42 protein-coding genes, 7 tRNA genes and 2 pseudogenes are annotated in these 47,098 nt (G+C 72.1%); 37 read left to right on the forward strand and 14 right to left on the reverse strand.

Translation table 11 applies throughout. From position 1 onward, the window contains the following. The coding region (locus tag AB0D93_RS38615) for a hypothetical protein (protein ID WP_362130453.1) at positions 1–755 on the reverse strand (755 nt) is incomplete at its 3' end. Between the two features lie 169 nt (positions 756–924). On the opposite strand from AB0D93_RS38615, the gene AB0D93_RS38620 reads away from it, so the two are divergent. From AB0D93_RS38620 to AB0D93_RS38640, 5 genes are all read left to right on the forward strand, one after another. Then, positions 925–2,118 carry an argininosuccinate synthase gene (locus AB0D93_RS38620; RefSeq protein ID WP_362130456.1) on the forward strand — a complete coding sequence of 398 codons (1,194 nt, stop codon included), beginning with the start codon at positions 925–927 and terminating at the stop codon, positions 2,116–2,118. Positions 2,119–2,159: 41 nt separating this feature from the next. Beyond that, positions 2,160–3,593, forward strand: a complete 1,434-nt coding sequence (argH, locus tag AB0D93_RS38625) for an argininosuccinate lyase (RefSeq protein ID WP_362130459.1) — start codon at positions 2,160–2,162, stop codon at positions 3,591–3,593. Between the two features lie 198 nt (positions 3,594–3,791). Next, entirely contained in the window at positions 3,792–4,763 is a 972-nt protein-coding gene (locus AB0D93_RS38630; RefSeq protein ID WP_362130462.1) for an aldo/keto reductase, read from the forward strand. An 84-nt stretch (positions 4,764–4,847) separates the two neighbouring features. Further along, entirely contained in the window at positions 4,848–5,399 is a 552-nt protein-coding gene (locus tag AB0D93_RS38635) for a helix-turn-helix domain-containing protein (protein WP_362130465.1), read from the forward strand. Further along, on the forward strand, positions 5,396–6,919 hold the full coding sequence (locus tag AB0D93_RS38640; protein ID WP_362130467.1) for an MFS transporter: 1,524 nt from the start codon (positions 5,396–5,398) through the stop codon (positions 6,917–6,919). The genes AB0D93_RS38635 and AB0D93_RS38640 overlap by 4 nt, the downstream gene beginning before the upstream one ends. 110 nt (positions 6,920–7,029) lie before the next feature. Here AB0D93_RS38640 and AB0D93_RS38645 read toward each other — a convergent pair whose 3' ends face one another. Then, positions 7,030–7,701 carry a lysophospholipid acyltransferase family protein gene (locus AB0D93_RS38645; RefSeq protein ID WP_362130470.1) on the reverse strand — a complete coding sequence of 224 codons (672 nt, stop codon included), beginning with the start codon at positions 7,699–7,701 and terminating at the stop codon, positions 7,030–7,032. 367 nt (positions 7,702–8,068) lie between these two features. Here AB0D93_RS38645 and AB0D93_RS38650 point away from each other — a divergent pair, with 367 nt between their 5' ends. From AB0D93_RS38650 to AB0D93_RS38660, 3 genes are all read left to right on the forward strand, one after another. Next, positions 8,069–9,244 (forward strand): glycerophosphodiester phosphodiesterase, encoded by a 1,176-nt coding sequence (locus AB0D93_RS38650; RefSeq protein WP_362130472.1) that lies wholly within the window; start codon positions 8,069–8,071, stop codon positions 9,242–9,244. A gap of 93 nt (positions 9,245–9,337) precedes the next feature. Then, entirely contained in the window at positions 9,338–9,844 is a 507-nt protein-coding gene (locus AB0D93_RS38655) for a sigma-70 family RNA polymerase sigma factor (RefSeq protein ID WP_362130475.1), read from the forward strand. 45 nt (positions 9,845–9,889) lie between these two features. Then, complete coding sequence (locus AB0D93_RS38660) at positions 9,890–10,387, forward strand: GNAT family N-acetyltransferase (RefSeq protein ID WP_362130565.1); 498 nt, start codon at positions 9,890–9,892, stop codon at positions 10,385–10,387. On the opposite strand, the gene AB0D93_RS38665 is transcribed toward AB0D93_RS38660, so the two are convergent. After that, on the reverse strand, positions 10,377–10,817 hold the full coding sequence (locus AB0D93_RS38665) for a hypothetical protein (RefSeq protein WP_362130478.1): 441 nt from the start codon (positions 10,815–10,817) through the stop codon (positions 10,377–10,379). The genes AB0D93_RS38660 and AB0D93_RS38665 overlap by 11 nt on opposite strands. Beyond that, on the reverse strand, positions 10,798–11,157 hold the full coding sequence (locus AB0D93_RS38670; protein WP_362130481.1) for a hypothetical protein: 360 nt from the start codon (positions 11,155–11,157) through the stop codon (positions 10,798–10,800). Before AB0D93_RS38670 ends, AB0D93_RS38665 begins: the two co-directional genes overlap by 20 nt. 87 nt (positions 11,158–11,244) lie before the next feature. On the opposite strand from AB0D93_RS38670, the gene AB0D93_RS38675 reads away from it, so the two are divergent. The 9 genes from AB0D93_RS38675 to AB0D93_RS38715 all read left to right on the forward strand — a co-directional run bounded on the left by AB0D93_RS38675 (position 11,245) and on the right by AB0D93_RS38715 (position 23,721). Continuing rightward, positions 11,245–11,895 (forward strand): HAD-IA family hydrolase, encoded by a 651-nt coding sequence (locus tag AB0D93_RS38675; protein WP_362130485.1) that lies wholly within the window; start codon positions 11,245–11,247, stop codon positions 11,893–11,895. Positions 11,896–12,239: 344 nt separating this feature from the next. Further along, positions 12,240–13,274 (forward strand): ATP-binding cassette domain-containing protein, encoded by a 1,035-nt coding sequence (locus AB0D93_RS38680; RefSeq protein WP_362130568.1) that lies wholly within the window; start codon positions 12,240–12,242, stop codon positions 13,272–13,274. After that, positions 13,271–14,008, forward strand: coding sequence for a methionine ABC transporter permease (locus AB0D93_RS38685; protein ID WP_362130488.1), 738 nt, complete (start codon positions 13,271–13,273; stop codon positions 14,006–14,008). Before AB0D93_RS38680 ends, AB0D93_RS38685 begins: the two co-directional genes overlap by 4 nt. Positions 14,009–14,087: 79 nt before the next feature. Beyond that, entirely contained in the window at positions 14,088–14,921 is an 834-nt protein-coding gene (locus AB0D93_RS38690) for a MetQ/NlpA family ABC transporter substrate-binding protein (RefSeq protein WP_362130491.1), read from the forward strand. Positions 14,922–15,052: 131 nt separating this feature from the next. Further along, positions 15,053–15,691, forward strand: a complete 639-nt coding sequence (locus AB0D93_RS38695) for a GNAT family N-acetyltransferase (RefSeq protein WP_362130494.1) — start codon at positions 15,053–15,055, stop codon at positions 15,689–15,691. Positions 15,692–15,777: 86 nt separating this feature from the next. Beyond that, positions 15,778–16,998, forward strand: coding sequence for a precorrin-6y C5,15-methyltransferase (decarboxylating) subunit CbiE (gene cbiE, locus AB0D93_RS38700; RefSeq protein WP_362130497.1), 1,221 nt, complete (start codon positions 15,778–15,780; stop codon positions 16,996–16,998). A gap of 345 nt (positions 16,999–17,343) precedes the next feature. Beyond that, entirely contained in the window at positions 17,344–21,438 is a 4,095-nt protein-coding gene (gene cobT / locus AB0D93_RS38705; protein ID WP_362130500.1) for a nicotinate-nucleotide--dimethylbenzimidazole phosphoribosyltransferase, read from the forward strand. A 142-nt stretch (positions 21,439–21,580) separates the two neighbouring features. Then, complete coding sequence (cobA, locus tag AB0D93_RS38710) at positions 21,581–22,813, forward strand: uroporphyrinogen-III C-methyltransferase (RefSeq protein ID WP_362130503.1); 1,233 nt, start codon at positions 21,581–21,583, stop codon at positions 22,811–22,813. Between the two features lie 89 nt (positions 22,814–22,902). Next, on the forward strand, positions 22,903–23,721 hold the full coding sequence (locus tag AB0D93_RS38715; protein WP_362130506.1) for an RNA methyltransferase: 819 nt from the start codon (positions 22,903–22,905) through the stop codon (positions 23,719–23,721). Between the two features lie 25 nt (positions 23,722–23,746). Here AB0D93_RS38715 and AB0D93_RS38720 read toward each other — a convergent pair whose 3' ends face one another. Next, a complete protein-coding gene (locus AB0D93_RS38720; RefSeq protein WP_362130509.1) occupies positions 23,747–25,147 on the reverse strand; it encodes a protein kinase in 1,401 nt (466 codons plus the stop codon). Positions 25,148–25,749: 602 nt separating this feature from the next. On the opposite strand from AB0D93_RS38720, the gene AB0D93_RS38725 reads away from it, so the two are divergent. The 3 genes from AB0D93_RS38725 to AB0D93_RS38735 all read left to right on the forward strand — a co-directional run bounded on the left by AB0D93_RS38725 (position 25,750) and on the right by AB0D93_RS38735 (position 27,486). Further along, complete coding sequence (locus AB0D93_RS38725; protein ID WP_362130512.1) at positions 25,750–25,926, forward strand: hypothetical protein; 177 nt, start codon at positions 25,750–25,752, stop codon at positions 25,924–25,926. Between the two features lie 232 nt (positions 25,927–26,158). Further along, on the forward strand, positions 26,159–27,118 hold the full coding sequence (locus AB0D93_RS38730; RefSeq protein WP_362130515.1) for an aminoglycoside phosphotransferase family protein: 960 nt from the start codon (positions 26,159–26,161) through the stop codon (positions 27,116–27,118). An 80-nt stretch (positions 27,119–27,198) separates the two neighbouring features. Next, the gene (locus tag AB0D93_RS38735) at positions 27,199–27,486 is read left to right on the forward strand and encodes a zf-TFIIB domain-containing protein (RefSeq protein ID WP_362130518.1); all 288 of its coding nucleotides are present in this window, start codon (positions 27,199–27,201) and stop codon (positions 27,484–27,486) included. A 47-nt stretch (positions 27,487–27,533) separates the two neighbouring features. Here AB0D93_RS38735 and AB0D93_RS38740 read toward each other — a convergent pair. The 5 genes from AB0D93_RS38740 to AB0D93_RS38760 form a co-directional block, all read right to left on the reverse strand. Further along, positions 27,534–27,605: transfer RNA gene (locus AB0D93_RS38740), tRNA-Val, on the reverse strand. A gap of 29 nt (positions 27,606–27,634) precedes the next feature. Continuing rightward, positions 27,635–27,706: transfer RNA gene (locus AB0D93_RS38745), tRNA-Val, on the reverse strand. Between the two features lie 47 nt (positions 27,707–27,753). Then, positions 27,754–27,825, reverse strand: a tRNA-Val gene (locus AB0D93_RS38750). A 1-nt stretch (position 27,826) separates the two neighbouring features. Beyond that, positions 27,827–27,900: transfer RNA gene (locus AB0D93_RS38755), tRNA-Cys, on the reverse strand. A gap of 38 nt (positions 27,901–27,938) precedes the next feature. Further along, positions 27,939–28,011: transfer RNA gene (locus AB0D93_RS38760), tRNA-Gly, on the reverse strand. Between the two features lie 178 nt (positions 28,012–28,189). Here AB0D93_RS38760 and AB0D93_RS38765 point away from each other — a divergent pair. Genes AB0D93_RS38765 through AB0D93_RS38775 form a run of 3 tightly spaced genes read left to right on the forward strand, consistent with a single transcriptional unit; the run spans position 28,190 to position 30,940 of the window. Then, positions 28,190–29,245 carry a chorismate-binding protein gene (locus AB0D93_RS38765; protein WP_362130522.1) on the forward strand — a complete coding sequence of 352 codons (1,056 nt, stop codon included), beginning with the start codon at positions 28,190–28,192 and terminating at the stop codon, positions 29,243–29,245. After that, positions 29,242–30,063, forward strand: coding sequence for an aminodeoxychorismate lyase (locus AB0D93_RS38770; RefSeq protein WP_362130524.1), 822 nt, complete (start codon positions 29,242–29,244; stop codon positions 30,061–30,063). The genes AB0D93_RS38765 and AB0D93_RS38770 overlap by 4 nt, the downstream gene beginning before the upstream one ends. A 52-nt stretch (positions 30,064–30,115) precedes the next feature. Continuing rightward, entirely contained in the window at positions 30,116–30,940 is an 825-nt protein-coding gene (locus AB0D93_RS38775) for a GNAT family N-acetyltransferase (RefSeq protein ID WP_362130527.1), read from the forward strand. An 11-nt stretch (positions 30,941–30,951) separates the two neighbouring features. Here the strand turns inward: AB0D93_RS38775 and AB0D93_RS38780 are convergent, their stop codons facing one another. Beyond that, positions 30,952–31,476 (reverse strand): DsbA family protein, encoded by a 525-nt coding sequence (locus AB0D93_RS38780; RefSeq protein WP_362130530.1) that lies wholly within the window; start codon positions 31,474–31,476, stop codon positions 30,952–30,954. Between the two features lie 265 nt (positions 31,477–31,741). Here AB0D93_RS38780 and AB0D93_RS38785 point away from each other — a divergent pair, with 265 nt between their 5' ends. After that, on the forward strand, positions 31,742–32,185 hold the full coding sequence (locus AB0D93_RS38785) for a hypothetical protein (RefSeq protein ID WP_362130533.1): 444 nt from the start codon (positions 31,742–31,744) through the stop codon (positions 32,183–32,185). Between the two features lie 198 nt (positions 32,186–32,383). Continuing rightward, entirely contained in the window at positions 32,384–32,536 is a 153-nt protein-coding gene (locus AB0D93_RS38790; RefSeq protein WP_165289388.1) for a hypothetical protein, read from the forward strand. A 326-nt stretch (positions 32,537–32,862) separates the two neighbouring features. Here the strand turns inward: AB0D93_RS38790 and AB0D93_RS38795 are convergent, their stop codons facing one another. Then, a complete protein-coding gene (locus tag AB0D93_RS38795) occupies positions 32,863–33,423 on the reverse strand; it encodes a CGNR zinc finger domain-containing protein (protein ID WP_362130535.1) in 561 nt (186 codons plus the stop codon). 308 nt (positions 33,424–33,731) lie between these two features. Next, positions 33,732–34,145: an SsgA family sporulation/cell division regulator gene (locus AB0D93_RS38800; RefSeq protein ID WP_004002642.1), complete on the reverse strand. Its 414-nt coding sequence runs from the start codon at positions 34,143–34,145 to the stop codon at positions 33,732–33,734. Between the two features lie 190 nt (positions 34,146–34,335). On the opposite strand from AB0D93_RS38800, the gene AB0D93_RS38805 reads away from it, so the two are divergent. From AB0D93_RS38805 to AB0D93_RS38840, 8 genes and pseudogenes are all read left to right on the forward strand, one after another. After that, positions 34,336–34,812, forward strand: coding sequence for a TIGR02611 family protein (locus AB0D93_RS38805; protein WP_362130538.1), 477 nt, complete (start codon positions 34,336–34,338; stop codon positions 34,810–34,812). A gap of 84 nt (positions 34,813–34,896) precedes the next feature. Next, a tRNA-Val gene (locus AB0D93_RS38810) sits at positions 34,897–34,968 on the forward strand. A gap of 524 nt (positions 34,969–35,492) precedes the next feature. Then, a complete protein-coding gene (locus AB0D93_RS38815; protein ID WP_362130541.1) occupies positions 35,493–36,512 on the forward strand; it encodes an alpha/beta hydrolase in 1,020 nt (339 codons plus the stop codon). A gap of 84 nt (positions 36,513–36,596) precedes the next feature. Beyond that, positions 36,597–37,475: pseudogene (locus tag AB0D93_RS38820) on the forward strand (extracellular solute-binding protein); the annotation flags it as partial. Positions 37,476–37,489: 14 nt separating this feature from the next. After that, positions 37,490–38,712: pseudogene (locus AB0D93_RS38825) on the forward strand (Tat pathway signal sequence domain protein); the annotation flags it as partial. Positions 38,713–38,838: 126 nt separating this feature from the next. Continuing rightward, positions 38,839–39,285, forward strand: a complete 447-nt coding sequence (locus AB0D93_RS38830) for an SRPBCC family protein (RefSeq protein ID WP_362130544.1) — start codon at positions 38,839–38,841, stop codon at positions 39,283–39,285. A 39-nt stretch (positions 39,286–39,324) separates the two neighbouring features. Next, positions 39,325–39,396 (forward strand) — tRNA-Val (locus AB0D93_RS38835). A gap of 57 nt (positions 39,397–39,453) precedes the next feature. Next, positions 39,454–41,259: a DUF2207 domain-containing protein gene (locus AB0D93_RS38840; RefSeq protein WP_362130547.1), complete on the forward strand. Its 1,806-nt coding sequence runs from the start codon at positions 39,454–39,456 to the stop codon at positions 41,257–41,259. A 30-nt stretch (positions 41,260–41,289) separates the two neighbouring features. Here AB0D93_RS38840 and AB0D93_RS38845 read toward each other — a convergent pair whose 3' ends face one another. Next, entirely contained in the window at positions 41,290–42,015 is a 726-nt protein-coding gene (locus tag AB0D93_RS38845; protein ID WP_362130550.1) for a 3'-5' exonuclease, read from the reverse strand. A 168-nt stretch (positions 42,016–42,183) separates the two neighbouring features. On the opposite strand from AB0D93_RS38845, the gene AB0D93_RS38850 reads away from it, so the two are divergent. From AB0D93_RS38850 to AB0D93_RS38865, 4 genes are all read left to right on the forward strand, one after another. Further along, on the forward strand, positions 42,184–42,750 hold the full coding sequence (locus AB0D93_RS38850) for a DUF4365 domain-containing protein (RefSeq protein WP_362130553.1): 567 nt from the start codon (positions 42,184–42,186) through the stop codon (positions 42,748–42,750). Continuing rightward, positions 42,747–43,997: a hypothetical protein gene (locus AB0D93_RS38855; RefSeq protein ID WP_362130556.1), complete on the forward strand. Its 1,251-nt coding sequence runs from the start codon at positions 42,747–42,749 to the stop codon at positions 43,995–43,997. Before AB0D93_RS38850 ends, AB0D93_RS38855 begins: the two co-directional genes overlap by 4 nt. 92 nt (positions 43,998–44,089) lie before the next feature. Continuing rightward, positions 44,090–46,066 (forward strand): threonine--tRNA ligase, encoded by a 1,977-nt coding sequence (thrS, locus tag AB0D93_RS38860; RefSeq protein ID WP_362130559.1) that lies wholly within the window; start codon positions 44,090–44,092, stop codon positions 46,064–46,066. A 73-nt stretch (positions 46,067–46,139) separates the two neighbouring features. Beyond that, positions 46,140–46,700, forward strand: a complete 561-nt coding sequence (locus tag AB0D93_RS38865) for an HIT domain-containing protein (RefSeq protein WP_362130562.1) — start codon at positions 46,140–46,142, stop codon at positions 46,698–46,700. Positions 46,701–47,098: the final 398 nt, after the last annotated feature.

A 47,098-nucleotide genomic window follows, 5' to 3' on the forward strand; every position in this document is an offset into this window, starting at 1 on the left:
GTGGAGGTCCGTTTGTCCTTGAGGGGTCCGAGGATGGCGTTGTCGACGAAGTGGGGTCCGCCTTGTCCGACGGTGTTCTGCAGGCGTGTGTTGGCTTCCTGGATCTGGGTCTGCAGGAGGGTGAGGTTGCGGTCGACCTCGGCCTTGGCGGCGGCGGGGACGGCCGGGAGCTTGCCGGCGACGTCGGGACAGGTGATCGTGCCGGGGCCGGTGGCGCCGGAGGCCGTCGTGCCCGCACCGGTGCCCGCCTGCCGGGTGGCGTCCGTGCTCGGTGTGCCGGCGCCGCCGCCCGAAGTGCCGGTGCCGTTCGCGTTCAGCGTGCAGGCGGCCAGGGTGTCCAGCCCGGTGGGCTTGGTGGTGGTGCGGCCGATGGCGGTGGCGATGCGGTCGATGGTGGAGGTCCGTTTGTCCTTGAGGGGTCCGAGGATGGCGTTGTCGACGAAGTGGGGTCCGCCTTGTCCGACGGTGTTCTGCAGGCGTGTGTTGGCCTCTTGGATCTGGGTCTGCAGGAGGGTGAGGTTGCGGTCGACCTCGGTCTTGGCGGCGGCGGGGACGGCCGGGAGCTTGCCGGCGACGTCGGGGCAGGTGATCGTGCCGGGGCTCGCCAGAGTGCGGGCCCGCGCGGTGCTGTCGCTCTTCGCGGGTGTCCCGGCCAGCGCCGATCCGGCGATCACCGCACCGGAGAGCATCACCGCGGTCGCATCGCCGATGAGCGCCACGCGTCGTTTGTCGTACTTCGGAAGAGCCCTGGACATACGGATGCCTCACTCGGTCGGGAAGTGTCGTCGTCACCCACGCGGCGCCTGCGTGCACCGAGAAGTACGAGAAAGCGGTTTCCCCCGTTCAAGAACCCCCGCGATTGACGAATCATGCAGAACTCTGCATACTCATGCATGACAGCAGGTGCAGTGTGAGGAGAAACCCGTGACCGAGCGCGTCGTACTCGCCTATTCGGGCGGTCTGGACACCTCCGTCGCCATCGGCTGGATCGCCGAGGAGACGGGCGCCGAGGTCATCGCCGTCGCGGTGGACGTCGGCCAGGGCGGCGAGGACCTGGACGTCATCCGCAAGCGCGCCCTCGCCTGCGGTGCCGTCGAGGCCGAAGTGGCCGACGCCAAGGACGAGTTCGCCGACGAGTACTGCCTCCCGGCGATCAAGGCCAACGCCCTCTACATGGACCGCTACCCGCTGGTCTCCGCCCTGTCCCGGCCGGTGATCGTCAGGCACCTGGTCGCCGCGGCGAAGAAGCACGGCGCCACGACCGTCGCCCACGGCTGCACCGGCAAGGGCAACGACCAGGTCCGCTTCGAGGCCGGCATCGTCGCCCTCGCCCCCGATCTGAAGTGCATCGCCCCGGTCCGCGACTACGCCATGACCCGGGACAAGGCGATCGCCTTCTGCGAGGCCAAGCAGCTCCCCATCGCCACCACCAAGAAGTCCCCGTACTCCATCGACCAGAACGTCTTCGGGCGCGCCGTCGAGACGGGCTTCCTGGAGGACATCTGGAACGCCCCGATCGAGGACATCTACGAGTACACGGCCGACCCGGCGCAGCCCCGGGAGGCCGACGAGGTGATCATCACCTTCGAGGAGGGCGTCCCGGTCGCGATCGACGGCAGGCCCGTCACCGTGCTGCAGGCGATCCAGCAGCTCAACGAGCGGGCCGGCGCCCAGGGCATCGGCCGGATCGACATGGTCGAGGACCGCCTCGTCGGCATCAAGTCCCGCGAGGTGTATGAGGCTCCCGGCGCGATCGCCCTGATCACCGCCCACCAGGAGCTGGAGAACGTCACCGTCGAGCGCGAACTCGCCCGCTACAAGCGGCAGGTCGAGCAGCGCTGGGGCGAACTCGTCTACGACGGCCAGTGGTTCTCCCCGCTCAAGCGCGCCCTGGACGGCTTCGTCGACGAGGCCGGCCGGCACGTGACCGGCGACATCCGGATGACCCTGCACGGCGGCCGGGCGGTCGTCACCGGCCGTCGCTCCGAGTCGTCGCTCTACGACTTCAACCTCGCCACCTACGACACCGGCGACACCTTCGACCAGGCCGCGGCCAAGGGCTTCATCGACATCCACAGCCTGTCGTCCAAGATCGCCGCCCGGCGGGACCTCGCCTGAGTACGGTTCCTCCATCCACCCTCTCTCTAGGAGCAGCGCAAGTGAGCAGCAACAGCGGTGACGTACGGCTCTGGGGCGGCCGTTTCGCCGACGGCCCCGCCGAGGCCCTGGCGAAGCTGTCCGCGTCCGTCCACTTCGACTGGCGGCTCGCGCCGTACGACATCGCCGGTTCGCGTGCCCACGCGCGCGTCCTGCACACGGCGGGCCTGCTCACCGAGGACGAGCTGACCCGCATGATCACCGGGCTGGACCAGCTCGAGGCGGACGTGGCCGACGGCTCCTTCGTGGGCACGATCGCCGACGAGGACGTCCACACGGCCCTGGAGCGGGGCCTGCTGGAGCGCCTCGGCCCGGACCTGGGCGGCAAGCTGCGCGCGGGCCGTTCCCGGAACGACCAGGTGGCGACGCTCTTCCGGATGTACCTCCGGGACCACGCCCGCGTCATCGGCGGGCTGATCGCCGACCTCCAGGACGCCCTCGTCGGCCTCGCGGAGGCCCACCCGGACGTCGCCATGCCCGGCCGCACCCACCTCCAGCACGCCCAGCCGGTCCTCTTCGCCCACCACGTCCTGGCCCACGTCCAGTCCCTGTCCCGGGACGCCGAGCGCCTGCGCCAGTGGGACGAGCGCACGGCCGTCTCACCGTACGGCTCCGGCGCCCTCGCGGGCAGCAGCCTCGGTCTCGACCCGGAGGCGGTGGCGAGGGACCTCGGCTTCGAGCACGGCAGTGCCGGCAACTCCATCGACGGCACCGCGTCCCGCGACTTCGTCGCGGAGTTCGCCTTCATCACCGCGATGATCGGAGTCAACCTCTCCCGGATCGCCGAGGAGATCATCATCTGGAACACGAAGGAGTTCTCCTTCGTGACCCTGCACGACGCGTTCTCCACGGGCTCGTCGATCATGCCGCAGAAGAAGAACCCGGACATCGCCGAGCTGGCGCGCGGCAAGTCCGGCCGCCTGATCGGCAACCTCACCGGTCTCCTGGCCACCCTCAAGGCCCTGCCCCTCGCCTACAACCGCGACCTCCAGGAGGACAAGGAGCCGGTCTTCGACTCCTGCGACCAGCTGGAGGTGCTGCTCCCCGCCTTCACCGGCATGATCGCCACCCTCACGGTCAACCGCGAGCGCATGGAGGAACTGGCCCCGGCCGGCTTCTCGCTCGCCACCGACATCGCCGAGTGGCTGGTCAAGCAGGGCGTGCCGTTCCGCGTCGCGCACGAGGTCGCCGGCGAGTGCGTCAAGGTGGCCGAGGCCGAGGGCAAGGAACTGGACGACCTGACGGACGAGCAGTTCGCGAAGATCTCCGCGCATCTCACCCCGGAGGTGCGTACGGTCCTCAACGTCCCCGGCGCCCTCGCCTCCCGCAACGGCCGTGGCGGTACGGCGCCGAGCGCGGTCGCCGTCCAGCTGGCCGAGCTGAAGACGGACGTGGCGGCGCAGCACGAGTGGGCGGCCGCGAAGAAGAAGAGCTGAGGGGCGGCGTCCCGAAAGGGGCGCGGGGCTGCATCGATGTGCGGCTCCGCCGCGTGGGCGCGACGGGCCGAGGACGACCGGTCCTCGCCGAACCAGGGCAAGTCCCGAGCTCTCAGGCGCCCCGGCTCGCCGAACGGAGTGCCATCGCGGGTTACGTTGGTCGGTAGCCGTACCGGAGCCGACCGAACGGAACCCGCGATGCCCTTCGCCCGCCTCGCCACAGCAACGACCCCGACGTGCCACATCGGCCTCGGTCTGGCCGCAGTGGGCCGTCCCGGCTACATCAACCTCGGCCGCGAAGAGGACCTCGGCGAGAACCGCAGCGCGGACGCGCTCCGCACCCGTACCCACGAACTCCTCGACGCCGCCCACGCCCAGGGCGTGCGGTACTTCGACGTGGCCCGCTCCTACGGCCGTTCGGAGGAGTTCCTCGCCGACTGGCTGAACGCCCGCCCCGACATCGACGACGTGGTCGTCGGCAGCAAGTGGGGCTACACCTACACCGCCGGCTGGTCCGCCGAGGCCGAACAGCACGAGGTCAAGGACCACAGCCTCGCCGCGTACGAGCGTCAGCGCGCCGAGACCGACGGGCTGCTCGGCGACCGCCTCGACCTCTACCAGATCCACTCGGTGACGCCGGACAGCCCCGCCCTGACCGACAAGGACCTGCACGCGCGGCTCGCCGAGGCCGCCGCTGAGGGACTGACCATCGGTTTCTCCACCAGCGGCCCCGCCCAGGCCGACGCCGTCCGCGCCGCCCTCGCGATCACGGTCGACGGCGAACCCCTCTTCCGTACCGTCCAGTCGACGTACAACATGCTCGAGAAGTCGGCGGGACCCGCGCTCGCCGAGGCGCACGACGCCGGGCTCACCGTGATCGTCAAGGAGGGCATGGCCAACGGGCGGCTGGCCGAGCCGCACGCGGCGGAGGCGTTGAAGGCCGTCGCCGAGGAGACCGGGCTCGGCTGCGACGCCGTGGCCCTCGCCTGGATCCTGCGCCAGCCCTGGGTCGGTGTCGTCCTCTCCGGCGCCGCCACCGTTCCCCAGCTCGTCTCCAACCTCCACGCGCCCGCCGTGGACCTCGACGTGGACCAGCTGACCCGCCTCGCCACGCTCGCCGAGGAGCCGCGCGCCTACTGGGACCGGCGCGGACAGCTGCCCTGGCACTGATCCCTTGACCTGCTGCCACCAGCGGCGTGAGCCACGGATGCCTATTGTGAGACATTCATGTCTCACATGCGCTATCTTTGTCTCATGGCTCTCGACCGTGACCAGGTGCTGCGCAGCGCGGCCGCCCTGCTGACCCGCAAATCCACCGCGACCATGGACGAGGTCGCCAAGGCCGCCGGGATCAGCAGGGCCACGCTGCACCGACACTTCGCCGGGCGGGACGCCCTCGTGCGGGCGCTGGAGGCGCTCGGCATCGAGGAGTGCGAGGCGGCGCTGGACCGCGCCCGGCTGGACGAAGGGACCGCGAGCGAGGCCGTACGCAGGCTGGTGCGCGAGATCCAGCCCGCCGCCGGGCTGCTGGCCTTCCTGTACGGCGAGAGCCAGCTGTGGGAGGGCGAACGGCAGAACGGCGGCTGGCTCCACCTGGACACCCGCATCGGAGCGGTGTTCCAGCGCGGACAGCGGACGGGCGAGTTCCGTATCGACCTGACACCTGTCTGGCTCACCGAGGCGCTCTACGGACTGATCGCGTCCTGCGCCTGGGCCACCCTGGACGGCCGCGTGGCCGCCCGGGACTTTCCGACGATGGTCGCCGAGCTGCTGCTCGGCGGCGCTGTGCGAAGAGAGGAATCATGACCAGCACCCTGCAGCCGGCCGCGACGACGGAGGCGGTGAAGCGCCCGGGCCGCTGGCTCGCGCTCTCCGTCCTCGTCCTGGCCGTGCTGCTGGTGGCCGTCGACGCCACCGTCCTCGGCCTGGCGACCCCCTACATCAGCGAAGACCTGAACCCCTCCGGCACCCAGCTCCTGTGGATCGGTGACGTGTACTCCTTCGTCATCGCCGGTCTGCTGGTCTCCATGGGCAGTCTCGGCGACCGCATCGGCCGCAAGCGCATCCTGCTCGGAGGGGCCACGGCGTTCGGCGCGATATCCGTCCTGAACGCCTACGCCACGACCCCCGGACTGATGATCCTGGCGCGGGCGCTCCTCGGTGTCGCGGGCGCGACCCTGATGCCCGCCACCCTGGCCCTGATCCGCAACATCTTCCACGACCCGCGCGAGCGCAGCCTCGCGGTCGGCATCTGGGGCGCCACGGCTTCCGCCGGCACGGCGGTCGGCCCCATCACCGGCGGCTTCCTCCTCGAACACTTCTGGTGGGGCTCGGTCTTCCTCATCAACCTGCCGGTGATGGCGGTGCTGGTCCTGGTCGGCATCCGCACCCTGCCCGAGTCCCGCGACCCCGCCCCCGGCCCCTGGGACCTGATCAGCGTGGTCCTGTCGCTCGTCGGCATGATCGGCGTCGTCTACGCGGTCAAGGAGGCGGCCACCCACGGCGTCACCGCTCCCACGCTCGCCGCGGGCCTGCTGGGCGCGGCCGCGCTCTACGGCTTCGTGCACCGGCAGCTCACGATGCCGACGCCGCTGCTGGACATGCGGCTGTTCAGGCGCCGCGGTTTCGGCGGGGCGGTCCTCGCCGACCTGCTGACCGTGCTCGGCATGTCGGGCCTGGTGTTCTTCCTCTCCCAGTACCTGCAACTCGTCCAGGGCAGGCGCCCGTTCGAGGCGGGTCTCGCCGAACTGCCCGCCGCGGTCGGCGCGGTGGCGTCCGGCCTGGTCGCGGGCCGTGCGGCCCGGCGCTTCTCGGTGCGCGCGGTGGTCTCGGGCGGGCTGGCGGCGGTCGGCCTGGCCCTGGCCGCGCTGACCACCCTCGGCCGGTCCACCGGCTACCCGATCCTCGGCGCCGCGCTCCTGGTCGTGGGGATCGGGGCCGGCTTCTCCTTCACGGTCACGGCCGACGTGATCCTCTCCAGCGTGCCCAGGGAACAGGCGGGCGCCGCCTCGGCGGTCTCCGAGACGGCGTACGAGCTGGGCGCGGCCCTCGGCATCGCGCTGCTGGGCTCGATCGTGACGGGCGCCTACCGTGCCTTCACCGGCCCGGCCGGCACCCCGGCCCAGGCACACGAATCACTGGGCGCGGCCGTGGAGGCGGCGGCGAAAATGCCCCCGCACACGGCCGAGGCACTCCTCGACGCGTCCCGCGACTCCTTCGTCCACGGCCTGCACCTGGCCTCGGGCGCGGGAGCGGCGGTCCTGCTGGGAACGGCGGTGGTGGCGTGGTTCCTGCTGAAGAACCAGAAACTGGAGAGCGCCGGGTGAGCGAAGCGCCCCGGAAGGGGCGCGGGGCCGCTCACTGTGCGGCTCCGCCGCGTGGCGCGAGCGACCATGAGGCACCCGCGCCCGGACAACCGGCCGAACCGCCGGCGGCGCTAGGCGGCCTTGGCCTTCGTGGCGTACATGTCCACGTACTCCTGCCCGGACAGCCGCATGACCTCGGCCATCACGGAGTCCGTGACCGCCCGCAGCACGTACCGGTCCCGGTCCATCCCGTCGTACCGCGAGAACTCCATGGCCTCGCCGAAGCGGACGGTGACCTTGCCGGGCCGCGGGACACCACGGCCGCCCGGCTGCAGCTTGTCCGTGCCGATCATGGCGAACGGTACGACGGGCGCACCGGTCATCAGCGTCAGCCGCGCGATACCGGTGCGCCCCCGGTACAGCCGCCCGTCGGGCGAGCGCGTGCCCTCGGGGTAGATCCCGAAGATCTTCCCCTCCTCCAGCACCCGGCGCCCGGTCATCAGCGCGGCGACACCGCCCCGGCCGCCGTCGCGGTCCACCGGGATCATGCCGACGCCGGTGAAGAACCAGGCCATGAGCCGGCCCTTGACGCTCTTGCCGGTGACGTACTCGTCCTTGCCGATGAAGAAGACCTGACGGTCGCAGACCAGCGGCAGGATCATCGAGTCGATGAAGGTCAGATGGTTGCCGGCCAGGATGACCGGGCCGTCCCCCGGGATGTGCTCCACGCCTTCCACCTGTGGGCGGAACATCAGGCGCATGATCGGTCCGAGCACTGCCTTGATGAGCGCGAAGCGGGACAACGGGTCCTCCGATGTCGAGGGGTCGATATGAGTCTGTGCAGGTGAGGACATTACTCGCGGCTCCGGTGCGGGCGCACATCGGGGATGCCCGGTTCACCGAGGTCTTACGAAGTGTTGACGCGGGTTTACCTGCGGTGGCGTACCGGAGACGGGCTGTAACGTCCCCGCGACGATGTGACGGAGATCGCGTACGGCCGTCACTCACACGGATGCCCGGATCCCGCCCGGCCAAGCCGACGGACCGTCACCACACGCCTCCCGCACGACACACGGCGGCACCCCCGTGTTACGGCCCAGGTCTCCCTGCGGTCATGTCCGCACCCCTACGATCGGCCCGCACTCAAGAGCGGACGGCAGGAGGGCGCTGATGGGCAGCGACCAGGCGAACGAGAAGACTCAGGGCACCGGACGGCGGGCGGTCCTCGGCGCCGCGGTGTTCGGCGCGAGCGGAGCGGTCCTCGGGCTGCCGGGCGCGGCCGAGGCCGCCGGGGCCCGGACGGCCGGGCAGGGCGGCCGGGGACTGAAGAGCCTGCCGGTGCCGACGATCATCGGCCACCGCGGCGCCAGCGGCTACCGCCCCGAGCACACCTTCGGCTCGTACGACCTGGCGCTCGACCTGGGCGCCGACGTGGTCGAGGCCGGTGACCTGGTGCCCACCAAGGACGGCCATCTGGTCTGCCGGCACGAACCGGAGATCGGCGGCACCACGGACGTCGCCTCGCACCCGGAGTTCGCCGGCCGCAAGACCACCAAGATGCTGGACGGCGTCGCCACCACCGGCTGGTTCACCGAGGACTTCACCCTCGCCGAGCTGAAGACCCTGCGCGCCGTCGAGCGCATCCCGGCCAACCGTCCGCACAACACCCTCTACAACGGGCGGTGGGAGATACCCACGTTCGAAGAGGTCCTGAAGTGGCAGGACGAGCAGACCCGCAAGCGCGGCAGGCAGGTCTGGATCTACCCCGAGACCAAACACCCCACCTACTTCCGGGCGCTCGGCCTGGGCCTGGAGGAGCGGGTCGCCAAGCTGCTGCGCAAGTACGGCAAGGACGGCCGGAACTCGCCCGTCATCCTGCAGTCCTTCGAGCCCAGCAGTATCCAGAAGCTCAACCAGTTGGTCGACAACCCGCTCGTCGTGCTGCTGTCCACCGCCGACAGCCGCCCCTACGACTTCGTCGAGGCGGGCGACCCGCGCACGGTCGCCGACCTGATCACCCCCAAGGGCCTGCGGGAGATCGCCGGCTACGCGCAGGGCATCGGACCGACCCTGGACCTGGTCATCCCCAAGAACGCGGACGGCACCCTGGCCGAGCCGACGACCCTGGTCTCCGACGCGCACCGGGTGGGTCTGGTCCTGCACCCCTACACCATGCGCAACGAGAACCCGTTCCTCCCGGCCGAGTACCGCAAGGGCAGCGCGGCCGACGCCTACGGCGACCCCTTCGGCGCCTTCAAGACCTACTTCGCGACCGGCATCGACGGCGTCTTCACCGACAACGCGGACACCGGCGTGCTCGCCCGCGCCGACTTCCGGCAGGGCTGACCGCGTCAACCCACCGGTCTCCCGCGCACCCCGTTCGGGCTCACTCCGCGCCGTCCCGGAAACCTGCGTCCGGGGCGGCGCGTCGTTCCGCATATGACGTACGACTTGGTTGCCGCCCTGCATCCGCTGCTCACCGCCGAGGCCTCGGCCGAGGCATATGCCGCCGGAAGCGAGCCGGGGGACCTGGAACAGGCCGTCTGGCTCCGGCTCCTGGAGCGGCTGGAGAGTGACGGGCCGCCGCTGGATCCCGAGGGCTGGCTGCGCAAGGCCGTCCGCGCCGAGGCCCGCCGCAGCCGTCGTACCACCCGCCGCGAGCGCCCGTACGGCATCGAGCCGGCCGACGACACCCGCCCCGGCCCGGAGCAGCTCGCCCTCGCCGCCGCCCGGCGCCGTGCCCTGCGCGACGCGGTGCGCCGCCTGCCCGGCCGCTGCCCCCGGCTCATCGAGGCCCTGCTGTCCCCGAAGGACCTGACATACCGGGAGATCGCGGGGGAGTTGGGTATCTCACAGGGCAGTCTTGGCCCGGAACGCTCCCGATGTCTCGGATGTCTGCGCCGATTGCTCACACCGGAGGTTGCGGCTCGCGAACCGCGGGGATAGGAGTGAGGGACGACAGGTGATCAGGTGAGCGGGAGGCGTGCGCACATGGGCATGAGCGTGACCATCTCGGTGGCGACCGAACAGGACGCGGAGCAGATCTTCAAGCTCCAGTACCTGTGCTTCCAGAGCGAGGCGGCGCTGTACGGCAACTACCGCATCGACCCGCTCGTCCAGACCCTGGACTCCGTCCGTCAGGAGGTCGCCTCCGACTGCGTCTTCGTCGCCCGGCTCGGCGACGAGGTGGTCGGCGCGGTGCGCGGCAAGGTCGCCGAGGACGGCGCGGCCGCCATCGGCAGGCTCTGCGTCCACCCCCGTCTGCAGGGTCACGGCATCGGCGCCCGGCTGCTGCGCGCGGCCGAGGCGGCGCTGGTGGAGGAGCGGGGCGCCACCAAGTTCCGTCTCTTCACCGGCCACCGCAGCGAGGGCAACCTCCGCCTGTACCGCCGCTCCGGCTACGAGACGGTGGGCAGGTCCAAGGGCGCGGACGGGGTGGAGCTGATCGTCCTCGAGAAGCAGGCGGGGACGTACGCGGCTACGGCCTGACCGTGTGCCGCGCCTTCCGCAACCAGTACAGCGCGGAGAGCGGCAGCAGCACCGGAATGAAGATGTACCCCGCCCCGTAGTACGACCAGACCGTCGCGTCCGGGAACGCCGAGTGGTCGACCAGGGTCCAGGTGCCGACGAGAAGCACACCCGCGAGCTCGGCGGCACAGCACACCAGTGCCGCCCGGCGGGCCGTCTCGCCGCCCCGGACGAGCGTGTAGGTGATGAACCCGTACACGACACCGGCCACCGCCGACAGCGTGTAGGCGAGGGGCGCCCGGTCGAACTCCGTGGAGATCTGGAACGCCGACCGCGACACCGCCCCGACCACCATCACGCCGTAGAACCAGACGAGCAGCATGCCCGGCCCGCTGATCAACCGGGTCGGCTTCTCCTCCACCGCCGTCACCTCAACCTCCCCAGATGTCATAGAGCCGCACCTCCAGTACCGCCAGCACCACACCGCCGGCGGCCGCGGTCACCGAGCCCCAGCGGGTCCGCTCGGCCAGTGACATGAAGCCGGCCGCCGGGACGCACGCGAACGCGCCCAGCAGATACGCCACGAAGATCGTCGTGCCCTGCTCCGGCTTCTCGCCCCGCGCCAGCTGCACGATCCCGACCACCAGCTGGACCAGGGCGAACAGGAACACCACGGCCATGCCGATGAAGTGCCAGTCCTTGGTCGGCTGGTCCCGATAGGCGGCCCAGCCGCACCAGGCGGCGAGCAACAGCGCGGCGACACCGGTCACCAGCGTCAGGGCATTGAGCATGCCGTGACCTTATTACGGCGGAAACGGGCGTCGGCCGCCGACCCCGCCCGTAGGCCTACGGTCTAGACCACACCGTAGGGTTTAAGTATGACGATTCATGCGCACGCCCTCCTGTTCGACAACGACGGCACCCTCGTCTCCTCCCTCGACTCCGTCGAGCGCTGCTGGACCCGCTGGGCCCGGGAGTACGGGATCACCGCCGAGGAGTTCGGGCGCGTGGCGCTGCACGGACGGCCCGCCGCCGAGATAGTCGCCGACCTGCTGCCCGCCCGCCTGGTCCCCGAGGCGGTCGCGCGCGTCGAGCAGCTGGAGGTGGACGACGTGCCCGACGGCGGTGTGCGGCTGCTGCCCGGCACCCGGGACCTCCTGGACGTCCTGCCGGCCGAGCGCTGGGCCGTCGTCACCTCCGCCACCCGGCGGCTCGCCGAGGCCCGGCTCGACGCCGTAGGCATCCGGCCCAAGACGCTGATCGCCGCCGACGACATCACCCGCGGCAAGCCCGACCCCGAGCCTTACCTGCTCGCCGCCCGGCAGCTCGGTGTCGACCCGGCCCACTGCGTCGTCTTCGAGGACGCGCCGGCCGGACTCGCGGCGGGCCGCGCCGCCGGAATGACCACCGTGGCGTTGGCCACAACCCACCGGGCGGAGGAACTCGACGCCGACCTCGTGGTCAAGGACCTGTCGGCCTTGTCGGTACTGGTCACCGACGGGGGCGTGGAGATCTCCGTGCGCCGCTGAGTGCCCGGCCTGGGCTGTCCGCCGCTGTCCACTATCCGGACAGCGGCGACCGGTCAGCACCGTAGGTCTGGTTTACTGATCGCATGACCACGACGAGCTGCCGCACCCTTGCGACCGAGGCGACCATGACGCCCGGTGCTCGTTGTATGTGTCGCCTGATGCGCCGAATGTGAGCCTTCCAGAGGGCCCCCGCATCAGCTGAGAGCCTCGCGCCCCGAAGCGAGAGCCGTGGCATGTCCGTGCGCGCAGTCCGCACGAGGCGCACATCCACTTCCATGCCTGAACCGCATGCACCCGTGCCCGGGCACACCCACGCCCGCGCACTCGACAGTGACGGAAATCCTGTGATCACCACCTCGGGCCTGACCAAGGTCTACCGCTCCCGCGGCCGTGAGGTCACCGCCCTCGACGGCGTCGATCTGCACGTCCGCGAAGGCGAGGTCTACGGCGTCATCGGCCAGTCCGGCGCCGGCAAGTCCTCCCTGATCCGCTGCGTCAACCTGCTGGAGCGCCCCACCTCCGGCACCGTGACCGTCGCCGGGGACGACCTCACCGCCCTCGCCGGTCGCGGCCCGCGCGCCGGCAAGGAACTGCGCCGGGCGCGCAGCCGCATCGGCATGGTCTTCCAGCACTTCAACCTGCTCTCCTCACGGACCGTGCAGGACAACGTCGAGCTGCCGCTGGAGATCCTCGGGAAGTCCGGGAAGGAACGGTCCCGCAAGGCGCTCGAACTCCTCGACCTGGTCGGTCTCGCCGACAAGGCCAAGGCCTACCCGGCCCAGCTCTCCGGCGGCCAGAAGCAGCGCGTCGGCATCGCCCGCGCCCTCGCCGGCGACCCCAAGGTGCTGCTCTCCGACGAGGCCACCAGCGCCCTCGACCCGGAGACCACCCGCTCCATCCTCCAGCTGCTGCGCGACCTGAACCGGCAGCTGGGCCTGACCGTCCTGCTCATCACCCACGAGATGGACGTCGTGAAGGCGGTCTGCGACTCCGCCGCCCTCATGGAGAAGGGCCGGATCGTCGAGTCCGGCACGGTCAGCGAGCTGCTGGCCACCCCCGGCTCCGAGCTGGCCGCCGCGCTGTTCCCGGTGAGCGGTGAGCGCACGGGCGCCGACCGGACCGTCGTCGACGTCACCTTCCACGGCGAGGCCGCGACCCAGCCGGTCATCTCCCAGCTCTCCCGCACCTACAACATCGACATCTCGATCCTCGGCGCCGCCATCGACACCGTCGGCGGCCTCCAGATCGGCCGCATGCGCATCAAACTGCCCGGCCGCTACGAGGACAACGTGGTGCCGATCGGATTCCTGCGCGAACAGGGCCTGCAGATCGATGTCGTGGGCCAGGAGGCCCTGCTGGTGAAGGACGGTGCCAAGTGACCTGGTCCGAGATGCAGCCGCTGCTGTCGCAGGCGTGTACCGAGACGTTCCAGATGCTGCTGTGGTCCACCCTGATCGCCGTCGCCGCCGGGCTCCCGCTCGGCATCCTCCTCGTCCTCACGGACCGGGGCGGCCTGCTGCAGAACGTCCTTGCCAACAGGCTCATCGGTCAGATCGTGAACGTCGGCCGGTCCATGCCGTTCATCATCCTGATGGTCGCCCTGATGAGCTTCACGCGCTGGGTCACCGGGACGACGATCGGTACGTCCGGCGCGATCGTGCCGCTTGCCATCGGCGGCATCCCGTTCTTCGCCCGGCTGGTCGAGACGGCTGTCCGCGAAGTGGACAACGGTCTCGTCGAGGCCGTGCAGGCCATGGGCGGCAACACCTGGACCATCGTCCGCAAGGTCCTCGTCCCCGAGGCCCTGCCCTCGCTGATCGCCAGCACCACCACCACGATCATCGCGCTCATCGGCTACTCCGCCATGGCCGGCACGGTCGGCGGCGGCGGCCTCGGCGACCTCGCCGTCCGCTACGGCTACCAGCGCTTCGAGACCGAGCTGATGTGGATCATCGTCGCGATCCTCGCCGTCGTGATCTCCCTGATCCAGTTCGCCGGCGACCTCGCGGCCCGCTCCCTGCACAGCCGCGGCGGCCGCTCCGGCCCGGCGCCGAAGCTCCGCCTGCTCAAGGCCGAGGAGCCGGCGGCGGCCGACGTCGGCAAGGTCGCCTAGAGCCGTTCTGCACGGCACCCACAGACTCCCCGTTCACCCACACACGGGGTCGCACCACCCTTAAGGAAAGGCACTTTTCGTGCGTAACACCGCCAAGCTCACCACCGCCGTCCTCGCCGCCGGAGCCCTCACCTTCGGGCTGACCGCCTGCGGCTCCGGCAAGGACTCCGCTTCCTCCGCCGACTACAGCGGCCCGCTGGTCGTCGCCGCGAGCCCGACCCCGCACGCCGAGATCCTCGACTTCGTCAAGAAGAACCTGGCGAAGAAGGCGGGCCTCGACCTGGAGGTCAAGGAGTTCACGGACTACATCACGCCCAACACGGCGACCGAGGACGGCTCGGTGGACGCCAACTACTTCCAGAACCAGCCGTACCTGGACGACTTCAACGCCAAGCGAGGCACGCACATCGTGCCCGTCGTCACGGTGCACCTGGAGCCGCTCGGCCTCTACTCCCACAAGGTCAAGAAGGCCGACGCCCTGAAGAGCGGTGCGACCGTCGCCGTCCCGAACGACGCCGTCAACGAGGCCCGCGCGCTGAAGCTGCTCGCCACCAACGGGCTCATCACCCTCAAGTCCGGTGCGGGCAACGAGGCCACCCCGCAGGACATCACCAAGAACCCCAAGAACCTCAAGTTCAAGGAGGTCGAGGCGGCCCAGACCCCGCGGTCCCTGGACGACGTGGACGCCGCCGTCGTGAACGGCAACTACGCCATCTCCGCGGGCCTGAAGCCCGCCAAGGACGCGCTCGTCCTGGAGTCGGCGAAGAACAACCCGTACGCCAACTTCCTCGCCGTGAAGAAGGGCAACGAGAAGGACCCGCGCGTCAAGAAGCTCGCCAAGCTGCTGGTCTCGCCCGAGGTCAAGAAGTTCATCGAGGACAAGTACCAGGGCTCGGTCATCCCGTCCTTCTGAACCGACTCGTACACGTACGGGGTCCGCTCCCTCACCTGGGGCGGACCCCGTCGTGCGGTTCAGTGGTCTCATGCTGCATGCTGGGCAGTTCAGCAGGCACTGAAGGTTTTTCCGAAGTTACGGAGCGGCGCATGACTGGCACCTTTCCCAACGTCTCCATCAGCACGGAGCGGTTGGTGCTGCGTCCCTTCGAGGAGTCGGACATCGCCGCCTTCGCCGAGATGATGAACGACGAACTGGTCACCGCCTGGACCTCGGTCCCACAGCCCTACACGGAGGCCCACGCCCGGGACTGGATCACCACCCGGGCCCCCGCCGAACGCGCCGGCGGCCGCGGCATCGTGTTCGCCGTCGACGAGTTCCTCACCCAGCGCCTGGTCGGCACCGTCCATCTGCGCAACACCGACTGGCGGGTGCGTTCCACGGAGATCGCCTACGTCATCGCCCCGTGGGCCCGCGGTGAGGGCTACGCCTCCGAGGCGGCCCTGGTCACCGCGCAATGGCTCTTCCGCGACCAGGCGTTCGAGCGGCTGGAGCTGCGCACCGCCGCCGACAACACCGCCTCCCAGCAGGTCGCCCAGAAGATCGGCTGCATCAGCGAGGGCGTGCTGCGGGGGGCGTGGATAGCCCGCAGCAGGACGGAGGACGGCGCGTGGACCGATGTCCGCACCGACGTCATCGTCTGGAGCCTGCTGCCGGAGGACCTGGCCGGGGCCGGTGAGCAGCTCGCCGACACCGGTGGCTTCACGGCGTACTCCGACTGGAACTGACCCCCGAGCCTCACCAGGTACGCTCAGGGGGCCCGGCTAAGGGCCCGTAACCCTGACGACCTGCGAAGACCTGGAGTGAGACGACGATGGCCGACCGGGTCACGGTGATCGGCTGGGACGGCTCGCCGCTGACCGACGCGGCACGCGCCGCCCTCGGCGCCGCCACGCTCGTGGCGGGCGCGGCCCACCACCTGGCGCTTCCCGAGGTCCCGCCCGCCGCCGAACGCATCCGCCTGGGCAGTGTCGCGCTCGCCGCCCGCAGGATCGCCGCCCACCGCGGCACCGCGGTCGTGTTCGCCGACGGCGACCCCGGCTTCTTCGGCGTCGTACGCACCCTGCGCGCCCCGGAGTTCGGCCTGGAGGTCGAGGTCGTCCCCGCCGTCTCCTCCGTGGCGGCCGCCTTCGCCCGTGCCGGCATGCCCTGGGACGACGCCCAGGTCGTCGTCGCCCACCCGCGCACCCTGCGCCGGGCCGTGAACGTCTGCCGCGCCCACACCAAGGTCGCCGTCCTCACCGCACCGGGAGCCGGACCCGCCGAACTCGGGCTCCTGCTGGAGGGCGTCCACCGGACCTTCGTCATCTGCGAGGAACTGGGCACCGAACGCGAGCAGGTCACCGTCGTCACCTCCGACACGGCCACCGACCACAGCTGGCGCGACCCCAACGTCGTCATCGTCATCGGAGGACCCGCCGGAAGAGGTGCCACGGGGGACAGCGGCGGCTGGATCGCCGGCCGCGACCCCGGCGCCGGTCCGCGCGGCTGGGTCCAGCCCGACGAGTCCTACGGCGACGGCCTCGGCGAGGGTGAGACGGAACTGCTGCGCGCCGCGCAACTCGCCCGCCTCGGGCCCCGGGTCGGCGACCTCGTCTGGGACATCGGCTGCGGCTCCGGCGCGTTCGCCACCGAGGCCGCGCGCGCCGGCGCGGCCGTCATCGCGGTCGACCGGGATGCCGGGGCGTGCGCCCGGACCGACGCGGCCGCGCGGCGCTTCGGCGTTCAACTCCAAGTGGTCCAGGGCACGGCACCGCACGTCCTGGAGAACCTGCCCGAGCCGGACGTCGTCCGGGTCGGCGGCGGGGGAGCGGCCGTCGTCTCCGCGGTCGCCGACCGGCGCCCGCAGCGCATCGTCACGCACGCCGCGACGCGCGACGCGGCCGAACTCGTCGGACGCGACCTGACGGAGCACGGATACCGGGTCGAATGCGCGCTGCTGCAGTCCGTCGAACTCGACACCCGCGCCTGGACCGAGACCGAGCGGAGTGTCGCGTTCCTGCTGAGCGGGGTTCTTCCCGATCGCGCCCCGTGATCCTGTTGTCGTACTGCGCGCGGTAGGCTGGCCGATCGTTGTGCCACACCGGGCGGCCCGGAACTTCGTTCGCCAATGTCCGGAAAGCGCGCCCGTTTTGGGGTGGGTGTGGTACCGCGAGACCGGAGGACGCGCAACGTGGCGCAGTCCACAGCGGACTGTCGCGGATCATGCTGTCGCGACGGCGGAACGGCCGGGACAATGCCACTGAATGGCTTTGTCGCCTTTTCCGGCGGGTCGTTCGTGCCGCTGGGCGCGGACGCTCGTTCTTCACTACGGGCGGTCGGTGCGCCGTTCCGGGTGAGCTGGTCGTAGGAGCACTAAACCGATGGGCGAGGGGTACGCATGACCGACACCGGCCAGGTCCCGGCCGAGGGACAGCCGGAGAGCGCAGGCATGGTGGAGCAGCCGGGCGTTGCCGCGCACGGTGCGTACGCCTACCTCTCCGAAGCACCCGCCGAGGACGAAGAACTGCTGCTGCCGGGCGCCCAGGGCGCGTGGGGCAACGAGGTGCCGCCACCCGCTCCGGAACCGGTCGTCGAAGCCGTCCACGAGCCGGGCCCGCACGAGACGGCCGGCCGCGACAGCGGCTCCGTGGACCTCAGCGGCGTCCGCCTGCCGAACCCGGCCCCGGCTCCCGCGCCGCCCTCGGCCGTTCTCGAGGCCCCGCAGGACCAGTCGGCCGCCGCGCAGCAGCCACGCCGGCCGCTGCACCTCGGCCCGCTGATCCCCGACGCCTCCGCCAGCCCGGTCCGCTCCCTCGCCGACCGCGGCCCGGCCGGAGCACCGGTACGGCAGCCCGGCCCGGCCGTGGCCGGACCCGAGTACCTCGACGCCCAGCCGCTGCGCGACATGGGACCGCAGAGCGCGGCCCCCTGGGGCGCGGTGCCCGCCGCCGCACCGGTGGCGGCCGCGGTGGCCCGGACAGGCGCGGGGGCTCCGGCTGCCGAAACGGTTGACCCGGCCGCCGTCTCCCTGGACGCCGCCGACGGGAACGAGCCGTCCGGCGCGGCCCAGGCCGCCGTCGAGCGCCTCACGAACCAGGCGGCCGCGCAGACCCCCGGCACGGCCCCGGTGGTGCACGGCCACGACGGCGTCCAGCCCGTGCACGGGCACGACGCGGTGTACACGGCGCCTGCGGGCGCTGCTCCCGAGGGCGTCGCGCCGTTCGCGGCGGAGTACGCGCCGGAGGGTGCCCCTCAGCCTTCCGCCGAAGCCGGCCAGGACGCGCCCGGTGGGCAGGCCCCCGAGGAAACGGCCGCCGTGGACGGTGGGTTCGCCCTGGCCGGCGCTGTCGCCGCGGACGGCGGGCCCGTGGCCGGCGCCGAGGCGGTGACGGAGCCCGGGCCTGCCGCTCCCGAGCCCGCGCCGGTGGCCGCGGAGCAGCCGGAGACGGCCGTTCCCACTCCGGCGATGGAAGCGAACCCGGCCGAACAGAACGCCCCCCAGAACGCCGGGTTCCAGGCCGTGCCCGGTCAGGCGCCGGAGGCCGTCCAGGTCGCCACCGCCGCCGAGGCGGCCGAGCCCGCGCAGCCGGGCCACGGTGAGAGCGTGCCGCAGACACCGGGTGCGCCCGAACCGGTCGCGGTCGACGCCGGACAGGTGGCCGAGGGTGCCCTCGTCGTGCAGACGCCGGACACCGTTCCCGCGCCGGAGGCGTCGGACCCGGCCCAGGCCGCCCCGGGGGCCGTTCCGGTCCAGGGCGAGGCTCCCGCTCCCGCGCAGACCGACCCGCACACCCCGATCGCAGTGGAACCGCAGCCCGGCACGGTGGAGGCGGACGCCCAGCCCGCCGCTCCTCAGCCCGCGCCCGCCGCCGAAGCCGTACCGGTCAACGAGGACGTTCTGGCCGCCGAGGGCGTACCGGCCCCCGAAGCCGTACTGGCCCCCGAAGCCGTACCGGCCCCCGCGTCGGCGGCAGTGCCCGAGCCCGGTTTCCCGGCCCCTGCGCCGGAGGCCCCGGCCCCGGCGGCGGAGGCTCTCGTCGCTTCCCCGGCCCCCGAGGCCGTACCGGCGCCGGTCGCCGCCGCTCCCGAGCCGCACCTCCACCCGGCTCAGGGTCCCCAGCTGGCCGAGCCCGCCACGCCCGCCGCCGAGGTCCAGCCCGGCGCTTCGCAGGCCGAGGCCGCTGTCGTGCCGCAGGCCCAGCCCGAGCCGGCCGTGCCGGACGCCCACCAGGTCGCCCCCGGCACCGAAGCGGTTCCGCCGGCCGGCCCCGGCGATCCCGCCGGACCGCAGCCCCAGCCCGCCGCCGAGGCCGTCGCCGCGCCGATCGACGACGATGCCCCGGTACAGCCGGCGGACAGCACCCCGGAGCCGGCCGCCGCCGCGGCCGACCCCGCTCCGGCCGGTTCCGCCGCCCAGCCGGAGACACCCGAGCAGGCCGAGCCGCTGCCCTCCGGCGTACCGGCGGAGCCGCAGCCGGAGCAGCCGTTCGGGCAGTTCGTGCCGGTCGAGGGCCAGGTGCCCACCACCCCGCACCTGGCGCCGACCCCGCCGCAGCCCCTGGTCCTGCCCACGCAGGACGCGCAGGAGCCGGTGGCCACGGTCCCCGCGCCGCGCGAGGGCGAGCCGGCTCCCGTACCGGCGGCGTCGGACGCGGAACCCGCACCCGATGTCGTACAGCAGGCGGAGGACCTGCGGACCAGGGCCGCCGACCAGGAAGAGGAGGGCACGGCCACCGTGGCGGAAACACCCCGGCCCACCGGTCCCGCCGCTTCCGGCTACGCCGAGGCCGAGCGCGAGGCCGTCCTGAAGGTGATGCGCGAGCGCCGCGACATCCGCAACGGCTTCCGCAGCGACCCCATCCCGCACGAGGTGCTGCTGCGGGTCCTGGAGGCCGCCCACACGGCGCCCTCCGTGGGCCACTCGCAGCCCTGGGACTTCGTCGTCATCCGCTCCGCCGACACCCGGCGGACGATGCACGAACTGGCGATGCGTCAGCGCGAGGCGTACGCCAAGTCGCTGCCGAAGGGCCGGGCCAAGCAGTTCAAGGAACTGAAGATCGAGGCCATCCTCGACACCCCGGTCAACATCGTCGTCACCGCCGACCCCACCCGCGGCGGCCGTCACACCCTCGGCCGCTACACCCAGCCGCAGATGGCGCCCTACTCCTCGGCGCTCGCGGTGGAGAACCTCTGGCTCGCCGCCCGCGCCGAAGGCCTCGGCGTCGGCTGGGTCAGCTTCTTCGACGAGCGGGAGATGGTCCGCGCGCTCGGCCTGCCCGAGCACCTGGAGGTCGTCGCCTACCTGTGTGTCGGGTACGTCGACGAGTTCCCGGACGAGCCCGAGCTGATGCAGGCCGGCTGGTCCAAGCGACGCCCCCTGTCCTGGGTGGTGCACGAGGAGACGTACGGCCGCCGCGCCCTGCCCGGAGAGGAACCCCACGACCTGCTTGCCGAGACCGTCGCACAGATCCGCCCGCTCGACGCCAAGGCCCTCGGCGAGGCCTGGGAGCGCCAGAAGCGCATGACCAAGCCGGCCGGCGCGCTCGGCATGCTGGAGATCATCTCCGCGCAGCTGTCCGGGCTGTCCCGGCAGTGCCCGCCGCCCATCCCCGAGCCCGCCGCCGTCGCCATCTTCGCCGGCGACCACGGTGTGCACGCCCAGGGCGTCACCCCCTGGCCGCAGGAGGTCACCGCCCAGATGGTGGCCAACTTCCTCGGCGGGGGAGCGGTCTGCAACGCCTTCGCGGGCCAGGTGGGCGCCGAGGTGTGCGTGGTGGACGTCGGCGTCGCCGCCGACCTTCCGGCCACCCCCGGCCTGCTGCCGCGCAAGATCCGCGGCGGCACGTCCGACATGACGACCGGCCCCGCGATGACCCGTGAGGAGGCCAAACAGGCCATCGAGGTGGGCATCGAGACCGCCCGCGACCTGGTCGCGGCGGGCAACAAGGCGCTGCTCACCGGCGAGATGGGCATCGCCAACACGACGGCGTCGGCCGCGCTGATCTCCGTGTTCACGGGCGCCGACCCGGCGGAGGTCACCGGCCGCGGCACGGGCATCAACGACGAGACGCTGGCCCGCAAGACCGAGGTCGTCCGCCGCGCCCTGGACCTCCACCAGCCGGACCCCGCCGACCCCGTCGGCGTCCTCTCCGCGATCGGCGGCTTCGAGCACGCGGCCATGGTCGGCCTGTTGCTCGGCGGTGCCTCCCTTCGTACGCCGGTGATCCTGGACGGCGTCAGCGCCGGCGCCGCCGCCCTGGTCGCCCGCGCCATCGCCCCCGAGGTGCTGGCGGCCTGCATCGCCGGCCACCGCAGCGCCGAGCCGGGGCACGTGGCCGCCCTGAACAAGCTGGGCCTGCGTCCGCTGGTCGACCTGGACCTGCGCCTGGGCGAGGGCACCGGCGCGCTGCTCGCCCTGCCGCTGGTGCAGAGCACGGCGCGGGCGATGCACGAGGTGGCCACGTTCGACTCGGCGGGAGTCACCGAGAAGTAGGCGTCACGGCATGGGTGGTCCGGTGTTCAGCTGCCGGACCGCCCGGTGCCCTCTGCCCTGCACCTAGCTAAAATCGCACGTCAGGGCCGCTCCGAAGGTGCAGCGGGCCCCCACCGCACAGCTGCACGAGGAGCCGCCCCTCATGGCCGAACACCCCGCCTACCCCGTAGGCCTCCGTCTCTTTGGCCGCCGCGTGGTCGTCCTCGGCGCCGGCACGGTGGCCCAGCGCCGCCTCCCGGCCCTGATCGCGGCCGGCGCGGACGTCGTCGTCGTGTCCCCCGAGGCGACCCCCTCCGTGGAGGCCATGGCGGACGCGGGCGAGATCACCTGGGAGCGGCGCCCCTACGCGGACGGTGACCTCGCCGAGGCCTGGTACGCCCTCATCGCCACCAGCGACCCCGACGCCAACGCCCGGGCCTCCGCCGAGGCCGAGCGTCACCGCGTGTGGTGCGTCCGCTCCGACGACGCCGACCGGGCGACCGCCTGGACCCCCGCGACCGGCCACAGCGAGGGCGTCACCGTCGCCGTGCTCACCACGGACGCGCGCGGCCGCGACCCCCGCCACACCGCCGCCATCCGCGACGCCGTCGTCGAGGGACTGCGTGACGGCACGCTGGTGGCGCCCCACCACCGCACCCGCACCCCCGGCGTCGCCCTGGTCGGCGGAGGCCCCGGCGACCCCGACCTGATCACGGTCCGCGGCCGGCGGCTGCTCGCCGAGGCGGACGTCGTCATCGCCGACCGGCTCGGCCCGCGCGACCTGCTCGCCGAACTCCCGCCGCACGTCGAGGTCATCGACGCGGCGAAGATCCCCTACGGCCGCTACATGGCCCAGGAGGCCATCAACAACGCGCTCATCGAGCACGCGAAGCAGGGCAAGTCGGTCGTCCGGCTCAAGGGCGGCGACCCGTTCGTCTTCGGCCGGGGCATGGAGGAGGTCCAGGCGCTCGCCGAGGCCGGCATCGCCTGCACGGTGGTCCCCGGCATCTCCAGCTCGATCTCCGTGCCGGGCGCGGCGGGCATCCCGGTCACCCACCGGGGCGTGGCGCACGAGTTCACCGTCGTCAGCGGCCATGTCGCCCCGGACGACGAGCGTTCCCTGGTCGACTGGCCGTCGCTGGCGAAGCTCACCGGCACGCTCGTGATCCTGATGGGCGTCGACAAGATCGGGAAGATCGCCGAGACGCTCGTCGCCCACGGCAGGTCCCCGCAGACTCCGGTCGCGCTGGTCCAGGAGGGCACGACGGCCGCGCAGCGCCGCGTCGACGCCACCCTCGCCACGGTCGCCGAGACCGTACGGACCGAGGAGGTCAAGCCCCCGGCGGTCATCGTCATCGGCGAGGTCGTGACGGTGGGCCCGGAGCCCACCGCGTGACCACCCACCCCCTTGATCACGCGTAACCCGGGGTAACGTAGCCGTTCCCAGCCGTTGGCAGCACACCCAGGACAAGGCAGTATCACCCTGTGGCCGATCTCATCACCGTCGAGGATCCCGACGACCCCCGCCTCTCCGACTACACGGGCCTGACCGACGTCGAGCTGCGCCGCAAGCGCGAGCCCGCCGAGGGCCTGTTCATCGCCGAGGGCGAGAAGGTCATCAGAAGGGCCAAGGAAGCGGGCTACGAGATGCGCTCCATGCTGCTCTCGGCCAAGTGGATCGACGTCATGCGCGACGTCATCGACGAACTGCCCGCCCCGGTCTACGCCGTGAGCCCCGAACTCGCCGAGCAGGTCACCGGCTACCACGTGCACCGCGGCGCGCTCGCCTCCATGCAGCGCAAGCCGCTGCCCACGGCCGGCGAACTGCTGCGCTCCGCACGCCGGGTCGTGGTCATGGAGTCGGTCAACGACCACACGAACATCGGCGCGATCTTCCGCTCGGCGGCCGCGCTGGGCATGGACGCGGTCCTGCTGTCCCCGGACTGTGCCGACCCGCTGTACCGCCGGAGCGTCAAGGTCTCCATGGGCGCGGTGTTCTCGGTGCCGTACGCCCGTCTGGAGACCTGGCCGAAGGGCCTGGAGTCGGTGCGCGAGGCCGGCTTCACCCTGCTCGCCCTCACCCCGGACGACAAGGCCCGCAGCCTCGACGAGGCCGCCCCGCACCGGATGGACCGGGTGGCCCTGATGCTCGGCGCCGAGGGCGACGGGCTCTCCACCCAGGCGCTGGTCGCCGCGGACGAATGGGTCCGCATCCCGATGTCCCACGGCGTCGACTCGCTCAACGTGGGCGCGGCCGCGGCGGTCGCCTTCTACGCGGTGGCCACGGGCCGCCCGGGGTCCTGACCGCCGCGCCCCGCGGCAGCGGCGGCTACTTCCCGAAGTCCCGGCTCGGCGCCGAGGCGTACCCGTCGGGCACCGGCAGGTCGGCGTCCGCCGGCCGGTGGCTCTGCTGCGCGTGCCGCCCGCTCGGGCCGCCGTCGCCGCCGAGCCCGCGCGCCGGACCCTGACAGCCCTGGGCCACCGCGATGCCGAGCGCCACGAGCAGCGTGACCACGACGAACACGAACAGCCGCTGGCGCAGCAGCCGCGGATTGGCCGGCCGCAGCCCGCTGCCCGTCGTACGCGGTGCCGGACGCCCGGAACCGCCCCGCGCGGGCGGACGGCTCCCGCCGCCCGAGCGCGGGCCGGCGCCGCGGGGCGCTGGGGTCGGGCGCGCCGTGCCCGGCCGTGCGGGGGCACCCGCGCCGTTGCCGCCCCGCGGGACCGTGCCGCCGCGTGCCGGCGCGCCTCCCCGGGCGGGGGCTCCGCCACGCGGGGCCGGGGTGCCGGGGGAGGTGCGGCGCTGGGTGCGCTGCTGCTCGGGGTAGGTGTCGACGAGCCGCCCCGTGGGCCGGTCCGCCTCCGCGGCGCGCGGCGAGGGCGGCCGCACCTCGGCCAGGCCCTGTGCCTCACGGGCGGCGATCTCCTTGAGCCGCAGCGACAGCTGCAGCGTGCTGGGCCGGTCGTCGGGGTCCTTGGCCAGACAGGCCCGTACCAGCGGGGCGAGCGCGTCCGGTACGCCGTGCAGCTGCGGCTCCTCGTGCACCACCCGGTACAGCATCACCTCGGAACTGCCGTGCCCGAAGGGCGAGTCGCCGGTGGAGGTGTAGGCGAGGGTCGCGCCCAGGGAGAACACGTCCGTGGCCGGAGTGACCGCCGCGCCGCGCACCTGCTCGGGCGCGAGGAAGCCGGGGGAGCCGACCGCCGTACCGACGTGGGTGAGCGTGGAGGCACCGGTGGCCCAGGCGATGCCGAAGTCGATGATCCGCGGCCCCTTCGGGGACAGCAGGATGTTGGAGGGCTTGAGGTCCCGGTGGACGACACCCGCCTCGTGCACGGCGACGAGTCCCTCGGACAGGGCCGCGCCGACCGCCGCCGTGTCGGCCGCGCTCAGCGGGCCCTCGTCGGCGACCTTGTCGTGCAGCGACGGACCGGGCACGTACTGCGTGGCGAACCAGGGCCGCTCGGCCTCCAGGTCCGCGGCGACCAGCCGGGCGGTGCAGCCGCCCCTGATCCGCCGGGCGGCCGAGACCTCGCGGGCGAACCGCGACCGGAACTCCTGGTCCTCCGCCAGATCGGGCCGGATCACCTTCAGCGCGACCCGCTGCCCCTTCTTGTCGGAGCCGAGGTAGACCACGCCCATCCCACCCGCGCCGAGCCGCCTGTGAAGCCTGAACGAGCCGACGACGCGCGGGTCCTCGCGCCTCAGGCGCATCATCGCCATGTTCATCCCCGCTGCCCGGTCCCTGTGACGTGGCACAGCTTACGTTTCCACGGCCCGCTGCGCGCAGAGGCCGCGCCCTCCGGGCCGGGTGGATTGTGCGAGGCGCGGGTAGGAGGTGAAAAGCGGTCAGGAGGGCGGTGCCTTCCGGGCCATTGGGTCACCTCGTCCCCCAACCACAGCCGGGCACAGGGACGTTGGGGGCGCAGGACGGCGGCAGGCACAGGTCCGCGCACCCGCCCGGCACCCGTCGCGGACCGGCCGCGGGCGCGGTCACGGGACCGGCCTCGCACCGGACGCGGCGGCCGCCCCATCCCCGGTCGAAGTGATCGAAGTCACTCCTTCCGGCCGATGGACGCTTCGGAAATGACCGGACACAGTGGGCACCCCCTCGGGGAAGACCCCGAGACCCGGAGGGGCGTCTCCACCCAGGGGAGTACGTGCCGCGTCGTGGCTCATCCTCGGGGAGGCCCGGCAATCGGTACGAAGGCATGACGCCCCGGCACCCGCCCCCGCCTAGATTTGGGGTCAAGCGGCGGGTGCAGCACTCGTCCCCCGAGGTCAGACACCCGCCGCTGCCGACGACAACCGAAACGGTCAGGAGAGGGACCATGGCCCACACGGCACCGCGACGCCCGGCGTTCGCAACCCGCCGGACGGGTCGCCGCCACCCCCTGGTGGCGACGCTCATGGCCCTTCCCCTGGCGGCCCTGCTCCTGCTCGTCTTCGACGGCTGGGAGACGGTGGCCACACAGGCGTCGTCCGTGGGTGCGATGCTGGGGCGCTGAGCGGCGACCCCAGGCCCGGAAGAGCGGTCCGGGCGGGGACATCCATCCAGGAAACCCCGTGGGGACGGGGGTGCGGCGGACGGCACAAATGCCGGCGCAGCTGGGGAGCTGCGCCGGCATGCGCCGTTCACGGGGCCCTGCACCACTGCGGGCGGTCATGCCTCCCCCGGCGCGACCCCGCCTCCGGCAGCGCGCCAGTACCCTGTGCGCAGCCCACCATCCCGAGGCACCGTTGACCGCAGACAGCCCCGCTCTCACACCCGCGCTCACCGCAAAGGCCAGAGCCGTCGCCCACCCGAACCGCACCGGAGGCGCCCCCTGCGCCTGCGGCGGCGGCGTCCTCGCCGACCGCCCCGACGCCACCGTCGTACGACACGCCGACACCGTCGCCAAGGCCCACGCACCCGGCACCGACCCCGCCGAGCTGACCCTCCGCCTGGCCACCGCCACCCGTCTCCCGGACGTCCTCCTGCCGCCGCTCGCCCCGGCACCCGCTTCGCTGGGGGACCGCCCGGTGACCTTCTGGCCGTACGGCGCCCCCGTGGACCCCGACGATCCCGGAGCGGCCCCCTGGGAGGCGACCGCCACCCTCCTCGCCCGTCTGCACCGCACGGCCCCGCCCGACGGACTGCCCCCGATGCGCGGCCCCGCCAAGGCCGCCCGCGCCCTGGCCCGGCTCCACGCGGCCCTGCGGGGCGCGCCCCATCCCGCGGCCGGGCCCGTCCGCCGGGCCTGGGCCACCCTCCCCGCCTGGGCCCGCGCCGAGGCCCCCATGCCCGGCCCGCCCGTCCTCTGCCACGGTGACCTGCACCTGGGCCAGCTCGTCCGCCACCCGGCGCCGCACGGCCCCTGGCGGCTGATCGACGTGGACGACCTGGGTACCGGCGTCCCGGCCTGGGACCTCGCCCGCCCCGCCGCCTGGTACGCCTGCGGGCTCCTGCCGCCCGCGGAGTGGACCCGTTTTCTCGGCGCCTACCGGCGGGCCGGCGGCCCGGCCGTCCCCGCGGACGGCGACCCCTGGCCGGTCCTGGACGTCCCGGCCCGCGCGCTGACCGTGCAGACGGCGGCCCTCGCCCTGGCCAAGGCGCTCGCGGCCGGCCGCGAGCTGGACGAGGTCGAACAGGCCGTCGTCGACGCATGTGCCCGAATGGCCCCGATTCCGCACCAGTTGGCGCCCGAAGTCACCGGCTAGGCTGCAACCGGCCGGGGCTGGACGGAGTCTGTCCTGGGGAAACACGAAGCAGTACCGACCGGCGAGGAGTTGAGCCGACGATGCATTGTCCGAAGTGCCATGCGCCGATGCACACCTACAACCGCAACGGCGTCCAGATCGAGCAGTGCAGCGGCTGCCGCGGCATCTTCCTCGACTACGGCGAGCTGGAGGCGCTGACCCAGCTGGAGGCCCAGTGGTCCAAGCCCGCGCCGCCGGCCCCGCAGGCCTACCCGGCCCCGCCCGCGCCCGCCTGGGGCGCTCCGCACGGCGGACACCACGGACACCACGGTCACCATGACCACCACGGTCATCACAAGAGCTGGGCCCACATGCTGTTCTCCAGCTGAGCGCACGAAGAAGCCCCCGGTCGCGAGACCGGGGGCTTCCTGGTGTGTGGACGATACTGGGATTGAACCAGTGACCTCTTCCGTGTCAGGGAAGCGCTCTCCCGCTGAGCTAATCGTCCGCAGGCCGTGACCCTGGGGTCACAGTCGGTGCGCGATACTGGGATTGAACCAGTGACCTCTTCCGTGTCAGGGAAGCGCTCTCCCGCTGAGCTAATCGCGCGGGTGGGGACCTTCGAGAAGACCCGTGGATCTTGCGAGAAGATCCAGTGGACGATACTGGGATTGAACCAGTGACCTCTTCCGTGTCAGGGAAGCGCTCTCCCGCTGAGCTAATCGTCCTTGGAGGTGGAGACGGGATTTGAACCCGTGTAGACGGCTTTGCAGGCCGTTGCCTCGCCTCTCGGCCACTCCACCAGGAGTGTAGGGGATCGGGATGACCCCTTCTTCCTTCGAGCGGACGACGAGGCTCGAACTCGCGACCTCAACCTTGGCAAGGTTGCGCTCTACCAACTGAGCTACGTCCGCCTGTCGTTTCGGTCCGCTTCCGCGTCCCGGCGACGTGTTGAACTCTAGCGGATTCCCGGGCCAGTACAAAAACGCGTTTGCGCAGCGTGCTGCGCTGGCCCCGGCGGACCCCGCGGCCGGAGCCCGCTCCGGGACATCCCGGGGCCACCTGTCGGACACCCGACCTAGACTCGACCACGTGCTTCACCACCGTCCCGACCTCCCCCCTCTGGCCCGCTTCGGCGACCGCGTCGCCACCGGCCTCCTCGACGTCACCGGCGACCCGGCGGCCCTGGACGCCACGGGCTTCTGGGCCGTGTGCGCGGACTTCGAGGGCCGGCTGACCTGCGCACGTTTCGCGGACGTACGCGAGGAACCCGTGCCCGCCCCCGTGCCGGGCGGCTGGCAGGGACCCGCGGTGGGGGACTGGACCTCCTCCCTGGACCGGGCCGCGTACACGGCCGCCGTCCACCGGATCCGCGAGCACATAGCGGCGGGAGAGGTCTACCAGGCCAACCTCTGCCGGGTGCTCAGCGCGCCGCTCGCCCCCGACGCCGACGTGGACGCCTTGACCGCGCTGCTGGCCCGGGGCAACCCGGCGCCGTACGCCGGCACGATCCGGCTGCCGGACCACGGCGTGGAGCTGGCCACCGCCTCACCCGAGCTGTTCCTGCGCCGGGACGGGCGTGTCGTGGAGTCGGGACCGATCAAGGGCACCGGCCGCACGGAGGCGGACCTCCTGGAGAAGGACTACGCCGAGAACGTGATGATCGTGGACCTGGTGCGCAACGACCTCGGGCGTGTCTGCGCGACCGGCAGCGTGACCGTCCCGGACCTGTGCGCCGTGGAGAAGCACCCCGGCCTGGTCCACCTCGTCTCCACGGTCCGCGGTGAGCTGCGCGACGGGGCCGGGTGGCCGGAGCTGCTCGCCGCCGCCTTCCCGCCGGGTTCGGTGACCGGTGCGCCCAAGTCGAGCGCCCTCGGGATCATCGAGGCCCTGGAGACCGCCCCGCGCGGGCCGTACTGCGGCGGCATCGGCTGGGTCGACGCCGACCGGGGCGTGGGCGAGCTGGCCGTCGGCATCCGCACCTTCTGGATCGACCGCGCCGAAGGCGCGCTGCGCTTCGGCTCCGGCGCCGGCATCACCTGGGGCTCCGACCCCGAGGGGGAGTGGCGGGAGACCGAGCTGAAGGCCTCCCGGCTGCTCGCGGTAGCGTCGGGGGCGTACGAGGCAAGTGGAGGGGTGTTCGCATGAGGATCTGGCTGGACGGCGGGCTGCGGGACCTGGAGTCCGCCCATGTCTCCGTCTTCGACCACGGGCTGACGGTCGGCGACGGCATCTTCGAGACGGTGAAGGCGGTCCACGGGCAGCCCTTCGCGCTCACCCGGCACCTGGATCGGCTCACCCGTTCCGCCCGCGGCCTCGGCCTGCCCGACCCCGACCACGACGAGGTCCGCGAGGCCTGCGCGGCCGTTCTGGAGGCCAACCCGATGCCGCTCGGCCGGCTGCGGATCACCTACACCGGCGGCCACGGCCCGCTCGGCTCCGACCGCGGCGAGCACGGCCCGACCCTCGTGGTCGCCCTCGGCGAGACGACCCGGCGCCCGGACACCACCGCCGTGATCACCGTCCCGTGGACGCGCAACGAACGCGGCGCCCTCACCGGCCTGAAGACCACCTCGTACGCCGAGAACGTCGTGGCCCTCGCCCGCGCCCATGAACACGGAGCGTCGGAGGCGCTGTTCGGCAACACGGTCGGACAGCTCTGCGAGGGCACCGGGTCGAACGTCTTCGTCGTCCTGGACGGTGAGATCCACACCCCGCCGGTCTCCTCCGGCTGTCTCCCCGGCATCACCCGCGCGCTGGCCGTCGAGTGGACCGGCGCCAGGGAGACCGAGCTGCCGCTGGACGTCCTGGGGCGCGCCGACGAGGTCTTCCTCACCTCGACCCTGCGGGACGTCCAGGCCGTGCACCGGATCGACGACCGCGAGCTGTCCGCCGCCCCCGGCCCCGTCACCGCCAAGGCGATGCGGATCTTCGACGAGCGGTCCGGGCAGGACCTGGACCCGTGAAGGCACGGAAACTGAGCTGACGTGAGTCTTCCGGACGGGTAGAACACCCCTGATGACCACGACCCTGCGGCCGGCCGAGCCGCTTCAGCAGCATCCCGACGGCACCCGTTCACGCCGGTACCAGGTGTGCGTGAACAGCCGTCCCGTCGGCGAGATCCACCTCGGCACCTCGCCGTCCCTCGGCGACTCGGTGGCCCGCGTGATCGACCTGCGGATCGACGAGCCCGACCGGCGCCGCGGCCGGGCCACGGTCGCCGCGCTCGCCGCCGAGGAGGTGGCGCGCGGTTGGGGCTGCACGCAGATCGAGACCGTCGTCCCCGCCCCGGCGGACATAGCCCTGCGCCTGTTCGGCGCCCTCGGCTACACCCTGCGCAACCGCGGCATGGAAAAACGCCTCGGCACCACCCCGCCCGTACTGCCGCCGGACAGCAGCGCGCGGCCGATGACCGAGGCGGAGTACGAGGCGTGGCACGCGTACGAGAGCGAGCAGTACGCGCGCCTGTGGATCGAGCGCGGGGTCCCCGAGGCCACCGCGCGCGCCAAGGCCCGCCGCGACCACGAGAGGCTGCTGCCGCACGGCCTCGCGACCGAGGGCATGCTCTTCAGCGTCCTGGAGCACGAAGGGGCCCGGGTGGGCACGCTGTGGGTGGCCCTGCAGGACGGCAGGGCGTACGTCTTCGACGTCGAGGCCGACGCGGCCCACCGCGGCCGGGGGCACGGGCGCACGCTCATGCTGCTGGCGGAGCGCCAGGCGATCGAGGCCGGCCGGCCGGTCCTCGGGCTCAACGTGCACGCGGGCAACGGACCGGCCGAGCGGCTCTACGAGTCACTGGGCTACGAAACCACGTCGCACGCCCTGTCCAAGCCCCTCGTGTAGACGCCGCGGACTCAGGCCTCCCGCTCGCCCAGCAGCCGGTCGGCGATCTCCTCGACGCGCTCGCGCAGCCCCTCCTGGCTCTTGCCGCCGTCGAGGCGTTCGCCGCCGATGACGTACGTCGGGGTGCCGGTCACGCCGATCGCCTTGCCCTCGGCCTGGTCGGCGTCGACGATCAGGATGTGCCGGCCGTCGATCAGCGCGGTGTCGAACTCCTCGGCGTCCAGCCCGAGTTCACGGGCCACCTCGACCAGGAAGGGTTCGCCCTCGCGGTCCAGCTCCTCGACCCGGGCCAGCACGGCCTCCACGTACGGCCAGCCCTTGCCCTGCTCCAGCGCCTCCTCGGCGGCCTGCGCGGCGGCGAAGGCGTGCTTGTGCTTCTCCAGCGGGAAGTGCCGCAGCCGCAGCTCCAGCCGGTCGCCGTAGCGGGCGCGCAAGGCGCGGACGTCGTCCAGGGCGGTGCGGCAGTCGGGGCACTGCAGCTCGCACCAGACGTCGAGAACGGGGGCGTCGGTGCGTGCGGGGGAGGAGTCGCTCATGCCGACCAGTCTTCCAGGCCGGACGCGGCCGACCCAATCGGCCCGGTACGCCGGCCGTTCCCGGTCAGGGGGTCCGTGGGGTACGGCATCGCACCGGCACTCCAGTAGGACACGACCCGGAGATGTCCCTGATGTCCCGCAGGAGCGTGGCATCGCGCGGACGTGGCGGTGCAGGATGGAGGAGGACGGAGGCGGTGTGCCGTGCCGGTGCTCCGTGTCCGCCGAGTTCAGCCTTCCACCCGACCGAGCCCGCCAGGAGGACCGGATGATTGCCGAGACCGTCTGCTCCGCCGTGTCCGCGGCGGGCCTGGGCATCGCGGTGGTCACGGCCTACCGCAAGCGTTTCCTCGCGGCGACCCGCATCGCGGCCTATGCACTGGTGCCCGTCGGCCTGGTGATGACCGGGGTCGTCGGCTGGCTCGCCGACACCGCCTTCAGCCCCACCGCGTGGGCGGGCTTCGGGGTGCTGGGTGCGGCCTGGCTCCTGTTCGCGAGCACCCGGGCGGTCGAACGCCGGCGCGGCGGCACCCGTGCCGAGCGCAGAGCGGCGGCCGGTGACCGGACCGAGGCCGTGGCCCCGGGGACCCCCGCACCCTCCCTGGGCGCGGGCACCCGCCCCGCGACCGGGTCCGGCAAGGCGTCGCGCGCCACCGGCTCGGGCGACGACTTCAGCGACATCGAGGCCATCCTCAAGAAGCACGGCATATGAAAGCCGCACGCCACCGCGGTGGTCCTGGGCCCCCGCAGACCCTCCCGGGCTGAAACGACACAGAGCGTCGCCCGGGTGTCCGGAACCGTTCACAACCCGAAGCAAGTCGGACGAGACGACGCGATATGCGGCAACTCCCTCATATCGCGGGTGTGTTGATCGCGAGCGGGCTCCCTTCTGCGCCATGATCTCCGCGAGATGCTGGACACGAGACAGAGCGAGGCCGCGCCGCCGAAGGACGAGCCGCGCGGGTGCCTCTTCGCCCTATCCCAGCCACCGCTGATGATCTTCCTTGCGGTGATCGGGTGTCTGCTGCTCATGGCTGCGCTGCACGACCTGCTGTTGCTGTGAGCCGTACGCGTCCGTCCCGGCGCCACCCGCCGGGACCGACGTCGCACCGGACGCCGCGCGACGACTTCGATGCCGCTCACTGTTCCCGGTGTCAGGCTGCCGGCGCTGCCCCCTGCGTGACGGGCGTGCTGGGCTGCCGGCGCGCCTCGTGACCGTCGCCCCGCCGGTCCGTCCGCCGCGCGACCGGGCCCGCTGTCACCCGGCCTGCCGGCTGCCGGCCGGCGGCTTGCGCTGGGCGGCTGAGCAAGCTGTCCCTGAGCGAACCGCCACCGTACGTCGGCCCTCCCGACGACGTCGGTCCACCGCGCCGTCCGCGTTCCGCGCGGTCAGCCCGTCGCCTCCTTGCGGCGGGCGCGATAGGCGGCCACATGGAGTCGGTTTCCGCAGGTGCGGCTGTCGCAGTAACGCCGCGAGCGATTGCGGGAGAGGTCGACGAAGGCACGCCGGCAGTCCGGTGCCTCGCAGCGCCGCAGCCGCTCCTGCTCCCCGGCCACCACGAAGAAGGCGAGCGCCATCCCGCAGTCGGCGGCCAGATGGTCGGCCACGGAGGCGCCGGGCGCGAAGTAGTGCACATGCCAGTCGTAGCCGTCGTGGTCCGTCAGGCGTGGGGTGGTGCCCGCGGCGGCGACGAGCTCGTTGATCAGTCCCGCGGCGGAACGGGGGTCCGGGGCGGCGAAGATCGCCGCGAACCGCCCCCGGATCCGGCGCACCGCCGAGAGGTCGAACTCCGACAGCACACCGACATCGCTGATCTCGTGGTTTCGTACGAAATCCGCGAGAGCCGGCACATCGGGCAGTGCGTCGGCCGCCCCGCCGTCCTCCGGCGCGGTGTTCACCAGATCCACCACGGTGTCGAGGGCGCACCGGGTGTCGTGGGTGATCAGCACGTTTCGCTCCCTGGCCTGAGGGTCGGGCGGACGCCCGCCGATGCTGGCCGATGGTAGCGACAACCCCGACCGGCGCACCGTGCCCGTCCGACCTCGACTGTCGGGAGAACGCCGCCGCGCCCCGGGAGGTTCCCGCACCGCGGTGGCGTACGCCGGCCCCGTCCGTCGACGGAGCCCGTGCGCGCACAGGTCGGCGCCGTACCGTGATCTGCTCACGGTAACGGCGCCGGGCTGTGCCGTATACGGCTGTCTTGGCCCGAGCCGTCTCCCCGAGTGGACGGCGCCGGGCTGCTTTCGGAGGCCGCGACCTAACTCTCCGCCAGGATGTGCGAGAGCTCCTGATCCAGATCGAAGTGCCGGTGCTCCGTGCCGGGAGGCACGGCGGCGTCGGTTCGCTTCAGGAAGGACTCCAGGGCCCGCGCCGGGGCCTCGAGCAGGGCCTCCCCCTCAGGAGAGCTGAGGGCGATGCACACGACGCCCTGACCGTGACTGCGCGACGGCCAGACACGGACGTCGCCGGTGCCGGTGGGCCGGTGGAGCCCCTCGGCGAGGAGGTCGCGGGCGAACACCCACTCGACGGTCTCCTCGGCTCCGGTGTGGAAGGTGGCGTGCACGGCGTAGGGGTCGGCCGTGTCGTACCGCAGGCCTGCGGGGACAGGCAGGGAGGACTCGCTCGACACAACGAGGCGCAGGTGCAGCTCGCAGCTGACCGTGGTGTTCATAAGCGCCAGGGCCTTTCGCTCAGTGTGCGCTCGGGGATTCGCACGTCGGCGAAATCGACATGCCACCTACGATGCCGTTGTAAACCCCTCTGAGGGTTTTGCGTGTGTTTACGTAACTCTTCCGGCCGAGAACTCGTACGGGATCTACGACCATTCCGGTGACTGATTCACTCCGGTAGGGTTTGTCTGTATGAATACGGGGAGTGACGAGCCGGGCGAGGTCGCCGTGGCACCGGACGAGGCGAGGGCGGACCGGCGGGAAGCCGGGCCGGGCAGCGGGCCCGGGAACGGGGACGGGCTCGGCTCCCGCGCGCCGGAATTCATCAAAGCCCGCCGGTTGCTCCATCTGAGTTGGCAGGTCGGGGTCTTCGTGGTCGGCCTCGCGGTCGTCGGCGCCGGCGTCGTCATGCTGCCGCTGCCCGGACCCGGGTGGGTGGTGATCTTCGGGGGCATGGCGATCTGGGCGACCGAGTTCGTCTGGGCGCAGCTCGTCCTGCGCTGGACCAAGCGCAAGGTCACCGAGGCGGCCCAGCGGGCCCTCGATCCCAGGGTGCGCCGCCGGAACATCACCCTGACCGTGATCGGGCTGGTGATCGTTGCCGTGCTGGTCGGGATCTACGTGTGGCAGTTCGGTCTCGTCATGCCGTGGAAGATCAAGGATCAGTGATCCTGGGCCGCGGCCGGGCCTTCCGCCGCCCCGGCCTGTGGTCGGGGGCACCCCCTGACATGGGGTAATGTTCTTCCTGTGCCCGGGCGATTAGCTCAGTGGGAGAGCGCTTCGTTCACACCGAAGAGGTCACTGGTTCGAACCCAGTATCGCCCACCCGGACCGACGGCCCATCTGCGAAACAGCAGGTGGGCCGTCGTCGTGTGCGCGTCAGAACCGTACGGGCAGCCGTGCTGAGCCGGCCCCGATGGGCGCGGTGTCTTTTGCCGAACCGGCAACTTTTCTCGTGCCCTGAGGGCCACCCGTCGCACCATCGTCGCCACGGGGTGCGACCGGAGGGGCCGGCATCCGGCCGGGCCGTTGCGGAGCGTCAGCCGCAGGGTGGCCGACGTATGCAGAACTGCCGACAGATCGAGACGCACCGGCGCATCCCGCCGTCCCGACACGACGAGACACACCGGCGCAACGTGCCACCACGTCCGGCGTCAGACAGCCCACAAGCGCCACCCCCCTCCGGCGCCCCCGGAGCGCCGCCCCTCCGCTGGCCCTCCCTGCCCTGGGGCGAGCCTCACCGACACCGGCTCCCCAACAGGACCCGCACCAGCACCGGCACCAGTTCCAGCAAACGGTCTAGTACCAGTACCAGCACCCGCCCCGCACCCACGGCCCCAGGAGGCCTGATGCCCAAGCCCCCCGCTCCCGCCCCCGTCCCGGCTCCCACCCCGACCCCGGCCACCGCCCCCACCCACCACCTGGTCCCGTCCCCAGCCGGACGCGTGCATGTCGTGGAGCAGGGGCGCGGCCCCCTCGTGCTGCTGGTGCACGGGTTCCCCGAGTCCTGGTACTCCTGGCGGCACCAGTTGCCCGCCCTCGCCGCCGCCGGATACCGGGCGGTGGCCGTCGACGTCCGGGGCTACGGCCGTTCGTCGAAGCCGGCGGCCGTGGACGCGTACCGGATGCTCGACCTGGTCGCGGACAACGTGGCGGTCGTGGAGGCCCTGGGGGAGGAGTCCGCGGTGGTCGTCGGGCACGACTGGGGTGCCACGATCGCCGCGACTTCCGCTCTGACCAGGCCAGATGTGTTCCGGGCCGTGGGGCTGCTGGGCGTGCCGTACAGCCCGCCGGGCGGCCCGAAGCCCAGCGAGGTGTTCGCGGGCATGGGCGGGGACGAGGAGTTCTACGTCTCGTACTTCCAGCAGCCGGGCCGGGCCGAGGCGGAGATCGAGCCCGATGTACGCGGCTGGCTCGCAGGCTTCCACGCCGCCCTCTCGGCGGACACGATGCCTGCGCCGGGCGCTCCCGATCCGCACTTCGTCGGCCCCGGCGGCACCCTGCGCGAGCGCTTTCCGGCCGGCCCGCTTCCGGCCTGGCTGGACGAGGGCGACCTCGACGTCCTGGCCGCCGAGTTCGAGCGGACCGGGATGACCGGGGCGCTGAACCGTTACCGGAACATGGACCGGGACTGGGCGGACCTGGCCGGTCACGAGGGCGCGCCGATCAGGCAGCCCTCGCTGTTCATCGGTGGCGGCCTGGACGCCTCCCTCGCCTGGCTGGCCCCCGCGGTGGAGGCCTACCCCGAGACCCTGCCCGGCCTCCTCGGCTCGCACATCCTCGACGGGTGCGGTCACTTCGTCCAGCAGGAGCGGCCGGAGGAGACGAACCGGATCCTCGTCGACTGGCTCGCCGCGCTGCCCGGCTGAACCTCCGTCCGTTCGGCCCTCGGCGTTCGGTCCGGAAGAAAATCCTGTCCGACTCATTGACGCACCCCGGGCCCCTCCGTAACCGGGACGGTGACGATCCGTTACTCGTGGTGGGGTGCCGAGGAGCGGGCCAAGAAGATCGAGCGGACCATCGCGCTCTTCGAGAAGAAGTACCCGAAGATCAAGGTCAAGACCGACTTCCAGACGTACCAATCCTTCTGGGAGAAGTTCCAGACCCAGGCCGTCGGCGGAAATCCCCCGGACGTTTTCCAAAATGCCGTCACCTTTCTCCGGAAGTACGACAAGCGAGGAATTCTGCTCGACCTCAAGTCCCAGGCACAGGCAGGCAATCTGACCCTGGATCACGTGACGAAGGTCGGCGAGGTCGACGGAAAGCAGCTCGGAATTCCCGTCGGTTCCAACACCATGGCGCTCGTCGTCGACAGGAAGGTGTTCCAGAAGGCCGGCGTCGAGCCGCACACGGGATGGACCTGGGACAACTACTTCAAGGCCCTGAAGACCATCCACGACAGGACGAAGATCCCCGGAGACACCGGGTACTTCGCGATCATGTACCTGTACGACCTCTACCTGCGGCAGAACGGCAAGGCGTTCCACACCAAGGACGGACTCGGCTTCGACAGGGCCGATCTGACGGAGTGGTGGACCACCGACCCGAAGGTCGTCTCCCAGGACTACCCCAAGTCCTCGCTGTCCGCCGGTCACGGCGCCTCGGAGTTCACCTGGGACAACTTCACCGTCCGCTACTCGTCGGAGGGCGACAGCGCCTACGGCCTCGCCCCCATCCCGACCATGGACGGCAAGCACACCGGCCAGTACCTCGCCTCCCTGATGCTCAGCGCCTCCGCCCGCACCTGCCACCCCAAGGAGGTCGCGCGGTACGAGGAGGACACCGCCAAGGCGGGCGTCCTCGGCACGATCACCCCGCACCCCTCCGGATCCGGCGGGAGTCCGCGTTCGGCACCCCCTACGGCATCGCCCGCACCTCCGAACTCCTCTTCTGGGGCAACGACTCCACACCCGACGCCGACACGCTCGCCCAACAGGTCGCAGCCGTGTGGGTGTTGCCCCAGCTCGCCGCCCCACCCAGGCAACTCGTCAAGGCCGGGGGGCTTCTGGGACTACGGCGACTTCATGCACAGCTACGACACCGTGCGTCACCAGTGGCGGTACGGCATCGGCGGCTACGCCTGGGACAACTCCGAACTCTCGCCCGACCTGTGGCTCTGGTACGCGTACCTGCGGAGCGGCCGCTCCGACCTCTTCCGCTTCGCCGAGGCACTCACCCGCCACACCGGCGAGGTCGACGTCTACCACCTCGGCAAGTGGGCCGGCCTCGGCACCCGGCACGGCGTGCAGCACTTCGGCGACAGCGCCAAACAACAGTGCATCGCCAACACCACCTACCGGCGCTTCTACTACTTCCTCACCGCCGACGAACGCGTCGGCGACCTCATGCACGCCAACGTCGACTCCGACGAGACCTTCCCCGTCCTCGACCCCCAGCGCAAGGTCCGCACCGACCCCTACACCCCCGACCGGCACGCCCTGTCCATCGGCTTCGGCACCGACTAGAGCGGCCTGGTCTCGGCCTGACCGGTCGGAACGCAAGGGACCCAAGTGGGAGAAGGCCAGGGCCCGTGTGCTGTCCACGATGGAGGGCATCGCTGCCCAGCCCAACGGCTTCGTCCAGGGCAGCGGGTTGTACGACCTCGACACCGGAAAGTTCGCCGTAGCCGACCAACCGGTGGTCTCGGTCTCCCACCTCTCGGCCGTCTTCGGTCTCAACGAGCTGTGCGCCGAGCTGATCGACCCGGCCGACATGCCGAAGTTCAAGGACGCCTACCTGGACTACTGCCGCTACTTCAACGCCACCAAGGCCGAACGGGCGGACCGCTACGGCAGCGACTTCGGGACCCTGCTGCTCTTCCAGGGCCACTCGCGCCTCGACGCCTACGCCGCCGTACAGACCGGTGACGCCACCCTCGCCAAGCGCGCCTGGGCCAAGTTCTACGGCTCCGACGGCTACACCGAGTCCTCGCCGTGGAAGACCGAGAAGCTGACCGGCCCCGCCACCCTGGTCGAGGGCAGCGAGGCGAGCTGGGTGTCCAGCAACGACACCGCGCTCTACGGCCTCGCGGCCATCGAGAACCTGGCGTTGCTCGGCGACAGGATGCCCTGGACGTGCCGGGGGAGCGCCGTCGCACGGGCGGCGGCGCTCACTCGTCGAGTCTGCCCCGGCGCCCGGCTCGGCGCATGAGTACGCGTACTCAGATCCCCGCCCCGCACCGGGCAGACTCTCCCCATGGACTGGACCCACTACCGCTTCCTGAGCCTGTGGTCCCTGCCCGCGCCGCCCGCCGCCGTGTACGCGGTGCTGGAGCGGCCCGAGGACTATCCCCGCTGGTGGCCCCAGGTGCGCTCGGTGACCCGGCTGGACGACTCCACCGGCGTCCTCACCATCCGCTCGGTCCTGCCCTACGACATGACCTTCACCGCACGCCGCACCCGCCACGAGCCCGGCGCCGGCGTGCTGGAGGTCACCCTGTCCGGCGACATCGAGGGCTGGGCACGCTGGACGGTCACCGCCGACGGCTCAAGGACACTGGCCCGCTACGACCAGGACGTCCATGTGCACAAGCCGCTGCTCCGCCGCCTCGCCGTACCCTGCCGGCCGGCCTTCCGCGCCAACCACCGGCTGATGATGTGGTCCGGACGGCGCGGACTGCTGCGCCGGCTGCAAGCGGTTTGAAGGATCGGCGCCGGGACCTGTATTGTTCACTGCGTTCCCGGGCGATTAGCTCAGTGGGAGAGCGCTTCGTTCACACCGAAGAGGTCACTGGTTCGAACCCAGTATCGCCCACCGGGAAAGAGCCGGTCCGCCCAGCGGACCGGCTCTTTTGATGCCATGGGGGGCGTCATGGGCAAGGAACAGGGCGGGGAAGGACCGAGACTTGGCGGGCGGGTGCGCCGGCTCCGGGTCCGCAGTCTGATCAGGATCCTCCTGATCGCACTGGTGCTGGGCGGCGTCGTGGCGCTCGCCAGGATCACCTTCAACACCGAACGGGTCACCACGATGTGGGTCGGCGCACGGATCGCCGCCGACGGCAGCGCCCGGATCACCGAGGTCGTCGACTACGACTTCGGCTACCCGCACACGGAACGGCACGGCATCTATCGCGACCTGCCCGACCTGCCCTTCGACGAGGACGAGGCCCACATCGCCGTCAGCATGGACGGCCATCGCGTCCCCTGGGAACTCACCATGGGCGACTACTACACCGAGCCGAACGGCCACCGGGAGATCGCCACCCGCATCAAGATCGGCGACCCCGGCCGGGCCGTCACCGGCGTGCACCGCTACCGCGTCCAGTACACCCTGCGGGACGTCGTGAAGAAGGGCAGGCTGGCCTGGGACGCGGTCGGCACCGGCTGGCAGGTCGACCGGTCCCGCGTCGAGATCCATGTCCTGGCCCCCCACCTGCTCACCGCACCGCGCTGCGTGCACGGCACCGACGGCTCCGAGCACCGCTGCGCCGTCGAGCCGACTGGCCCCGGCCTGCTCACCGTCGAGCTGAACCGGCTCAAGGGCAAGGAAGGGCTCACCCTCTACGCCGGCGAGGGCCACCGCATTTCCGGAATGGAGCCGCTGCTGCCCGCGCCACCCGCGGGCAAGGCCGTCGGCACCACCGTGACCCATCCGCTGCTGAACGCACTGCTCGCCGTCGGCCTCGCCCTCGCCCCCGCCCTGGCCACGATCGGGCTGCTGCGCCTCCTCGGCCGCGACCGGCCCGCACCGCAGGGCGCCGACGCGAACCGGGGAACGCCGAGCACCACACCCCCGCAGGGACTGAGTCCCGCCCAGGGCGGCATCCTGGCCGACGAGCGGGTGGAGCCCTGGCACCAGACCGCCTGGCTGCTCGGCGCCGTCGCCGACGGCCACCTCGTCCTCGGCGGCGAGGGGCACGCTCCGACCCTGCGCCGCAGCAGCAGGGGCGCGGGGTCCGACGATCCGGTCGCCAGGGAGGTCCTGCGGTACATCTTCGCCGGGCGCGACCGGATCACCCTGGGCATGTACGACTCGTCCTTCCAGACGGGCTGGCATGCGCTCGCCCGCCACCTGCGGCAATGGCAGACCGACTCCGGCCTGTGGGACACGGCGTCCTTGCGCCGGGCCCGCACCGGACGGTATGCCGGCATGGCCGCCGCCGTGCTCGGCTTCGTCACGGCCGCGGTGGGCGCGGGCCTCGGCGGCGGCCGCCTCGCCGCGGGAGGACCGGTGCTCATCGCGGGCGCGGTCGTCTTCGGTGCCGGCCTCGCGCTGGCGCGGCGCGCCTGGGAGCTGCACCGCCGCACACCCGAGGGCAGCGCCCAGCGGCTGCGGGTGGAGGCGTTCCGGCGCTACCTCGCCGACCCGTCGGCGACTCCCGCAGAGCAGCCCCTCGACGACGAACAGGTCCGGCGCTACACGGCCTGGGCGGTCGCCCTCGGCCTGGGCGACACCTGGCGGCACGCCGTCGAGACGTCCGCCGTGCCCACCCGGCAGCCCTCCTCGCCCGCCGTCCGGCTGGGGCCGGCGCTGGCCCTGGGACTCGTCGTCAGCGCCGCGCTCTCCTCCCGGACGCCGTCCTCCAGCGGCGGTGGCTCCGGTGGCGGCTCCGGCGGGGGCAGCTCCTCCGGAGGTGTCGGCGGCGGAGCGGGCGGCGGCGGAGGCGGCTCCTGGTGACCGCCGTACCGGGGGCGGTACCCGCTCCTCCTATGCCGCGGCCGGCAGCTCCGGCCTGAGCGGCCACTCCGTGCTGACGATCTCGTCCGAGCCGCTGCGGGCGAACCACGCCTGCAGCCCACGGGCCTGCGCCGCGTGCCAGTTGGCCTGGAGCGTGTGCAGCTCGGCGGGGGACAGACGCTCCAGCCGGGTCGCGTAACGGCGGCCCAGGGCCCGTACGACCTCCAGGGCGGCCAGCGCGTCCGCGCCCGCGTCGTGCGCGTCCTGGAGCGTCACCTCGTAGTGCGCGCACAGGTCGGTCAGCGTGCGGCGGCCCTTGCGGTAGCGGTCGAGGTGCTTGTCGAGCACCCTCGGGTCCAGCACCCTGAGCGGCACCGACTCGAACCAACGGTCCAGCGAGGACGCGCGGTGCCGGCGCAACTCCCGGTCCAACAGGGTGAGATCGAAGGGCGCGTTCATCACCACCAGCGGGCGGCCCATCGCCGCGTGCTCCGCCAGTTGCTCGGCTATCTCGTACATCACCGGCGCCGGCCAGCGGCCGTTGTGCTGGAGGTGTTCGTCCGTCAGTCCGTGCACCGCCGTCGCCGCCTCCGGCACCGGCACCCCCGGGTTCACCAGCCAGCGGGTGATCCGGGGCCGGGTCCCCGGCGCGTCCTGGACGACGACGGCGGCCGACACGATCCGGTCGGTCTCGACGTCCACGCCCGTCGTCTCCGTGTCGAAGGCGGCCAGCGGCCCCTCGTACCAGTACGTCATCCCAACCCAACTCCTCGTTCACCGAGGGCAGGTGACGTTCCGTCTTCTGCCCGTTTGGTGATACCCGGGCCGTTTGCGCCGTACGCCGCAAGGACACAACAGGAGTACGGGTCTTTGCAGTTCAGCGGCCCGCAGCGGGGAAACTCATTGCTTGGAAGGCTGTTGGTCATGGCCATAGCGCAGCCCGAGCGGGGCGGGCTGCTGCCCGATCGCCCGGGCACCGTCCGCGGCACGCTCGCCACCACCGCCTGCATGGAGACACTGCAGGTCGGCTATCTGCACGCGGTCGCCGCCGCGGCGGGATGCTCGCTGTCCCAGCCCTTCCCGGACAACGGCATCGACTGGCACGTCAGCCACAGCGCGCCCGGACACACCGTCGACGACGAGGTCACCATCAAGGTGCAGCTGAAGGCCACGTACCAGGTCGCGCCGAACCCTCCGGGGCGTTCCTTCTCCTTCACCCTCGACAACGACCATCTGCGCAAGCTCGCCCGCACCCCCGTCTCGGTGCACAAGATCCTGGTCGTGATGCTCGTCCCGCGCTCGCAGGACGACTGGCTGCGCGCCAGCCACGACCGGCTCGACCTCAGGCACTGCTGCTACTGGGTCAACCTGGCCGGCCACGCCGTCACCGGCCGGCACCGGACCACCGTGCGGATCCCGACCACGCGCATCTTCGACGACCGGGCGCTCTGCGAGATCATGACGCGCGTCGGGACGGGAGGCAGGCCATGAGAAGCCGTCCGTACGAGCAGTTGCCCCGCCAGGCCCGGCCGCATCCGGACGACCTCGCCTGGAACCGGCCCCCGGAGCCCGCCGAGGTCGACCCCGCCGTGCTCGGCGCCCTGCTGCACCGGCACGGCTGGCAGCGGCGCGGCGGTGCCCCGGGACGCTACGGCCGCTGGACCCCGCCGGGGCCGGGCGGCGGCGGGACCAGCCTGCTGGTGCCGGAGAGCCGGGCCTTCCCCGACAGCGACGACCTGCTCGGCGAGGCCCTCGACGCCCTCGCCCGCAGCGCGACGCCCGCCGCCCGCGAGGTGCTGATCTCCCTCGCCGTGCCCAGCGACGAGATCCGCTGGTGGCGCGACACCCCGAGCGGACCCGCCGGCGCCGCGCCCTGGACGGCCGACGAGCAACTGCGCGGCGCCGCCCGGCAGATGCTGCTCGCCGCCGCGCTCGCCACACGCGCGCGGGCCGGCTACTACGGCGCCCGCCACCGCCGCGCCGCCGCCGCACTCCTTCAGGACGTCCTCGTCGGCCCCGCCGACGAGGGCCGCCGGCTCACCGCCTTCGTGCCCGTGCCCACCGGCCGCTCCCTCGCCGTCCGCCTCCACCAGGCCCTGTACGCCGCCCGCGAGGCCGTCGACTACCGACGGGCCACCGGCGGCATGGACGCCTTCGACGGCGCGGTCGAGGCCGGCGTCAGCCGCGAACTGACCGAGGCGCTGGCCGTGCTCGTCCGGGGCACCGAGGGCGCCCGGATCGCCGTCGCCTGGGCACCCGGCGCCGGCGTCCCCGAGGGCTGCGCACCCTCCGCCGAACCCGTCGAGTTCTCGCCCGGCGACCTGCCCGTCCTGCGCGAGGCCGCCGCCCGCTACCTGCGCGAGGAACCCTCCGTGCCGGTGCGGATCACCGGCGCCGTCGTCCGCATGCGCCGCTCCGGGCCCGGCGGCGAGGGCACCGTACGGCTGCGCGTCCTCGCCGGCGCCGACGTCCCGCACGTCCGGGTCACCCTGGACGAGGAGGACTACCGCATCGCCGGCCACGCCCACCTCGTCGGGCTCCCGGTGCGCGTGCACGGCCGGCTGGAGCGCCGGGGCGGCTTCCGCCGGCTCACCGGCGCCTCCGGGGTCGTACCCGTGCAGGTCGACGAGGGCGAGCGGGACCGGCTGATGAAGGCCCTCCAGGAGAACCTGGACTTCTTCGAGGAGGCCTGCGGCGACGGCGAGCCGGGAGAGTACGGGAGCGGGGACCGAGGGTGACCGTTTAGCGGTCGGTACGGTCGGGTCGGTACGATCGCCTGTGCGCGCGCTCCTGGTATGGCGCCGCACCCACCTTCAGTCAGGAGAGACCGGTGTCAGACGTCCGTGTGATCATCCAACGCGATTCCGAGCGGGAAGAACGCGTGGTGACGACGGGCACTACGGCCGCCGACCTCTTCGCGGGCGAGCGCTCGATCATCGCCGCGCGCGTGGGCGGCGAGCTGAAGGACCTCGCGTACGAGCTGTCCGACGGTGACGAGGTCGAGGGCGTCGAGATCTCGTCCGAGGACGGCCTGAACATCCTGCGCCACTCCACCGCGCACGTCATGGCGCAGGCCGTGCAGGAGCTGTTCCCCGAGGCCAAGCTGGGCATCGGCCCGCCCGTCAAGGACGGCTTCTACTACGACTTCGACGTCGAGAAGCCGTTCACGCCCGAGGATCTCAAGGCCGTCGAGAAGAAGATGCAGGAGATCCAGAAGCGCGGGCAGAGGTTCGCCCGCCGTGTCGTCACCGACGAGGCGGCCCGCGAGGAGCTGGCGGACGAGCCGTACAAGCTGGAGCTGATCGGCCTCAAGGGCTCGGCCTCGCACGACGACGGCGCGGATGTCGAGGTCGGCGCCGGCGAGCTGACGATCTACGACAACCTGGACGCCAAGACCGGCGAGCTGTGCTGGAAGGACCTCTGCCGCGGTCCGCACCTGCCCTCGACCCGGCTGATCCCGGCGTTCAAGCTGATGCGCAACGCGGCCGCCTACTGGCGCGGCAGCGAGAAGAACCCGATGCTCCAGCGCATCTACGGCACCGCCTGGCCGTCCAAGGACGAGCTGAAGGCGTACCTGGACTTCCTCGCCGAGGCCGAGAAGCGCGACCACCGCAAGCTCGGCTCCGAGCTGGACCTGTTCTCCATCCCGGAGCAGATCGGCTCCGGCCTCGCCGTCTTCCACCCCAAGGGCGGCATCGTCCGCCGGGTGATGGAGGACTACTCGCGGCGCCGCCACGAGGAAGAGGGCTACGAGTTCGTCTACACCCCGCACGCCACGAAGGGGAAGCTCTTCGAGACGTCCGGGCACCTGGACTGGTACGCCGAGGGCATGTACCCGCCCATGCAGCTCGACGAGGGCGTGGACTACTACCTCAAGCCCATGAACTGCCCGATGCACAACCTGATCTTCGACGCGCGCGGCCGCTCCTACCGCGAACTGCCGCTGCGCCTCTTCGAGTTCGGCACCGTGTACCGGTACGAGAAGTCGGGCGTCGTGCACGGCCTCACCCGTGCCCGCGGCTTCACGCAGGACGACGCGCACATCTACTGCACCCGTGAGCAGATGTCCGAGGAGCTGGACAAGACGCTCACCTTCGTCCTCGGCCTGCTGCGCGACTACGGCCTGACCGACTTCTACCTGGAGCTGTCCACCAAGGACCCGGAGAAGTTCGTCGGCTCCGACGAGGTCTGGGAGGAGGCGACCGAGACGCTGCGCCAGGTCGCCGAGAAGCAGGGCCTGCCCCTCGTCCCGGACCCGGGCGGCGCCGCCTTCTACGGCCCGAAGATCTCCGTCCAGGCCAAGGACGCGATCGGCCGGACCTGGCAGATGTCGACCATCCAGCTCGACTTCAACCTGCCGGAGCGGTTCAACCTGGAGTACACGGGCCCGGACGGTTCGAAGCAGCGCCCGGTGATGATTCACCGAGCCCTGTTCGGCTCGATCGAGCGCTTCTTCGCCGTGCTGCTCGAGCACTACGCGGGTGCCTTCCCGGCCTGGCTGGCCCCGGTCCAGGCACTGGGCATCCCGATCGGTGACGCGCACGTGGAGTACCTGGAGAAGTTCGCCGCCGCGGCCCGGAAGAAGGGCCTGCGCGTCGAGGTGGACTCCTCCTCGGACCGCATGCAGAAGAAGATCCGCAACGCCCAGAAGCAGAAGGTGCCCTTCATGGTCATCGCGGGCGACGAGGACATGTCGAACGGCTCCGTCTCCTTCCGCTTCCGCGACGGCTCCCAGGAGAACGGCATCCCGTTCGACGAGGCCATCGCGAAGATCGCGCAGGTCGTGCAGGAGCGGGCGCAGGTCTGAGCAGGCGTTCCGCAGGGCCCCCGGTGACTCGGTCTCGCCGGGGGCCTTGCCTTGTCCCACACCTGGACGCCATATGCTGCATGGCATGACGAGTGAGCCGGAGCAGCAGATCGGAGTGGGGACGCAGGACGCGTTCCAGCGCCTGTGGACGCCCCACCGGATGGCCTACATCCAGGGCGAGAACAAGCCGACCGGTCCTGGGGCCGACGACGGCTGCCCCTTCTGCTCGATCCCGGCCAAGTCCGACGAGGACGGGCTGATCGTCCGGCGCGGTGAGCACGTGTACGCGGTCCTCAACCTCTACCCGTACAACGGCGGCCATCTGATGACCGTGCCGTACCGGCACGTGGCCGACTACACCGAGCTCAACGGGCCGGAAACCGCCGAGCTGGCCGAGCTGACCAAGCAGGCGATGACGGCCCTGCGCACCGCGTCCGGCGCGCACGGCTTCAACATCGGCATGAACCAGGGCACGGTCGCCGGCGCCGGCATCGCCGCCCACCTGCACCAGCACATCGTCCCGCGCTGGGGCGGCGACACGAACTTCATGCCGGTCGTGGGCCACACCAAGGTACTGCCGCAGCTCTTGGCCGACACCAGGAAGATGCTGGCGGAGGCCTGGCCGACGACATGATCCCCGCGCCGGCCGCCGCACCCGCCCCGCAATGTGGCACCGGCCCCGCCCCGCTCAATTGCCGCAGGCCCCGCAGGCCCCGCTCCAGCCGAGACACCGCTGGCTCCCGCACCAGCCGAGCCGCCGTTGACTGCCGCGCCGGTCAAGCCGCCGCTGGCTCCCGTACGGGCTGAGCCGCCGTTGGCTGCCACACTGGTCAAGCCGCCGCTGGCTCCCGCGAGAGCCGGGCCGCCGTTGGCTGCCGCGTCGGCCGAGCCGCCGCTGGCTCGCGCACCGCTCAATTGCCGCAGGCCCCGCAGGCCCCGCAGGCCCCGCAGGCCCCGCAGGCCCCGCAGGCCCCGCAGGCCCCGCAGGCCCCGCAGGCAGATCGGAAGAGCGTCGAGTAGCGAAAGAGAGTG

This window comes from Streptomyces sp. NPDC048191, assembly GCF_040652655.1.
GTDB lineage: Bacteria > Actinomycetota > Actinomycetes > Streptomycetales > Streptomycetaceae > Streptomyces.

Bases quoted from the DNA above. Each gene is read 5' to 3' on its own strand.
- AB0D93_RS38630 (WP_362130462.1), top strand. From the start codon at position 3,792: ATGCCCTTCGCCCGCCTCGCCACAGCAACGACCCCGACGTGCCACATC.
- AB0D93_RS38635 (WP_362130465.1), top strand. From the start codon at position 4,848: ATGGCTCTCGACCGTGACCAGGTGCTGCGCAGCGCGGCCGCCCTGCTG.
- AB0D93_RS38640 (WP_362130467.1), top strand. From the start codon at position 5,396: ATGACCAGCACCCTGCAGCCGGCCGCGACGACGGAGGCGGTGAAGCGC.
- AB0D93_RS38650 (WP_362130472.1), top strand. From the start codon at position 8,069: ATGGGCAGCGACCAGGCGAACGAGAAGACTCAGGGCACCGGACGGCGG.
- AB0D93_RS38655 (WP_362130475.1), top strand. From the start codon at position 9,338: ATGACGTACGACTTGGTTGCCGCCCTGCATCCGCTGCTCACCGCCGAG.
- AB0D93_RS38660 (WP_362130565.1), top strand. From the start codon at position 9,890: ATGGGCATGAGCGTGACCATCTCGGTGGCGACCGAACAGGACGCGGAG.
- AB0D93_RS38665 (WP_362130478.1), bottom strand. From the start codon at position 10,817: ATGACATCTGGGGAGGTTGAGGTGACGGCGGTGGAGGAGAAGCCGACC.
- AB0D93_RS38670 (WP_362130481.1), bottom strand. From the start codon at position 11,157: ATGCTCAATGCCCTGACGCTGGTGACCGGTGTCGCCGCGCTGTTGCTC.
- AB0D93_RS38675 (WP_362130485.1), top strand. From the start codon at position 11,245: ATGACGATTCATGCGCACGCCCTCCTGTTCGACAACGACGGCACCCTC.
- AB0D93_RS38695 (WP_362130494.1), top strand. From the start codon at position 15,053: ATGACTGGCACCTTTCCCAACGTCTCCATCAGCACGGAGCGGTTGGTG.
- cbiE (WP_362130497.1), top strand. From the start codon at position 15,778: ATGGCCGACCGGGTCACGGTGATCGGCTGGGACGGCTCGCCGCTGACC.
- cobT (WP_362130500.1), top strand. From the start codon at position 17,344: ATGACCGACACCGGCCAGGTCCCGGCCGAGGGACAGCCGGAGAGCGCA.
- cobA (WP_362130503.1), top strand. From the start codon at position 21,581: ATGGCCGAACACCCCGCCTACCCCGTAGGCCTCCGTCTCTTTGGCCGC.
- AB0D93_RS38720 (WP_362130509.1), bottom strand. From the start codon at position 25,147: ATGAACATGGCGATGATGCGCCTGAGGCGCGAGGACCCGCGCGTCGTC.
- AB0D93_RS38725 (WP_362130512.1), top strand. From the start codon at position 25,750: ATGGCCCACACGGCACCGCGACGCCCGGCGTTCGCAACCCGCCGGACG.
- AB0D93_RS38735 (WP_362130518.1), top strand. From the start codon at position 27,199: ATGCATTGTCCGAAGTGCCATGCGCCGATGCACACCTACAACCGCAAC.
- AB0D93_RS38770 (WP_362130524.1), top strand. From the start codon at position 29,242: ATGAGGATCTGGCTGGACGGCGGGCTGCGGGACCTGGAGTCCGCCCAT.
- AB0D93_RS38775 (WP_362130527.1), top strand. From the start codon at position 30,116: ATGACCACGACCCTGCGGCCGGCCGAGCCGCTTCAGCAGCATCCCGAC.
- AB0D93_RS38780 (WP_362130530.1), bottom strand. From the start codon at position 31,476: ATGAGCGACTCCTCCCCCGCACGCACCGACGCCCCCGTTCTCGACGTC.
- AB0D93_RS38785 (WP_362130533.1), top strand. From the start codon at position 31,742: ATGATTGCCGAGACCGTCTGCTCCGCCGTGTCCGCGGCGGGCCTGGGC.
- AB0D93_RS38790 (WP_165289388.1), top strand. From the start codon at position 32,384: ATGCTGGACACGAGACAGAGCGAGGCCGCGCCGCCGAAGGACGAGCCG.
- AB0D93_RS38800 (WP_004002642.1), bottom strand. From the start codon at position 34,145: ATGAACACCACGGTCAGCTGCGAGCTGCACCTGCGCCTCGTTGTGTCG.
- AB0D93_RS38805 (WP_362130538.1), top strand. From the start codon at position 34,336: ATGAATACGGGGAGTGACGAGCCGGGCGAGGTCGCCGTGGCACCGGAC.
- AB0D93_RS38815 (WP_362130541.1), top strand. From the start codon at position 35,493: ATGCCCAAGCCCCCCGCTCCCGCCCCCGTCCCGGCTCCCACCCCGACC.
- AB0D93_RS38830 (WP_362130544.1), top strand. From the start codon at position 38,839: ATGGACTGGACCCACTACCGCTTCCTGAGCCTGTGGTCCCTGCCCGCG.
- AB0D93_RS38840 (WP_362130547.1), top strand. From the start codon at position 39,454: ATGGGCAAGGAACAGGGCGGGGAAGGACCGAGACTTGGCGGGCGGGTG.
- AB0D93_RS38845 (WP_362130550.1), bottom strand. From the start codon at position 42,015: ATGACGTACTGGTACGAGGGGCCGCTGGCCGCCTTCGACACGGAGACG.
- AB0D93_RS38850 (WP_362130553.1), top strand. From the start codon at position 42,184: ATGGCCATAGCGCAGCCCGAGCGGGGCGGGCTGCTGCCCGATCGCCCG.
- AB0D93_RS38855 (WP_362130556.1), top strand. From the start codon at position 42,747: ATGAGAAGCCGTCCGTACGAGCAGTTGCCCCGCCAGGCCCGGCCGCAT.
- AB0D93_RS38865 (WP_362130562.1), top strand. From the start codon at position 46,140: ATGCTGCATGGCATGACGAGTGAGCCGGAGCAGCAGATCGGAGTGGGG.